The sequence below is a fragment of the Celeribacter ethanolicus genome (genome assembly GCF_001550095.1).
GTDB lineage: Bacteria > Pseudomonadota > Alphaproteobacteria > Rhodobacterales > Rhodobacteraceae > Celeribacter > Celeribacter ethanolicus.
The window spans coordinates 1-50,436 of the sequence record NZ_LRUC01000029.1 but is presented as its reverse complement, the minus strand read 5'-3'; the positions used below and the strand labels follow the sequence as shown (position 1 = coordinate 50,436).

69 protein-coding genes, 1 tRNA gene and 1 pseudogene are annotated in these 50,436 nt (G+C 58.8%); 16 read left to right on the top strand and 55 right to left on the bottom strand.

From position 1 onward, the window contains the following. Nucleotides 1–509, bottom strand: a pseudogene (locus NH195_RS20860) (transposase); the annotation flags it as partial. Nucleotides 510–641: 132 nt separating this feature from the next. On the opposite strand from NH195_RS20860, the gene NH195_RS11840 reads away from it, so the two are divergent. Next, nucleotides 642–1,061, top strand: a complete 420-nt coding sequence (locus NH195_RS11840; protein ID WP_155846165.1) for a hypothetical protein — start codon at nucleotides 642–644, stop codon at nucleotides 1,059–1,061. Here the strand turns inward: NH195_RS11840 and NH195_RS11835 are convergent. Next, nucleotides 1,046–1,771 (bottom strand): hypothetical protein, encoded by a 726-nt coding sequence (locus NH195_RS11835; RefSeq protein WP_066707198.1) that lies wholly within the window; start codon nucleotides 1,769–1,771, stop codon nucleotides 1,046–1,048. The two genes, NH195_RS11840 and NH195_RS11835, sit on opposite strands and share 16 nt — an antisense overlap. A 228-nt stretch (nucleotides 1,772–1,999) precedes the next feature. Here NH195_RS11835 and NH195_RS11830 point away from each other — a divergent pair, with 228 nt between their 5' ends. Further along, on the top strand, nucleotides 2,000–2,329 hold the full coding sequence (locus tag NH195_RS11830; RefSeq protein ID WP_066707194.1) for a hypothetical protein: 330 nt from the start codon (nucleotides 2,000–2,002) through the stop codon (nucleotides 2,327–2,329). Next, complete coding sequence (locus NH195_RS20855; protein ID WP_081423908.1) at nucleotides 2,322–3,872, top strand: recombinase family protein; 1,551 nt, start codon at nucleotides 2,322–2,324, stop codon at nucleotides 3,870–3,872. Before NH195_RS11830 ends, NH195_RS20855 begins: the two co-directional genes overlap by 8 nt. Here the strand turns inward: NH195_RS20855 and NH195_RS11820 are convergent. The 4 genes from NH195_RS11820 to NH195_RS11805 form a co-directional block, all read right to left on the bottom strand. After that, nucleotides 3,835–3,911: transfer RNA gene (locus tag NH195_RS11820), tRNA-Arg, on the bottom strand. The two genes, NH195_RS20855 and NH195_RS11820, sit on opposite strands and share 38 nt — an antisense overlap. 90 nt (nucleotides 3,912–4,001) lie before the next feature. Then, nucleotides 4,002–5,447, bottom strand: coding sequence for a sensor histidine kinase (locus NH195_RS11815; RefSeq protein ID WP_066707187.1), 1,446 nt, complete (start codon nucleotides 5,445–5,447; stop codon nucleotides 4,002–4,004). Nucleotides 5,448–5,455: 8 nt separating this feature from the next. Continuing rightward, the gene (locus tag NH195_RS11810) at nucleotides 5,456–6,829 is read right to left on the bottom strand and encodes a dihydrolipoyl dehydrogenase family protein (RefSeq protein ID WP_066707184.1); all 1,374 of its coding nucleotides are present in this window, start codon (nucleotides 6,827–6,829) and stop codon (nucleotides 5,456–5,458) included. Next, nucleotides 6,826–7,560 carry a TVP38/TMEM64 family protein gene (locus tag NH195_RS11805; RefSeq protein ID WP_066707181.1) on the bottom strand — a complete coding sequence of 245 codons (735 nt, stop codon included), beginning with the start codon at nucleotides 7,558–7,560 and terminating at the stop codon, nucleotides 6,826–6,828. The genes NH195_RS11810 and NH195_RS11805 overlap by 4 nt, the downstream gene beginning before the upstream one ends. 306 nt (nucleotides 7,561–7,866) lie before the next feature. On the opposite strand from NH195_RS11805, the gene rpmH reads away from it, so the two are divergent. The 3 genes from rpmH to yidD are packed head-to-tail and all read left to right on the top strand — an operon-like array spanning nucleotide 7,867 to nucleotide 8,729. After that, nucleotides 7,867–8,001 (top strand): 50S ribosomal protein L34, encoded by a 135-nt coding sequence (rpmH, locus tag NH195_RS11800; protein WP_043868490.1) that lies wholly within the window; start codon nucleotides 7,867–7,869, stop codon nucleotides 7,999–8,001. A 36-nt stretch (nucleotides 8,002–8,037) separates the two neighbouring features. Then, nucleotides 8,038–8,475, top strand: a complete 438-nt coding sequence (rnpA, locus tag NH195_RS11795; protein ID WP_066707178.1) for a ribonuclease P protein component — start codon at nucleotides 8,038–8,040, stop codon at nucleotides 8,473–8,475. Next, the gene (gene yidD, locus NH195_RS11790) at nucleotides 8,472–8,729 is read left to right on the top strand and encodes a membrane protein insertion efficiency factor YidD (RefSeq protein WP_066707176.1); all 258 of its coding nucleotides are present in this window, start codon (nucleotides 8,472–8,474) and stop codon (nucleotides 8,727–8,729) included. The genes rnpA and yidD overlap by 4 nt, the downstream gene beginning before the upstream one ends. Here the strand turns inward: yidD and NH195_RS11785 are convergent. After that, complete coding sequence (locus tag NH195_RS11785; RefSeq protein ID WP_066707173.1) at nucleotides 8,726–9,058, bottom strand: hypothetical protein; 333 nt, start codon at nucleotides 9,056–9,058, stop codon at nucleotides 8,726–8,728. The two genes, yidD and NH195_RS11785, sit on opposite strands and share 4 nt — an antisense overlap. A gap of 178 nt (nucleotides 9,059–9,236) precedes the next feature. Here NH195_RS11785 and ttcA point away from each other — a divergent pair, with 178 nt between their 5' ends. The 6 genes from ttcA to NH195_RS11755 all read left to right on the top strand — a co-directional run bounded on the left by ttcA (nucleotide 9,237) and on the right by NH195_RS11755 (nucleotide 15,784). Then, complete coding sequence (ttcA, locus tag NH195_RS11780; RefSeq protein ID WP_066707170.1) at nucleotides 9,237–10,118, top strand: tRNA 2-thiocytidine(32) synthetase TtcA; 882 nt, start codon at nucleotides 9,237–9,239, stop codon at nucleotides 10,116–10,118. Between the two features lie 92 nt (nucleotides 10,119–10,210). Next, nucleotides 10,211–11,746: a putative bifunctional diguanylate cyclase/phosphodiesterase gene (locus NH195_RS11775; RefSeq protein ID WP_066707167.1), complete on the top strand. Its 1,536-nt coding sequence runs from the start codon at nucleotides 10,211–10,213 to the stop codon at nucleotides 11,744–11,746. A gap of 104 nt (nucleotides 11,747–11,850) precedes the next feature. Further along, a complete protein-coding gene (gene yidC / locus NH195_RS11770) occupies nucleotides 11,851–13,665 on the top strand; it encodes a membrane protein insertase YidC (protein ID WP_066707164.1) in 1,815 nt (604 codons plus the stop codon). A 14-nt stretch (nucleotides 13,666–13,679) separates the two neighbouring features. After that, complete coding sequence (gene yihA, locus NH195_RS11765; RefSeq protein ID WP_066707206.1) at nucleotides 13,680–14,327, top strand: ribosome biogenesis GTP-binding protein YihA/YsxC; 648 nt, start codon at nucleotides 13,680–13,682, stop codon at nucleotides 14,325–14,327. Between the two features lie 63 nt (nucleotides 14,328–14,390). After that, entirely contained in the window at nucleotides 14,391–15,281 is an 891-nt protein-coding gene (gene argB, locus NH195_RS11760) for an acetylglutamate kinase (protein WP_066707161.1), read from the top strand. Beyond that, on the top strand, nucleotides 15,278–15,784 hold the full coding sequence (locus NH195_RS11755) for a SixA phosphatase family protein (RefSeq protein WP_066707158.1): 507 nt from the start codon (nucleotides 15,278–15,280) through the stop codon (nucleotides 15,782–15,784). The genes argB and NH195_RS11755 overlap by 4 nt, the downstream gene beginning before the upstream one ends. Before the next feature lie 46 nt (nucleotides 15,785–15,830). Here the strand turns inward: NH195_RS11755 and NH195_RS11750 are convergent, their stop codons facing one another. From NH195_RS11750 to rplO, 18 genes are all read right to left on the bottom strand, one after another. Continuing rightward, nucleotides 15,831–16,619, bottom strand: coding sequence for an amino acid ABC transporter ATP-binding protein (locus NH195_RS11750; protein WP_066707155.1), 789 nt, complete (start codon nucleotides 16,617–16,619; stop codon nucleotides 15,831–15,833). A 14-nt stretch (nucleotides 16,620–16,633) separates the two neighbouring features. Next, a complete protein-coding gene (locus NH195_RS11745) occupies nucleotides 16,634–17,944 on the bottom strand; it encodes an amino acid ABC transporter permease (protein ID WP_066707152.1) in 1,311 nt (436 codons plus the stop codon). 1 nt (nucleotide 17,945) lies between these two features. After that, nucleotides 17,946–19,166, bottom strand: coding sequence for an amino acid ABC transporter permease (locus tag NH195_RS11740; protein WP_066707149.1), 1,221 nt, complete (start codon nucleotides 19,164–19,166; stop codon nucleotides 17,946–17,948). Between the two features lie 138 nt (nucleotides 19,167–19,304). Next, a complete protein-coding gene (locus NH195_RS11735) occupies nucleotides 19,305–20,330 on the bottom strand; it encodes an amino acid ABC transporter substrate-binding protein (RefSeq protein ID WP_066707144.1) in 1,026 nt (341 codons plus the stop codon). Nucleotides 20,331–20,558: 228 nt separating this feature from the next. Then, entirely contained in the window at nucleotides 20,559–21,266 is a 708-nt protein-coding gene (locus NH195_RS11730) for an ATP12 family chaperone protein (RefSeq protein ID WP_066707141.1), read from the bottom strand. Between the two features lie 2 nt (nucleotides 21,267–21,268). Next, entirely contained in the window at nucleotides 21,269–21,937 is a 669-nt protein-coding gene (locus NH195_RS11725; RefSeq protein WP_066707138.1) for an HAD-IA family hydrolase, read from the bottom strand. Beyond that, entirely contained in the window at nucleotides 21,934–22,983 is a 1,050-nt protein-coding gene (locus NH195_RS11720; protein WP_066707136.1) for an RluA family pseudouridine synthase, read from the bottom strand. The genes NH195_RS11725 and NH195_RS11720 overlap by 4 nt, the downstream gene beginning before the upstream one ends. Next, entirely contained in the window at nucleotides 22,980–23,354 is a 375-nt protein-coding gene (gene crcB / locus NH195_RS11715; RefSeq protein ID WP_066707133.1) for a fluoride efflux transporter CrcB, read from the bottom strand. Before crcB ends, NH195_RS11720 begins: the two co-directional genes overlap by 4 nt. A 48-nt stretch (nucleotides 23,355–23,402) precedes the next feature. After that, entirely contained in the window at nucleotides 23,403–24,716 is a 1,314-nt protein-coding gene (locus NH195_RS11710) for a replication-associated recombination protein A (RefSeq protein ID WP_066707131.1), read from the bottom strand. Between the two features lie 88 nt (nucleotides 24,717–24,804). Beyond that, a complete protein-coding gene (locus NH195_RS11705; protein ID WP_066707128.1) occupies nucleotides 24,805–25,392 on the bottom strand; it encodes an acyl-homoserine-lactone synthase in 588 nt (195 codons plus the stop codon). A gap of 54 nt (nucleotides 25,393–25,446) precedes the next feature. Further along, the gene (locus NH195_RS11700; protein WP_066707125.1) at nucleotides 25,447–26,058 is read right to left on the bottom strand and encodes an autoinducer binding domain-containing protein; all 612 of its coding nucleotides are present in this window, start codon (nucleotides 26,056–26,058) and stop codon (nucleotides 25,447–25,449) included. A gap of 217 nt (nucleotides 26,059–26,275) precedes the next feature. Next, nucleotides 26,276–26,704: a 50S ribosomal protein L17 gene (rplQ, locus tag NH195_RS11695; protein WP_066707122.1), complete on the bottom strand. Its 429-nt coding sequence runs from the start codon at nucleotides 26,702–26,704 to the stop codon at nucleotides 26,276–26,278. A 177-nt stretch (nucleotides 26,705–26,881) separates the two neighbouring features. Continuing rightward, on the bottom strand, nucleotides 26,882–27,898 hold the full coding sequence (locus tag NH195_RS11690) for a DNA-directed RNA polymerase subunit alpha (protein WP_066707119.1): 1,017 nt from the start codon (nucleotides 27,896–27,898) through the stop codon (nucleotides 26,882–26,884). A 123-nt stretch (nucleotides 27,899–28,021) separates the two neighbouring features. Beyond that, nucleotides 28,022–28,411 (bottom strand): 30S ribosomal protein S11, encoded by a 390-nt coding sequence (rpsK, locus tag NH195_RS11685; protein WP_066707113.1) that lies wholly within the window; start codon nucleotides 28,409–28,411, stop codon nucleotides 28,022–28,024. 15 nt (nucleotides 28,412–28,426) lie between these two features. Continuing rightward, a complete protein-coding gene (rpsM, locus tag NH195_RS11680; RefSeq protein WP_066707110.1) occupies nucleotides 28,427–28,795 on the bottom strand; it encodes a 30S ribosomal protein S13 in 369 nt (122 codons plus the stop codon). A gap of 220 nt (nucleotides 28,796–29,015) precedes the next feature. Further along, nucleotides 29,016–29,591: an adenylate kinase gene (locus tag NH195_RS11675; protein ID WP_066707107.1), complete on the bottom strand. Its 576-nt coding sequence runs from the start codon at nucleotides 29,589–29,591 to the stop codon at nucleotides 29,016–29,018. Continuing rightward, complete coding sequence (secY, locus tag NH195_RS11670) at nucleotides 29,588–30,946, bottom strand: preprotein translocase subunit SecY (protein ID WP_096806467.1); 1,359 nt, start codon at nucleotides 30,944–30,946, stop codon at nucleotides 29,588–29,590. The genes NH195_RS11675 and secY overlap by 4 nt, the downstream gene beginning before the upstream one ends. A gap of 104 nt (nucleotides 30,947–31,050) precedes the next feature. After that, nucleotides 31,051–31,527, bottom strand: a complete 477-nt coding sequence (rplO, locus tag NH195_RS11665) for a 50S ribosomal protein L15 (RefSeq protein ID WP_066707101.1) — start codon at nucleotides 31,525–31,527, stop codon at nucleotides 31,051–31,053. Between the two features lie 207 nt (nucleotides 31,528–31,734). Between rplO and NH195_RS21220 the strand changes: the two genes are divergently transcribed. Next, nucleotides 31,735–32,202 (top strand): hypothetical protein, encoded by a 468-nt coding sequence (locus NH195_RS21220; protein WP_155846164.1) that lies wholly within the window; start codon nucleotides 31,735–31,737, stop codon nucleotides 32,200–32,202. A 217-nt stretch (nucleotides 32,203–32,419) separates the two neighbouring features. Here NH195_RS21220 and NH195_RS11660 read toward each other — a convergent pair whose 3' ends face one another. From NH195_RS11660 to NH195_RS21210, 17 genes are all read right to left on the bottom strand, one after another. After that, nucleotides 32,420–32,632, bottom strand: coding sequence for a DUF1127 domain-containing protein (locus tag NH195_RS11660; protein WP_066707096.1), 213 nt, complete (start codon nucleotides 32,630–32,632; stop codon nucleotides 32,420–32,422). Nucleotides 32,633–32,820: 188 nt separating this feature from the next. After that, entirely contained in the window at nucleotides 32,821–32,958 is a 138-nt protein-coding gene (locus NH195_RS21215) for a hypothetical protein (protein WP_155846163.1), read from the bottom strand. Between the two features lie 153 nt (nucleotides 32,959–33,111). Further along, nucleotides 33,112–33,852, bottom strand: a complete 741-nt coding sequence (locus NH195_RS11655; protein ID WP_066707093.1) for an anti-sigma factor family protein — start codon at nucleotides 33,850–33,852, stop codon at nucleotides 33,112–33,114. Continuing rightward, complete coding sequence (locus tag NH195_RS11650; RefSeq protein WP_066707090.1) at nucleotides 33,849–34,358, bottom strand: RNA polymerase sigma factor; 510 nt, start codon at nucleotides 34,356–34,358, stop codon at nucleotides 33,849–33,851. Before NH195_RS11650 ends, NH195_RS11655 begins: the two co-directional genes overlap by 4 nt. Before the next feature lie 58 nt (nucleotides 34,359–34,416). Further along, on the bottom strand, nucleotides 34,417–34,797 hold the full coding sequence (locus tag NH195_RS11645) for a COG4315 family predicted lipoprotein (protein WP_066707087.1): 381 nt from the start codon (nucleotides 34,795–34,797) through the stop codon (nucleotides 34,417–34,419). A gap of 164 nt (nucleotides 34,798–34,961) precedes the next feature. Beyond that, the gene (gene rpmD / locus NH195_RS11640; RefSeq protein WP_066707085.1) at nucleotides 34,962–35,150 is read right to left on the bottom strand and encodes a 50S ribosomal protein L30; all 189 of its coding nucleotides are present in this window, start codon (nucleotides 35,148–35,150) and stop codon (nucleotides 34,962–34,964) included. 12 nt (nucleotides 35,151–35,162) lie between these two features. Beyond that, nucleotides 35,163–35,723, bottom strand: coding sequence for a 30S ribosomal protein S5 (rpsE, locus tag NH195_RS11635; protein ID WP_066707083.1), 561 nt, complete (start codon nucleotides 35,721–35,723; stop codon nucleotides 35,163–35,165). Between the two features lie 125 nt (nucleotides 35,724–35,848). Beyond that, nucleotides 35,849–36,208 carry a 50S ribosomal protein L18 gene (gene rplR / locus NH195_RS11630; RefSeq protein WP_066707081.1) on the bottom strand — a complete coding sequence of 120 codons (360 nt, stop codon included), beginning with the start codon at nucleotides 36,206–36,208 and terminating at the stop codon, nucleotides 35,849–35,851. 11 nt (nucleotides 36,209–36,219) lie between these two features. Further along, nucleotides 36,220–36,753: a 50S ribosomal protein L6 gene (gene rplF, locus NH195_RS11625; protein ID WP_066707074.1), complete on the bottom strand. Its 534-nt coding sequence runs from the start codon at nucleotides 36,751–36,753 to the stop codon at nucleotides 36,220–36,222. A gap of 12 nt (nucleotides 36,754–36,765) precedes the next feature. Further along, complete coding sequence (gene rpsH / locus NH195_RS11620) at nucleotides 36,766–37,158, bottom strand: 30S ribosomal protein S8 (RefSeq protein WP_066707071.1); 393 nt, start codon at nucleotides 37,156–37,158, stop codon at nucleotides 36,766–36,768. A gap of 12 nt (nucleotides 37,159–37,170) precedes the next feature. Beyond that, nucleotides 37,171–37,476 (bottom strand): 30S ribosomal protein S14, encoded by a 306-nt coding sequence (rpsN, locus tag NH195_RS11615; protein ID WP_066707068.1) that lies wholly within the window; start codon nucleotides 37,474–37,476, stop codon nucleotides 37,171–37,173. A gap of 21 nt (nucleotides 37,477–37,497) precedes the next feature. Next, a complete protein-coding gene (gene rplE / locus NH195_RS11610) occupies nucleotides 37,498–38,061 on the bottom strand; it encodes a 50S ribosomal protein L5 (RefSeq protein ID WP_066707066.1) in 564 nt (187 codons plus the stop codon). Beyond that, on the bottom strand, nucleotides 38,061–38,366 hold the full coding sequence (rplX, locus tag NH195_RS11605) for a 50S ribosomal protein L24 (RefSeq protein WP_066707063.1): 306 nt from the start codon (nucleotides 38,364–38,366) through the stop codon (nucleotides 38,061–38,063). Before rplX ends, rplE begins: the two co-directional genes overlap by 1 nt. Next, nucleotides 38,366–38,734, bottom strand: a complete 369-nt coding sequence (gene rplN, locus NH195_RS11600; RefSeq protein WP_009574016.1) for a 50S ribosomal protein L14 — start codon at nucleotides 38,732–38,734, stop codon at nucleotides 38,366–38,368. The genes rplX and rplN overlap by 1 nt, the downstream gene beginning before the upstream one ends. A gap of 88 nt (nucleotides 38,735–38,822) precedes the next feature. Next, nucleotides 38,823–39,050, bottom strand: coding sequence for a 30S ribosomal protein S17 (gene rpsQ, locus NH195_RS11595; protein WP_066707060.1), 228 nt, complete (start codon nucleotides 39,048–39,050; stop codon nucleotides 38,823–38,825). A gap of 12 nt (nucleotides 39,051–39,062) precedes the next feature. Further along, the gene (gene rpmC, locus NH195_RS11590) at nucleotides 39,063–39,260 is read right to left on the bottom strand and encodes a 50S ribosomal protein L29 (RefSeq protein WP_066707057.1); all 198 of its coding nucleotides are present in this window, start codon (nucleotides 39,258–39,260) and stop codon (nucleotides 39,063–39,065) included. 159 nt (nucleotides 39,261–39,419) lie between these two features. Then, nucleotides 39,420–39,587, bottom strand: a complete 168-nt coding sequence (locus tag NH195_RS21210) for a hypothetical protein (RefSeq protein ID WP_155846162.1) — start codon at nucleotides 39,585–39,587, stop codon at nucleotides 39,420–39,422. 417 nt (nucleotides 39,588–40,004) lie between these two features. Between NH195_RS21210 and NH195_RS11585 the strand changes: the two genes are divergently transcribed. Next, nucleotides 40,005–40,631, top strand: a complete 627-nt coding sequence (locus NH195_RS11585; RefSeq protein ID WP_066707054.1) for a TIGR02466 family protein — start codon at nucleotides 40,005–40,007, stop codon at nucleotides 40,629–40,631. Between the two features lies 1 nt (nucleotide 40,632). Here NH195_RS11585 and NH195_RS11580 read toward each other — a convergent pair whose 3' ends face one another. Beyond that, a complete protein-coding gene (locus tag NH195_RS11580; protein WP_066707051.1) occupies nucleotides 40,633–41,397 on the bottom strand; it encodes an ion transporter in 765 nt (254 codons plus the stop codon). Nucleotides 41,398–41,523: 126 nt separating this feature from the next. On the opposite strand from NH195_RS11580, the gene NH195_RS11575 reads away from it, so the two are divergent. Further along, a complete protein-coding gene (locus tag NH195_RS11575; protein ID WP_066707203.1) occupies nucleotides 41,524–42,303 on the top strand; it encodes a transglutaminase family protein in 780 nt (259 codons plus the stop codon). 24 nt (nucleotides 42,304–42,327) lie between these two features. Here NH195_RS11575 and NH195_RS21205 read toward each other — a convergent pair whose 3' ends face one another. The 11 genes from NH195_RS21205 to rpsJ form a co-directional block, all read right to left on the bottom strand. After that, nucleotides 42,328–42,654: a hypothetical protein gene (locus NH195_RS21205; RefSeq protein ID WP_155846161.1), complete on the bottom strand. Its 327-nt coding sequence runs from the start codon at nucleotides 42,652–42,654 to the stop codon at nucleotides 42,328–42,330. Between the two features lie 170 nt (nucleotides 42,655–42,824). Then, on the bottom strand, nucleotides 42,825–43,238 hold the full coding sequence (rplP, locus tag NH195_RS11570) for a 50S ribosomal protein L16 (protein ID WP_066707048.1): 414 nt from the start codon (nucleotides 43,236–43,238) through the stop codon (nucleotides 42,825–42,827). 13 nt (nucleotides 43,239–43,251) lie between these two features. Further along, complete coding sequence (rpsC, locus tag NH195_RS11565; protein ID WP_066707046.1) at nucleotides 43,252–43,962, bottom strand: 30S ribosomal protein S3; 711 nt, start codon at nucleotides 43,960–43,962, stop codon at nucleotides 43,252–43,254. After that, complete coding sequence (rplV, locus tag NH195_RS11560) at nucleotides 43,962–44,342, bottom strand: 50S ribosomal protein L22 (RefSeq protein WP_066707044.1); 381 nt, start codon at nucleotides 44,340–44,342, stop codon at nucleotides 43,962–43,964. Before rplV ends, rpsC begins: the two co-directional genes overlap by 1 nt. A gap of 3 nt (nucleotides 44,343–44,345) precedes the next feature. Beyond that, nucleotides 44,346–44,624, bottom strand: coding sequence for a 30S ribosomal protein S19 (gene rpsS / locus NH195_RS11555; protein ID WP_066707042.1), 279 nt, complete (start codon nucleotides 44,622–44,624; stop codon nucleotides 44,346–44,348). A gap of 3 nt (nucleotides 44,625–44,627) precedes the next feature. After that, complete coding sequence (gene rplB, locus NH195_RS11550; RefSeq protein WP_066707040.1) at nucleotides 44,628–45,467, bottom strand: 50S ribosomal protein L2; 840 nt, start codon at nucleotides 45,465–45,467, stop codon at nucleotides 44,628–44,630. 388 nt (nucleotides 45,468–45,855) lie between these two features. Beyond that, nucleotides 45,856–46,467: a hypothetical protein gene (locus tag NH195_RS11545; protein ID WP_155846160.1), complete on the bottom strand. Its 612-nt coding sequence runs from the start codon at nucleotides 46,465–46,467 to the stop codon at nucleotides 45,856–45,858. A gap of 20 nt (nucleotides 46,468–46,487) precedes the next feature. After that, nucleotides 46,488–46,784 carry a 50S ribosomal protein L23 gene (locus NH195_RS11540; protein ID WP_066707028.1) on the bottom strand — a complete coding sequence of 99 codons (297 nt, stop codon included), beginning with the start codon at nucleotides 46,782–46,784 and terminating at the stop codon, nucleotides 46,488–46,490. Further along, nucleotides 46,781–47,401, bottom strand: a complete 621-nt coding sequence (rplD, locus tag NH195_RS11535) for a 50S ribosomal protein L4 (protein WP_066707025.1) — start codon at nucleotides 47,399–47,401, stop codon at nucleotides 46,781–46,783. The genes NH195_RS11540 and rplD overlap by 4 nt, the downstream gene beginning before the upstream one ends. After that, entirely contained in the window at nucleotides 47,398–48,132 is a 735-nt protein-coding gene (gene rplC, locus NH195_RS11530) for a 50S ribosomal protein L3 (RefSeq protein ID WP_198403562.1), read from the bottom strand. Before rplC ends, rplD begins: the two co-directional genes overlap by 4 nt. Before the next feature lie 17 nt (nucleotides 48,133–48,149). After that, a complete protein-coding gene (gene rpsJ / locus NH195_RS11525) occupies nucleotides 48,150–48,458 on the bottom strand; it encodes a 30S ribosomal protein S10 (RefSeq protein WP_066707020.1) in 309 nt (102 codons plus the stop codon). Between the two features lie 296 nt (nucleotides 48,459–48,754). On the opposite strand from rpsJ, the gene NH195_RS20850 reads away from it, so the two are divergent. Continuing rightward, complete coding sequence (locus NH195_RS20850) at nucleotides 48,755–49,096, top strand: DUF4236 domain-containing protein (RefSeq protein ID WP_338012194.1); 342 nt, start codon at nucleotides 48,755–48,757, stop codon at nucleotides 49,094–49,096. 163 nt (nucleotides 49,097–49,259) lie between these two features. Here the strand turns inward: NH195_RS20850 and tuf are convergent, their stop codons facing one another. After that, a complete protein-coding gene (gene tuf, locus NH195_RS11520; protein ID WP_066707018.1) occupies nucleotides 49,260–50,435 on the bottom strand; it encodes an elongation factor Tu in 1,176 nt (391 codons plus the stop codon). Between the last annotated feature and the right edge of the window lies 1 nt (nucleotide 50,436).

Below are 50,436 nucleotides of genomic sequence, written 5' to 3'. Positions count from 1 at the left end.
TTTGTGGTTCCAGCCAAAACCTTTGACGTTCCGCAGATGCAAAAAGCACAGACCAAACCCCCAACTCCTCTTGGCCGTTGTCAGCGCGACAAGCCAATCGGCGATCAGCTCGTTCTCAGCTCTGAGCGTCGGCTGATATCGATAGCACGTCTCACTGATGCTGAATGCTCGGCAGGCCAAAGCAATGCTGACGGACCGGTGCCGAACCGCCCACTCGGCCATCTCTCTGCGTTGAGACGGCCTTACCACTTTTTTCCAAGCGCTTCCTTCAACAGGTCGTTTTGCATGCTCTTCTCGGCATACATGCGCTTGAGGCGCTTGTTTTCCTCGTCGAGCTCTTTCATCCGCGCCATCAGGCTCGCATCCATGCCGCCATACTTCGAGCGCCATTTGTAAAAGCTCGCCGAACTCATCCCATGCTCACGGCACAGATCCGCAACCGGCACACCGCCTTCGGCCTGTTTCAAAATACTCATGATCTGAGCGTCGCTGTATTTCGATTTCTTCATCAGAATCTCCTCTTTTATCTTTCGAGAAAATTCTACTTTCAAACGCCCCTAAATTTCGGGGGGATTACCCTTGGGGCCTATTCCCCTGACAACTGGCAAGAGTTGCGTGAAAAGGTAATGGCTATTTCGGGTATGATGACGCTCATCGAATTGGAAGACACCAAGAACGGTGCCAAAGGTCGAACTCATCCCAAGGCCGCGACACGGATTTTTCAGCTCTTGGGGCATTTGGCCGAGATACCTCTATTACAAGCTCAAATCACTCAGGATGCATCGCTGATCCCGCCACAGGATGAGCTTCAAGCCTTTGCCCATGACGTGACAATCCCGTGCTTCTTTGACGCGATTGAGCTGGCACAAAACTCTGGGGCCACGTCAATTGCAGATGATCTCGGGACACTTGAGGATTTTTTCAAAGACTTGGAAATTGCCAAGCTGGGTGATCCCTCGCGGCACAAAGATTTCAAAACACTAGGCGCGCAGGAGTGGGCGAGGCTCTGGCCGTGCAATGAAGCTCTAAAACCAATTCTAGGCGGTCACTTCACAAACTGAACTTTGACTTGATGCAAATCGCATGGATGCTCGAACACCCAAGTGACGAGGGATTTGATATCGGCGGGGATGTCGGCTTCGGATGCAGTCACCAATACAAATTCATGCAGCCCTTCATCGTGATTTTCTGCCAAAGGATCGAGCTGCCCGTTTGGTATCTTAGGCAGATGGCTTTTCCCCACTTGCACAGGCGCACTTGTCTCCCCCTCTGAGCCAAGAGGGATGTTATGCCATTGCCCGCGTACAGATTGCAGAGCCACGGCATGGCCCTCTGCCTCACTGTCCAGCTCAAAGCAAAAGCGTTCGCCCAGTCGCAAGGTTAAGTCGGCGGGCTTCAATTGGCTTTCTCGCTCAACGATCCCCATGGTTTTGGGAACCAGCACAAGCCGAAAGCAATCTGATCGCGCCCGCTCTTCAAGAATAGCCTGCCAGCGTTGCTCTGGCGTTTCTGGGAATTTTTCAGGAGCGACTTGAAGGAGAAGATCAAAATGATGCTCCGTCAGCCATTCATAAATCAGCTTCGCATAGGCCCGTCGGATTTTACCTTTGCGAAAGTTCGCAACATAATCCTTTCCCATCACGATCTTCCGCCCGAGAGCGGCATCCATGATCTGATACACCGTCAGATTGAGAAGCTTCCCCACATTAAAAGTCAATTTATAGAGCTGCATGCGCTCCTCTTCAGACGCCTTCAGCCAATCAATATCCACAAGAATTTCCTGCTGCCGAATACCCGTTCTTACCCGCAGTCTGCCTCATGATTTGCCATTCTGACCAGCTTATTTTCAGGTCAGTCACTATCATTGAGTGCAAATAACGCTTTGGAAAATAGGACTATTATCCTATTATGTTCTTCTTTTGTTCTTGCATGCGTGCAATGCAGGAACTCAACAGAGGAGACCAAAGTAACGCACAAACAGGCAGAAAGGACACGGAACATGACCGACACACCCCCAGATTTTAACCCAGAGACCGCACCGCCGCGTCTCACCATCGACTGGGACGCCTATCTGCCATTCTTCGAGAATGAAGAGATTTCCGATCAGGACAAACAAGAGCTGATCGAAGCCCTCTGGGCGATTGTCGTGAGCTTTGTCGATCTCGGATTTGGCGTCCATCCCGTCCAGCATGTCTGTGGACAAGACATCTCTTTGCCTGCCCCACCGTACAGCGATGTGGTAGACTGTGAGGTAACACCAACAGATCAAAACGACACCATGCCTTTGGACACCACACCACAGGCAGGAGAAGGGAGTCCCGATGTTTGATACCACCCCAACACAAGCCCTTATTTACTGCCGCGTCTCTTCGACCAAACAGAAGCTCTCTGGCGGCGGATTGGAATCTCAGGAGCATCGGTGTCGGCAATATGCCGAAGCCAAAGGCTATGACGTTGCGGCGGTCTTTCCCGATGATGCGTCAGGCGGCGGGACATTCATGAAACGCCCCGGCATGGTCGCGCTTCTGAGCTTTCTTGATGCCCAGCCCGAGAAAAACTTTGCTGTGATCTTTGACGATCTCAAGCGTTTTGCCCGCGACACCCAGTTTCACATCATGCTCCGCAATGAGCTTTCCGCCCGTGGGGCCAAGGTGGAATGCCTGAACTTCACCTTCGAAGACACGCCCGAGGGGCGCTTTGCCGAAACCATCTTCGCAGCCCAAGGCGAATTGGAGCGGGAACAAAACCGCCGTCAGACATTGCAAAAGATGCGCGCTCGCATCGAAAAGGGCTATTGGGTGTTCAGTGCGCCCATCGGCTATCGCTATCAGCGCAGTCGTGAGCATGGCAAACTTCTGGTGCGTGATGAACCTGCTGCGTCTTCCGTTCAGGAAGCATTGGAAGGCTATGCCTCTGGGCGTTTCCAGACCCCGACAGAAGTGCGCCGCTTTTTGCAAAAACACCCGCAGCACCCGAAAAACACCATCCATCCTCAGCGCATTCACGACATGCTGACCCGTCCCGTTTATGCGGGCATGGTCGAAGCCCCCTCATGGGGTATCTCCTTGCGTCAGGGCTTCCATGAGCCCCTGATCAGCTATGAGACCTATTGCCAAATTCAGGACCGCCTAAACGGCAAACCAACGGCCCCCATGCGCGTGGATATTGACGAGGCCTTTCCGTTGCGTGGGTTTCTCCTCTGCGAAGACTGTGGCAAGCCCATGACGGCTTGTTTCTCGACCAGCCAGACCGGCGCGAAGCATCCGTATTACTGGTGCAAGACAAAAGGCTGCCCAAGTCACCGCAAAAGCATTCGCCGCGCCAAGGTCGAGGAAGACTTCGAAGCATTTCTTGGCACGCTGCAACCGACCAAAGGGTTCTTCGACTTGCTTCAACGCATGTTCTCGGATGCATGGGCGGCACGCTCGGCTTTGGAGAACATGTCGCGGGAAGACGCCAAGCGCCAGCTCGTCAAGCTCGACGGACAGATTGCCAATCTCGTGGAACGGATCATGGACAGCAGCCAGCCTGCGGTGATTGCCGCCTATGAAAAGAAAATCAGCACCTTGGAACAAGAAAAGCTGGTGATGAAAGAGCGGATCGCCAAACCGCAGGAAGAAAAAACACGCAAAGGGACGTATTACGAACTCGCTCTCGCATTTTTATCAAGCCCACAAAGGATTTGGCAGGAGGGGAATTTTGCATGGAAGCGGATTGTCCTGAGATTGGCCTTTATGGAGCCAATTATCTATTCCCGTGAGAAAGGTATTCGAACTCCAAAAACCACCTTACCATTCAAGGCCTTAGAGGTGTTTGATAGGGAAAAATGTGAAATGGCGCGCTGGGGAGGATTCGAACCCCCGACCCCTTGATTCGTAGTCAAGTACTCTATCCAACTGAGCTACCAGCGCGCGGGGTAGGGGCGATGTACAGAGAGTCGCGGGGGGGCGCAAGAGGCCTTTGTCATTTTTTTGAAAAACTTATCATCGCGCGTGCGATTGTCATTCGGCGGCCTCGGTTGAGACGGACATTCCCGCCTGTCCCGGCACCGAGATCGAAAAGCCTTTCGGCAGATGAATCTCGAAGGCTGTGCCCGTCTCGTCACTGCGCTTGAGCAGCAACCGCCCGCCATGCCCCCGGACGAGTTCGGCAGAGATTGCCAGCCCAAGACCGAAACCGCCCTTGCGCGTGCCGCCCTGAAAGGGTTGAAACAGGTATTCGCGTGCTTTTGGCGGCAGCCCCGGTCCGGTGTCCGTGACCGAGAGCACCCATTCCCCCTCGTCCTCGCGCCCGGCAACGGAAATCTCACCGCATTCGCCGGTCGCCATGATCGCCTGTCGGGCATTGCGCACGAGGTTCGAAAGCACCCGATGCATCTGCTCGCGATCCGCGCGCACCACCATGGTGGCAGGGATGTCCTCGGCAAAGGACAGGTCGAAATCGCCGATGGCGAGACGCTCACCTTCGATCACCTCGGCCACGAGCTCGGCCAGGCGCACGCCGGTGAGGGTCGGTGCGGGTTCCTCCGCCTTGCCGAAGGCCAGCGTGGTCTCACAGAGGTTCACCGCGCGCTGGATCGAATTCACCAGCTTTGGGGCGGAGCGGGTCACCGCCGGGTCTTCCGACATTTCGAGCCGGTCGGTGAAAAGCTGAGCCGTGGTGAGAATGTTGCGCAGGTCGTGCGACACCTTCGCCACCGCCCCGCCCAATTGCGCCAGCCGTTCCTTTTGCCGCAGAGAGGCGGTCAGTTCCGTCTCCATCGCCTTGAGCGCCGCTTCGGCTTCGCGTAGCTCGGCGACCTTGGCGGAGGGTTCGATGATCCGCCGGGTGTCCTCGGGCGCTTGGGCATAGGAGGTCATCGCATGGACCACCCGCTTGATCGGCCGCACCAGAAGCGCGCGCACCGCAAGGAACAACAGCCCCGCGGTGAGGAAAGAGATCACGGCGGACAGGAGCAGAATGCGCAACCCGTAGTCGATCATCGCGACACGCAGCGGCGCGGTCGGCAGCGTCACCTCGATCAACAGCCCCGCCTGCTTCACCGGATCGCCGATCACACGGATCACACGCTCTTCGGGATCGAACAGCGTCACCATGGCATCGCGGATCAACTCCAATGCACTCGCGTCGCGCAGGTCGTAAGTGGCGTGGATCTGCTCCGGGATCGGAGACGAGAGCACCAGTTGGCGAATCTCGTTGCGGCGCAGCACGACGTTATAGACACCGGCATTGGCCAGAAGCTCGTCTTCGAGGTCCATATCGAGGCTGTCGTTGGCAAGAAGCGCAAGAGAGGCGATCTGGGCGCGTTCCAGCCGCGACAACAGGAAATCCTCACGGAACCGCGCGACGGAAGGGACAAAGATCATGATCTCGGCGGCCATCACGAAGATGACCGTCAACATCAGGAACCGTCCCGTCAGCGTATTGAGAAACCGCGGCAGTTTCATCCTGTCCCTTATGGCAAAAGCCTCTGAATCACTTGCACGACCCGTTTGAGCTTTCGATTATCGAAAAGTCTCGGGATAAAATAGGCACTTGTCACACGTTTGTTAAGCTCAGCCAATGTCGGATAGGGCGCGATCATGCCTGCGATCTGCCTCATCTTGAGCTTTGCCGAGACCGCAAGCGACCAAAGCGCGATCAATTCACCCGCCTCAGGCCCGACGATGGTCACGCCGACGGGCCGCGATTTGACCACCATGAGCTTGATAAACCCCGGCCCGGCCCGGCCCGTCGCAACCGCCCGGTCATTGCCCGAAAACTCGGCCCGCACCACCTCAAGCCTGTCGCCATGAAGCGCTCGCGCCGCCTCTTCGGTCAGCCCGACCTGCGCAAGCTCGGGATCGGTATAGGTCGCATGCGGAATATGATCCGCGCGCAGCTTGGCAGGCAGGCCAAACAGCAGCCCCCGGATCGCCACCCCGGCCTGATAGCCCGCGACATGGGTAAAGCGCGGATGATCGGCCAGCACATCGCCCAGCGCATAGATGCGGCGGTTCGACGTCCGAAGAGTCGCGCCCACCTGGATACCGTCTTTGCTGCGATCCACATCGGCGTGCTCAAGCCCAAGCTCTTCTGAATTGGCGCGCCGTCCGGCGGCCAGCAGAAGATGCGAACCGGAAAGGCGCGACCCATTCGAGAGGGAGAGAGAGATCGCCCCGCCCTGCCCCGCAACTTCGCTGACCTCTATCTCTTCAAGAATGCGGACGCCCTCCGCGATCAGGGCTTGTTTCACCAGACCAGCCGCCTCGACATCCCCCCGCGCCAAAACCCGGCCCACCTCGATCACCGTCACCTTGGCCCCGAACCGGACGAAGGCCTGGGCCATTTCCATGCCGATCGGACCGCCGCCGAGAATCATGAGATGCTCGGGGCATTCGGACAGGGTCCAGAGCGTCTCATTCGTCAGATAAGGCACGTCCGACAACCCGGGGATGGGCGGAATGAAGGGCCGCGATCCCGTGGCAATGACGAAGCGGCGCGCCTTGATCCGCGTATCTCCAGCCTCCACGCGTTTCGGCGAGGTGAACCGCGCCTCTTCCCGGATCACGGTGCAGCCAAGGGATTCGAACCGGTCCTGACTGTCATGCGGCGCGATGGTGGCGATGGTCTGTTGCACATGGACCATGGCTTCGGAAAAGCTCATCCCGGATGCGGCGCCATGCAGCAGCGCCTTCGAGGGCACACAGCCCGTGTTGAGACAATCACCGCCCATCTCGCCCTTCTCGATGAGCACGACCCGCGCGCCCATCTGGGCTGCACCCGCCGCAACGGAGAGCCCGCCGGACCCGGCCCCGATGACGCAAATGTCGGTCCTGATCGTCTTCATGCGCGCTCCACCATGGCCCCCTTGCGCCAAGCCTTCCACAAAACCGGCAGAAGCGCGAGCAGGCAGAGGCCCAACAGGGGCAGAAGAATGAAGGGCTCGAAAATCACTCCGAGATCGGGCGCCTCACCTCGCTCGAACACCTCGCCCAGCCCGGCGCCGACAGAGGTATAGACCAGAGCCCCCGGCACGATGCCCAGCGCGGTGGAAATCACGAAGCGATGAAAGGGTACGCCGAACAGGGCGGGCAGAAGGTTGGCGACGAAAAACGGCACCACGGGCAGGAACCGCAACAGGAACAGCATGGACCATTGGTTTTCGTCGATGCCCCGCTTGATGCGATGAATGCGCCCCTCCGAGGCGTCGATTCGGGACGCAAGCCAATCGCCAAGCCCCCAGCGCGCCGCAAGGAACAGAAGAGACGCTCCGAGCACCGCCCCCGTCATGTTGAACAGCACCCCCGGGAACAGCCCGAACAGGAAACCGCCCGTAAGCGTGGACACCGTCGCCCCGGGCAGCGACAGCGCAACGATGCCGGTATAGATCGCAACGAAGACCAGCACCGAAAGCGCTCGATGGCTTTCGGTGAAGGCAACGAGCCCGGCGCGATTCGCCGACAGAGCCTCGAAGCTCAGATGCCCGCGCAACAGCACAGCCAGCATCACCGCACAAAGCGCAAAAAGCACCAGCGCCCAGAGATGCCGTTTGCCGCGTCGATCCGTGTCGCTTTGCACAAGCCCGCCTTTCTGTCGCAGGGTCCATCACAAGGGTTGTGCCAGCATGCGCAATCCGGCAGGACTGCGCCAGTCTTTCGCCGCAGGTCTCACGCGCCGGTGATCATCTGTCAGGGCTTTGCCCCTTATCAACCATCGTGTCGGCCATTTTGTTACAGATTTCCGGCGCATGAGAATTGACAACCGCCCGCGAGCCTCCTATTGGCAGGGCTTCGAACGATTACTCGCCTTCGAATCCCTTGTCATGCGCCAGATCGGCAGTGACGATCGGGTTTGGGCCCCAACGCAACCGATGGAGATGGCGCGATGAAACGCACCTATCAACCGAGCAACCTCGTCCGCAAGCGCCGTCACGGCTTCCGTGCCCGTATGGCCACCAAAGCCGGCCGCAAGGTTCTGAACGCGCGCCGCGCTCGTGGCCGCAAGTCCCTCTCCGCGTAATTCGCGCTTCCGGGACCGCCTGAACAGGCAAAGCTGATGACACCGCCGAACGCACCCGAGGACAAGGCACTTGCCGACGCCGAAGGGTTGCAGTCGGCGGTTTTGTCATGCCTGCATAATGCATCCCCCCTCGTGACATTGTCGAAACGCAACGATTTCCTGAAAGCGGCCCGCGCGCGGCGTCAGGGAACGTCGAGCTTTCTCTTGCAGGGCCGCAAACGCGACGCCACGGAGCCCGCCACGGGCATCCGGGTCGGCTATACCTGCTCCAAAAAGGTCGGTAACGCCGTCGCCCGCAACCATGCCAAGCGACGCCTGCGCGAAGCGGCCCGTCTGGTGATTCCCGAGCTTGGTCGCGACGGGTGGGATTACGTGCTGATCGGCAAGAAGAGCGACACAAGCGCGCGGCCCTTTGATCTCCTGCTGAAAGACCTCAGATATGCCCTGAGGAAAGTCCATGGAGACCACACATGACCCCGCTCGCCTTTGTCATTTCCCTGCCCGTGCGCGCCTATCGCAAGGTGTTTTCACCTTTCGTCGGGCACAATTGCCGCTATCAGCCAACCTGTTCGGCCTATGCGATGGAAGCGCTGGAAAAACATGGCGCGATCAAGGGCACATGGCTCGCCATCCGTCGCATCGGGCGCTGTCATCCGCTGGGCGGCATGGGGTACGATCCCGTGCCCGAGCCGAAATCCAAATCCGCCACCCCGGACCGCAAAGCCTAACGGTCTTTCGTTTCCTTACGCTCAAGCACCCAGTGACCGGCACCACAGGTGCGACTGCTCAGCCGGTCCCCCTCCCCGGCGCCCACCGACAGTAGCCCCTCTTCCGGAATGTCGAGCACGCCATAAGCCGTGACGCCGTCCTGAATGCGCCGATAGCCGAGCTTCTTGTCCCAGATCACATCTGCCATGGCGAACAGACCCAGCTTGCGCCCTCCCTGCCAAGCCACAGCGCCTCTGGCCGCCCCGAAGACATGCGGCACGGAACAGAACCAGGTTTCCTCAATCTTCTCCTCGGGCAAATCCGGGATGGCAATTCTGAGCTTCGCCATCTCCTTCCCCGCTACAACCTTCATGTGAACAATATTCATACGATTGGAAACATCTCGTTCAGGCATAATGCACCCCCTCTTTCAAACAGGCTCATTCTCTCACACTCAACGATCTTCGTCCTTGATCCGGCGCACTGACCCTCTTGCGAGACTGGGGGAAAGGCCCTATTCCCGCGCCATGCTTGATGATCTCGACGATATCCATCCGCTGTTCCACGGCGCGCCCTCCACCACGGAGTTCAAGAAACTGCGCAAGCGGATCATCCGCAATGTGCGCGAGGCGGTCGAGCAATACGGCATGGTCGAACGCGGCGCGAAATGGCTCGTGTGCCTCTCCGGCGGCAAGGACAGCTATACGATGCTCGCCGCCCTCTACGAGCTGAAATGGCGCGGCATGTTGCCGGTCGAGCTTGTGGCCTGCAATCTCGATCAGGGTCAGCCGGGCTTCCCCGCGACCGTGCTGCCGGAATTCCTTGAGAAAATGCAGGTGCCGCACCGCATTGAGTATCAGGATACCTATTCCATCGTTATGGACAAGGTGCCGCAAGGGCGGACCTATTGCGCACTCTGCTCGCGCCTGCGGCGCGGCAACCTTTACCGAATCGCGCGCGAGGAGGGCTGTACCGCAGTCGTCCTTGGACACCATCGTGACGATATTCTCGAAACCTTTTTCATGAATCTCTTCCACGGCGGGCGGCTTGCCACCATGCCGCCGAAGCTTGTGAACGAGGAAGGCGATCTGTTCGTTTACCGTCCGCTCGCCCATGTCGCCGAAGAAGATTGCGAGAAATTCGCCCGGGCGATGAATTATCCCATCATCCCCTGCGATCTGTGCGGCTCGCAGGACGGGCTGCAACGCCAGCAGGTCAAACAGATTCTCGACGGCTGGGAGAAAAACAGCCCCGGTCGCCGCCAGGTGATGTTCAAGGCCCTGACCAACATCCGGCCGTCGCATATGATGGACCCGAAACTCTTCGACTTCCTTGGCCTTACGCGCACGGAGCGCACGATCAAGGATTCGAATGATGAAAATTCTATGGAAATCCCAAGGTTGCGTTAACCGACCGGCCACTTTCTTGGGGCATGTTCCAGGGTGTCACAGGCCATTCCGGCCACAGAACAGACGCCACGGAACAGACCGGGACAAGAACCATGCCGAACGACATCGCAGCCAAGCTTTACCGCCTGCGCGATGCCCTGACGGGGCCACAGACACTCGCTTTCCTCCCTGCGCTGTGCCTCGGCGCCTATTGGTTCGGCGGCGAAAGCCTTCTCATTGCCTGCGCACTCCTGTTGCCAGCGCTCGCGGCCTTTCTGAGCGTGACGAATGGTGTATGTCGCCATGGCCCTGTTGCGCGCGATGGCCTCACCGGACTGCCCCTGCGACGGGCGATCACCGACACGTTGGACCAGATTCTTGATGCCCGGGACACGACGGGCCGCACCACCGCCTGCCTCGTCGTTGAGATCGACGATTTCCGTGCGCTCGGCTCGGGGTTCGGCGCCTCCGCAAGCGATGACATCCTGATCGCCGCGACCCGTCGCCTTCAGGATGCTCTGCGCGATCACGACACCATCGCCCGGCTCGAAGGCGCACGTTTCGCCATTGCACTTGCGCCGGTCCGGCGCGCCGATCTCGAATCCCTCATTCAACTGGCCTCCCGCCTACAGGCGGCTCTGTCCGAACCCTTCTCGATCAACGCGAGCAAAATCTTCGCCACGGCCTCCATCGGGTTCTGCATGCCCAATCGCGCCCCCGCCGCCTCGGGTCAGGCCTTTCTCGACGCCGCAGAAATCGCCCTGAGCGATGCGCATCACAATGGCCCCGGTTCGATCCGCGCCTATTCCCCGGCCATTTCGCCACGCACACTCGACCGCATCAGTCTGAACACCGATGTCGGCGAAGCGCTTGAGAACGGGCAAATCCTGCCCTGGTTCCAGCCACAGATTTCCACCGATACCGGTGAGGTCTCCGGCATGGAGGCGCTCGCGCGCTGGGCTCATCCCGAACAGGGCATTCTCACCCCCGGTCAGTTCATGTCGGATATCGAAGAACTCGGCCTCCTGGAACGTCTGAGCGAAGTGATGCTCTATCACGCTCTGAAAGCGCTCAAGACCTGGGATCGCGCCGGTTTTCATATCCCTTCCGTCGCCGTCAACTTTTCACCGACCGACCTCGCCAATCCGAAAATCGTGGACAAGATCCGATGGGAACTGGATCGCTTCGAGCTGCTGCCTTCGCGTTTGAGCGTGGAAATCCTCGAAAGCGTCATTTCCTCCTCGGACAACGACACGATCACCCGAAACATCTGGGCGCTCAAGGAAATGGGCTGCGGCATTGATCTCGACGATTACGGCACAGGTCATGCCTCCATCGCCAACATTCGCCGTTTCGCCGTGAAACGTATCAAGATCGACCGTTCCTACGTATCGCGCTGCGATCTCGATCGGGATCAGCAAAGCATGCTGGCGGCCATTCTCACCATGGCGGAGCGGCTCGACCTCGCGACCCTTGCCGAAGGTGTGGAAACCGTTGGAGAACATGCCATGCTCTCCCAGTTGGGGTGCAATCATGTACAAGGCTTTTCGATCTCCCGCCCGATGGCCTTCGAGCAGACGCTCGCGTGGATGGAAACCCACAATCGCAAACTGGCGCAGGCGCCGCAGATCGGACGGCGCGCGAGTTGATCACTTTCCGGCATTTTCCTGAGGAAATAGCCGAAACCGCTTGACCTCAGGGCTTCTGGGAGGTTGAACCACCCGAGACTGAATTCCAAAATCGGGCGGCCTAGATGGACGATCAAAACAAGAACCTGATTCTTGCCGTGGTGCTGAGCGGCATCGTAATGCTTGGGTGGACGATCCTGTTCCCCGCACCGGAGACCGTGACGGATCCGAATGCGACGGTGACGGAAGTTGCCAATACTGACGCCGGGCAAACGACCGCCGTCGCACCGCCAGCGGCAACCGGCACTGCGGAGGCCCCATCCGTTGCGGAAACGGCTTCTGCCTCTGCCGAGGCGCCGCGCATTGCCATCGAGACCCCGCGTGTCATCGGCTCGCTCTCCCTCGTCGGCGGTCGCATCGACGATCTGTCCCTCAAGGATTACAAGACGGAAATCGACGGCGACGAGATCGTGACTCTGCTCGAGCCCATCGGCGATGCCACCCCCTATTACGCCACCTATGGCTGGGCCCCCGGTGGCGCATTGACCGTTGAGGACGTCCCGGGCGCCAACACGCTCTGGAGCGTGGAAAGCGGTTCGGAACTCACCCCGGACAGCCCCATCTCCCTGAGATGGGACAATGGCAAGGGCCTTGTTTTCCATCGTGAAATCTCGGTCGACGACAATTATCTCTTCACCATCACCCAATCCGTGGAGAACGCGGGCGACGCCGCCGCCCGGCTCTTTGCCTATGGCGTCGTGGCCCGTCACGGCACGCCGGAGCGCACCGTGCGCTCGCCCGTCCTGCATGAAGGTCTGGTGCGCCTTTCCGACAAGGAACTGGACGAAGAGAAATACAAGAACATCGTCGATTTCGATTACGACCCACGCGAAGGCGGCAAGGTTTCGGTCGTCTCCGTTGAGGCCAACGGCTGGACCGGTTTCACCGACAAGTACTGGATGACCTCTCTTGTGCCGCAACCCGGGCAGAGCTTCACCTCCGTGGCGAAATACGTCGAGGCCGGCAATATCTATCAGGTCGAGACCCGCATGCCGACGGTCGACGTCGCTCCCGGCGCCAGCGTGACGACCACCTCCTTCCTCTTCGCCGGTGCGAAGGAATGGGAAACGATCAAACATTATCAGGATGACAACGGCTTCTACCGTTTCGTCGATTCGATTGACTGGGGCTGGTTCTGGTATTTCACCAAACCGATCTTCCGCATCCTGCACGCGCTGCATGGCCTGATCGGTAACATGGGCTGGTCCATCCTCATTCTGACCCTGATCATCAAGGGCATCATGTTCCCGCTGGCCTATAAATCCTACGTCTCCATGGCGCGGATGAAAGAGCTTCAGCCGGAGATGGAGAAGCTCAAGGAACAGGCCGGTGAGGACAAGGAAAAACTCCAGCGCGGCATGATGGAGCTCTACAAGAAGAACAAGGTGAACCCGGCCTCCGGCTGTTTGCCGATCCTCTTACAGATCCCCGTGTTCTTCTCGCTCTATAAGGTGATCTTTGTCACCATCGAACTCTACCACGCGCCGTGGATCGGCTGGATTCACGACCTCTCCGCACCGGATCCGACCTCAATCCTCAACCTCTTCGGCCTGCTGCCCTTCGCGGCACCGGAAGCCGGTTCGGCCCTGGCCTTCCTGTCGCTCGGCGTGTTGCCGATCCTCCTGGGGATCTCGATGTGGCTGCAACAGAAACTCAACCCGGCGCCGACCGATGCGTCGCAGGCGATGATCATGGCATGGATGCCCTGGGTGTTCATGTTCATGCTCGGCAATTTCGCCTCGGGTCTGGTGCTCTACTGGATTTGCAACAACACGATCACCTTCACTCAGCAGTATCTGATCATGTGGAGCCACGGTCACCGTCCCGACGTGTTCGGCAATGTGCTGCGCTCGCTGAGGCTCAAGAAAAAGGGCGCCTGAGGGCGTGAATGACGATGGATCTACAGTTTCCCATCGCTGAACCAGATGCGGCGGCCCTCGAAAAGGGCCGCTTGCTGTTTGCAGGCGAGACAGAATTTCTCAAAGGCGTCGTCGCGATGGACGGCATGCCCCCGGACGACCGGCTGGAGGTCTGTTTCGCGGGACGCTCGAACGTCGGAAAATCGTCTCTGATCAACGCGTTGACCGGGCGCAAGGCGCTTGCACGCGCCTCGAACACCCCGGGCCGGACGCAGGAGATCAACTTTTTCACCTGTGCCGACAGCCATTACCTCGTCGATCTTCCCGGCTATGGCTTTGCCAAGGCCCCGGTGAAAACCGTCGAGAAATGGCAGCGCCTGCTCAAGGCCTACCTGTCCGGTCGCGCCACTTTGCGCCGCGCTTTTGTTCTGATCGACAGCCGCCATGGGGTGAAAGAGGTGGACGAGGAGATCATGACGCTTCTCGACAAATCCGCCGTGACCTTTCAGGTCGTGCTGACCAAGGCTGACAAGGTCAAGGAGGTCGAACGCCAGCAAGTCATCGAACAGGTGCGCGAGAAGATTTCCAAACACCCGGCCGCCTACCCCGAACTCATCGTCACCTCCTCGGAAAAGGGCTGGGGTGTCGATGTGCTGCGCGCGGTGATCGCGACCCTCGTCTGATCCGCTTGGCCTCGGATCGGGAAGCCTGTATTGAGGGACAAACCCTCATCTGGATTCCCGAACATGAAGAAGCAAGACATGAACAGAGACTGGATCGCCACCGCCCGCACCCTTTCCCAAGCGCTGCCCTATCTGCAGCGATACGAGGGTGCGACCGTGGTGATCAAGCTGGGCGGTCATGCCATGGGCTCTGACGAGGCGATGGAGAGCTTTGCCCGCGACGTAGTGCTGATGCAGCAGGTCGGAGTGAAGCCGGTGGTCGTCCATGGTGGCGGTCCGATGATCAACAAGCTTCTGGCCGATCTCAACATCCAGTCCGAATTCGTGAACGGCAAACGGGTGACCGACAAGGCCACCGTCGAGGTGGTCGAGATGGTGCTCTCGGGTCTCGTGAACAAACGCATCGTTCAGGCGATCAACGGTCAGGGCGGGCGGGCCGTCGGGATTTCCGGCAAGGACGCCAATCTGATGATCTGCGAACAGACCCATCCCGATCTGGGCTTTGTCGGCACGCCGGTGGACATGGACCCGTCGATCATCAAGGAACTGGGCGACGAAAACCTGATCCCGGTGATCGCCCCGGTGGGCGCGGGCCGGAATGGCGAGACCTTCAACGTCAATGGCGACACGGCCGCAGGCGCTATCGCGGGTGCGCTGAAAGCGGACCGACTACTGCTTTTGACCGATGTGTCGGGTGTGAAAGGTGCGGATGGCGCGGTGCTGACCTCGCTCAATTCCGCCCAGATCAAGCAGCTCACGGAGGAGGGCATCATCGCCGGTGGCATGATCCCGAAAACCGAAACCGCGCTCGATGCCTTGAAAGACGGCGTGCGGGCCGTGGTCATCCTCGACGGGCGTGCGCCCAATGCCTGCCTGCTTGAGCTTTATACCGAACACGGGGCTGGCTCGCTCATTCGCGACACCGAACCCCGGATCAAGCCGCACGAGGCATGACACGCCGCCTGATCCTGATGCGTCACGCGAAATCGAGCTGGGACGATCCCCGGCTCGATGACATTGACCGCTCACTCAATGCCCGCGGTCAGAGCAATGCCAAGACGATGGGCGCGTGGCTCAAGGCGCAGGGGTATTTCCCGGATCAGGCACTGGTCTCGGTCGCCACTCGCACGCAACAGACTTTTGAACGGGTCGCACAAGGGCTTGGCATGCAGCCCGAGCTGCGCGTGATCGACAGGCTGTATCTCGCCTCCGAGCTGCGGATCTTGCAGGAATTGAAGAAAGCGACCGGCCAGACGGTCCTGCTCATCGCACACAATCCCGGAATCGGTGAATTCGCCGCACGCTTCGCCCAAAACCCGCCCGTGCACGGTGATTTCCTGCGGTATCCGACCTGTGCCACGACCGTGTTCGAGCTTGGTGCAGAGAACTGGTCCGAGGTGCGATATGGTGCCAACCCGGTTCTGGACTTCGCAATCCCACGAGAGATCGACATATGAAAAAGGCGCCCCGGGAGGCGCCTTTCTTTTGCGATGTCCAAAAACCTCAGTGACCGAGGATCTGCGACAGGAAGAGCTTCGTCCGTTCCGATTTCGGATTGTTGAAGAACTCTTCCGGTTCGTTCTGCTCCACGATCTGGCCCTGATCCATAAAGATCACGCGGTTTGCCACCTGACGCGCGAAACCCATCTCGTGGGTCACACAAAGCATGGTCATGCCTTCTTCCGCCAGTTCGATCATGGTGTCGAGCACCTCCTTGATCATCTCCGGGTCGAGCGCCGAGGTCGGTTCGTCGAAGAGCATGATGCGCGGCTTCATGCAAAGCGAGCGGGCAATCGCCACACGCTGTTGCTGACCTCCCGACAACATGCCGGGGTATTTGTGAGCCTGATCCGGGATTTTCACCTTTTCAAGGAAATGCATCGCGATCTCTTCGGCTTCGCGCTTGGGGGTCTTGCGGACCCACATCGGCGCCAGCGTGCAGTTTTCCAGAATGGTCAAATGCGGGAAGAGGTTGAAGTGCTGAAAGCACATGCCGACTTCCGAGCGGATCTTGTCGATGTTTTTCAAATCCGAGGTCAGCTCGGTCCCGTCAACGATGATCTTGCCCTGCTGGTGTTCTTCGAGACGGTTGATGCAGCGGATCATCGTGGATTTCCCTGAGCCGGACGGCCCCGCGATGACGATCCGTTCGCCCCGGTTCACCGTCAGGTTGATGTCACGGAGAACATGGAATTCACCGTACCATTTGTTCATGTTCGTGATCTGGATGGCCACCTCGTCGGAGACGGTCATGTTGGAACGGTCAATTTGACGTTCGACAGCTTGAGACATGGTCGTCTCCTTTCTTAACGATGATCGGTGCGGAGCTTGCGCTCCAGCCACTGAGAATAACGGGACATGGCGAAACAGCAGATCCAGAAGACCCCGCCGATGAAGATGAACAGCTCCCAATAGATGCCGTTCCACGCTGCGTTGGCGCGAATGGCGTTGGAAAGGCCCAGCATATCGTAGATGCCGATGAACATCACAAGGGTGGTGTCTTTGAACAGACCGATGAAGGTGTTCACGATGCCCGGGATGGAGATTTTCAACGCCTGCGGCATGATGATGAGGCGCTGAGCTTTCCAGTAATCGAGACCCAAAGCGTCGGCCGCCTCATACTGGCCTTTCGGCAGGGCCGCGAGGCCGCCCCGGATCACCTCCGCCATGTAAGCCGACGAGAACAGCGTTACCATGATGATAACCCGCAAGGTCAGATCAAACGTCGTGCCCGGCGGCAGGAAGTAGTTGAGCAAAAGCGAGGCGGTGAACAGGAGCGTGATGAGCGGCACGCCTCGGATGAACTCAATGAAACCCACACAGATGGTTTTCACAATGAACAGGTCCGACTGACGACCCAGCGCCAGGACGATGCCGATGGGCAGTGAGAGCGCGATGCCGGAGATGCCGATGATCACACAGATCATGAAGCCGCCCAAGTCGCGGCTTTGGACCTCTTCGAGATGCCCCAAGGGCGCGACGGAATTGAGGCCCTCGACCACCGACGGACCGATGAACAGCCACCAGACGGCAGCCACCGCAACTGCGGCAATCGCCGAGAGCGCCATGGAGCCGAAACGATCCACGAGTTTGAAAGCGATCCCGCCGAGGGCAAAACCGAAGGCGACAGAAGTCACCCCCCAAATCGTGCCGCCCCAGACCAGCCAGACGAGCAGGAAGGGGAAAGCCATCGTGAGGTAGAGCATCTTGCGCGGCACCTTGTCGAACAGCACCGGAGCAAGCGAGGCCAGCATCAGGACGAAGGCCAAATTGGCACGCCAGTATTGCGTCTCCGGGTAGAACCCGTAGAGCAACTGGTTCCAGCGCTCATGGATCACCGCCCAGCAGGCGTGATGGGTGTTGCCGTAGGCCTCGTTCATGATGACACGGCACTGCGCCAGAGAGTCCGCGTTCCAGACCCCGCCAAAAATCCACGGCAGGGTGGCCGCGAGCACCTTGTAGATCACGAACAGGGAGACCAGCGTCAGCACAGTGTTAAACCAGCCGGAGAACAGGTTGTCACGGGCCCAGCGGGTGAACCCGACCTGAGACCGCGGCGCGGGCTGTTGATCCAGCATCTCCTTGCGGACGTAAGCGAGGGATTTTGTCGTGCTCATCTCAACGCTCCTTCAGCTTCACGGATTTGTTGTAGATGTTCATACCCGAGGAAATGATCAGGCTGACGATCAGATAGATCAGCATCATCAACAGCATGCATTCCAGCTCGCGCCCCGTGGTGTTGAGCGTGGTGCCACCCAGCGTCGAGCGAAGGTCCATATAGCCCACGGCAAGCGCGAGCGAGGAGTTTTTCGTCAGGTTCAGATACTGCGAGATCAGCGGCGGAATGATCACCCGCAGAGCCTGCGGCAGGATCACGAGGTTCATCGTCCAGGACGGGCGCAGCCCCAGCGCGAAGGCGGCTTCGGTCTGGCCTTTCGAGATCGCGAGAATTCCCGAACGAACGATCTCTGCAATGAAGGAGCCGGTGTAGAAACTCAGCGCCAGCCACAGCGCCAGCATCGAGTTGCGCATGTGCAGACCGCCATCGAAGTTGAAGCCCTTGAGCTCCGGATAGGACAGCGAGACCGGGCGGCCCATGACGAAATAGACCAGCACGGAGGGCACGATCAGAATGCCCAGCTTGATCCAGAAATTCGGCAGGTGCTGGCCGGTTTCCTCGAAATGGCGGTTCGACCATTTGCCAAAGGCCCAAATGCCGAGAAGCGACAAAAGGAAAGCGATGACCACAACACTCGACCCGCTGCCCCAGACCGGCGCCGGAACATAAGTACCGCGATTGGTCACCGCCACACTGTCCCAGAACCACATGGAGGCCGCCGGGTCTTCGCCCCGAAAGGCGCGCGGCGCCGGCAGGCCTTCGGAGAGCACCGCCATGAAAGCGAGAATCCACAAAAGCACCGGGATGTTGCGGAAGCTTTCGACATAGACCGTCATGATCTTGGCCGTCAGCCAGTTCTTCGATAGGCGCAAAACGCCCGCCACAACCCCGATCACCGTGGCCAGCGTACAGCCCAGAATGGCAATCAGAAGCGTGTTCAAAAGCCCGACAAGCGCGGCCCGCCAGTGCGGGTCATCGGAGGTGTAGGGAATGATCTGCTGGTTGATGTCATAAGCCGCCCGGTTGAACAGGAACCCGAAGTCGATGTCCTTGCCCAGAGCCGAAAGGTTGATGATCGTGTTGCGAATGAGAAAGGCCGCGATCAACATGAACGCGAGCATCGCGATCACCTGAATGGTGATCGAGCGATAGCGCGTGTCATAGATCAGCTGGCTCAGCCGAAAGCCCTGATCTTCCGGCGTGTTTGTCGCTGTCGTCATGAGTGACGGTCCCCTGTTTAGATATAGCCCCACTGCCGCCCGGATTTTCCCGTTCGCATATTCGATGGTCTTGAAGTGAGCAGAGCCAGAAAGGCAAAGGGCGCGGAGTGTATCCCGCGCCCTTCCCTTTTGTCAGTCTTAGCGGAAGGGCGGCGAGTAGATCAGGCCGCCTTCGGTCCACTGTGCGTTGAGGCCACGAGCCAGACCCACCGGAGTGTTTTCACCGATGTTCTTCTCGAAGCTTTCGCCATAGTTGCCAACCTGGGTGATGATGTTCAGAGCCCAGGCGTTGTCGAGACCGAGCATCGCGCCCAGTTCGCCTTCGACACCCAGAAGACGGTTGATCTCCGGGTTTTCGGTGCCTTTCGCCAGTTCGGTGGCGTTGGCGGAGGTCACGCCGTATTCTTCGGCAGCGATCATCGCATTGAGCGACCAGCGCACGATGTCGCCCCAGTTGTCATCGCCATGACGCACGAGTGGGCCGAGCGGCTCTTTGGAGATGATTTCCGGCAGAACCACGTAGCCTTCCGGGTTCTCGAAGGAGGCGCGCGAGGCGGCCAGAGCGGAGGCGTCGGTGGTGTAGACGTCGCAAGCACCGGCGAGGAACTGGGTCTGGGCCTCGGTGAAGCTTTCGACCGGAACCGGTTCGTATTCCATGTTGTTCACACGGAAGTAGTCGGCGAGGTTCAACTCGGTCGTGGTGCCGGTTTCGATACACACGGTTGCACCACCCAGCTCTTTCGCAGAGGACACGCCAAGATCTTTCGGCACCATGAAGCCCTGGCCGTCGTAGTAGTTCACGCCGACGAAGGTGTTTTTCAGGTCGACGTCACGCGAGAAGGTCCAGGTGGTGTTGCGGGCCAGCATGTCGACTTCGCCGGAGGCCAGCGCGGTGAAACGCACGGCCGACGTCAGCGGGGTGTATTCGACGGCTTCGGAATCACCAAAGATCGCGGCGGCAACAGCACGGCACACATCCACGTCGAAACCCACGAACTTGCCGCTTGCATCCGGCGCAGCGAAGCCCGGGGTGCCCGGGTTCACGCCACATTTCAGCACACCGCGCTCTTTCACGGCGGCGAGCGTGGAGGAATCCTGGGCCATCGCCGTCCCGGCAGCCAGACCTGCCAGCGTCAGCGCGCCAAGAAATACGGATTTTTTCATATTTACCTCTTCCTGATGTTGCGCCTTTGCCAGGCGCTTCTACCGGTCCTCCCTGTGGACCGGGGGCGATATCGAAATGAGCAAATGCTCTTTCAATGAGCTTAGTTTGGGAGGATTCATTCCAGAACGTCAAGGCCACGATCACAATTATGCATGGCCTCTGCACATTTGATCAAATCCATGGCAGTTCTGCGCGACGATTGGGCTTTCCAGCCGCCCCAGCGCCGCTTAATTGACCACGCGGTAAAACAGCGCCGCCTGAAGAAAGCTCTGGCGCTTGATCTCGGATGCCTCGGACGCCTCTTCATCCTCGCCCCATTGCTCGATCTGGAACGCCTCATCGAGCCGCGACAGCGCCCAGGCTTCCTCGGGCGTAAGCCGCCCTTCGGTCACCGCAAAGCCCAGAATCAGTGACCCCGAAAGCGCCACGAGATCGTGGAAGGCCGCGAGTTCGAACGCGTTCAGCGCATGGGTTCTACGGCGCAATGCCTCAAGCGCACCGGCCTTCTGAGGCGCGTGCATCACCCCCGCGCGGGGTTCGAGGCGCGCCGCAAGCACCTCTTCCGCCCACTCCAGAAGCGGGTCCCAGCCCTGCGCCTGACGCTCCACCAGCTCGCGCGGGTGCTCGGCGCGGTAGCACAAAAGATCGCTGTCGCCATAATCCGAAAGCATGTCGGCAACCTCGGCATGTTGCACCGCGACCTTGTCGATCGCGGCATTGGCACCGCGGGTCGCGGGCATGGTGTTCGGGTCGATGACCCCGTCCTGCGCCTCCCATTCGGCGGCGATCAAATCGGCCAGCGCCTTGGTCGGCAGAATAAGCCGCGCCTTCGCGGGCGTCCGGACCGGGCGACCATCGAGATGCACGGTGAACCCGCCCTCCGTTTCCGCCACGGTGGTGTCTTTCCAAAACCGCTTCGCCGCCCATTCCGCCATGTTCAGTCCTTCCAGATCGTCTCGAGCGCACCGTCGAGCTGCGCAAAATCATCCAGCACCGTCGCGGCCCCTGCCTCGATCAGCGCAGTCCGCCCGTGATAGCCCCAGCCCACGCCAATGCCCTTGCACCGCGCGGCTCGGGCCATTTCCATATCGTAAGTCGTATCACCGATGACAACCGCGTCGTAAGCATCGACACCCGTGTCCGCAAGACAGGTCATCACCATGGACGGATGCGGTTTCGACGGGTGATCGTCGGCGCTTTGCGTCGTCACGAAGAGATCCGCGAAATCCCAACTTTCAAGCAAGGCCGTCAAACCGCGTCGGCTCTTGCCCGTCGCAATCGCCAGATACAGATCGTCACGCGCCCCTAACCGGCGCACCGCCTCTTCAGCGCCGGGATAAAGCGGCGAGGCCGCCGCGCCCTGTGCCAGACGATGGGTGTGGAACGCGTCTTTGTAGGCGTCAACCATATGGCCCAGCGTGGCGTCATCGGCATTGCGGGCCAGCTCACGCACCGCCAGCGGCAGGGACAATCCGACGATGGACAGAATCGCATCCCGATCCGGCACCGGCAGGCCCACCGCCTCGAACGCCGCCGCCATGGACAGGACGATATGCGCCTGACTGTCGACCAGCGTGCCGTCCACGTCGAAAATGACGAGCTTCATCCCCGCAGATCCTCGAACGGGTCTTCTGCGGCGAGGTCTTCGGTCCAGCCGAACGTGTCCCAGCTGTGTTTCATATGATCCGGCAGCGGCGCCGTCACGGAGATGATCTTTTTCGTCACCGGGTGTTCGAACCGCAACATTCGCGCATGGAGATGCAGTTTCTTCGAGATGATCCCGCCAAGCTGCGCGCCCCAGCCATCCCCAAGGTTTTCCTGACCGGAGCCGCCATACTTGCCATCCCCGATGATCGGATGCCCGATCTCCGCCATATGCGCGCGGAGCTGGTGGGTGCGACCGGTGATCGGCTCCATCGCCACCCAAGATGCCCGCGATCCGACGCGGTAGAGCGTGGCGTACAGCGTCTGCGCCCGTTTCGCGCCCGGCGTCGCATCGACATCGCGGGGATGTACAGCGATCATCTTTTCGCCCTCGCCCGACTTGCCGCGACCGGGGGCTTTGACCAACCCGTATTTGATCTCGCCAAGATAGGGCGTCGGCACGCCGGCCACGAGCGCCCAGTAAATCTTGCGCGTGTTTTTGTGGCGGAAGGCCTCGGTGAGCTTCGAGGCAATCGCTGGCGTGCGCGCCAAGGCCAGAACGCCGGACGTGTCTTTGTCGAGCCGGTGGACAAGCCGCGGCTTTTCGGGAAAATCGCCCTGAAGCGCCACCGACAACCCGTCGACATGGCGGGTCTGCTTCGAACCGCCCTGTGTCGGCAGCCCCGCCGGTTTGTTGATCACGATGAGATACTCGTCCTGATAGATCACCGCATCGCGCATCATCTGCGCATCGGATTTCGAGACCTTCACATCGCTGCGCTCGGGTTTCGGCGCGTTTTCATCCGGCAACGGCGGCACACGGATCGCCATACCCGGACCGACGCGCGTATTCGATTTCGCCCGCGCGCCATCGACGCGGATCTCGCCCTTGCGGCACATCTTCTCGATATTGCCCTGGGTCACCTGCGGGAACATCTTGCGGAACCAGCGGTCGAGCCGCTGCTCCGGCTGGTCGTCGCCAATCGTAATCGTCTGAACTGCGCTCATGCGTAGAAACTCCTTGCGGCGAAGAGGCCAAGGGCAATCCCGCCCAGAGCCAGCACCAGCGTGCCAAGAACATAGAATGCCCCGATCCCGTAATCGCCCCGCTCTATGATGGTCATCGCATCCAGAGAGAAGGCCGAATAGGTGGTGAACCCACCCAGCATGCCCGTCATAAGTAGCGGCGCAAAGCGGTTGCCGTTTTCATGCGCCAGCGTCACCACCACGACCCCCATGAGAAAAGAACCGAGGAAGTTCACGAACATCGTGTTCCACGGAAAACTCTTGCCCATGAGATGGGTCATCGCGAGACCGGACAGATAGCGCGCCGAAGCACCGACTGCGCCGCCCAATGCAACCTGGATCAATGGTGCCATGTCATCCTCTTCAGTTGCCCGTGTTCCTGTGGGGGACGGCTCCGAATGTCAACCGCCCCGTTGTTTGCGCAGCTTGTCGAAATAGGCCACCCGCTTGGCCAGATCACGCTCGAAGCCGCGTTCCACCGGTTTGTAGAACTGCGTGCGCGGCAGCGTGTCGGGGAAATAGTTCTGGCCCGAAAACCCGTCTTCTGCGTCGTGATCGTAAGCATAACCTTCGCCATAGCCCTGCTCCGACATCAGTTTCGTCGGCGCGTTCAGGATATGTTTCGGCGGCGGTTCAGAGCCGGTCTTGCGCGCCGCCGCGCGGGCCGCCTTGAACGCCGTGTAGACCGCATTCGATTTCGGCGCGAGCGCGAGGTACACCACACATTGCGCCAGCGCCAGCTCCCCCTCCGGCGAGCCGAGCCGTTCATAGGTTTCCCAGGCATGCAACGCAACCGCATGGGCCTGCGGATCGGCGAGCTGGATGTCCTCGATCGCCATGCGCAACATCCGACGCGCCAGATAGCGCGGGTCTTCACCCCCTTCCAGCATCCGCCCGAACCAATAAAGCGCCGCATCCGGGTCGGACCCGCGTACCGATTTGTGCAGGGCAGAGATCAGGTTGTAATGCTCGTCGCCGCTCTTGTCGTATTTCGAGGCCCGACGCATGAGGCGCTTGCCAAGCTGCTCCGGATCGAGCGGGGCGTCCACTTTCCACGCAGCGATCTGTTCGATCAGGTTCAAAAGCGTGCGCCCGTCGCCATCGGCCATCTCATAGAGCGCAAAGCGGGCCATCTCGGTCAGGGGCAGGGTCTTGTCCAGCTCTCGCTCCGCCCGTTCGGTCAGTTGCGCAAGGTCTTCATGCGTCAACCGCGTCAGCACCATGACCTGTGATCGCGACAGCACAGCGGCGTTCAGTTCGAAGGACGGGTTCTCCGTCGTCGCGCCCACAAGGAGGATCGTGCCATCCTCCATATGCGGCAGGAAACTGTCCTGTTGCGCCTTGTTGAAACGGTGGATTTCGTCGACGAACAAAAGCGTTCCCTGCCCGTTCGCGCGTCTGAGTTTGGCCGCCTCGAACACTTTGCGCAGCTCCGGCACCCCGGAAAAAATCGCGGAAATCTGTACGAAATGCAGATCCGTTTCATCCGCCAGAAGCCGCGCGATGGTGGTTTTGCCCACCCCCGGCGGGCCCCAGAAAATAATCGACGACAAAGCCCCCGAGGCAAGCATGACCCCCAGCGGAGCTTCGGGCCCCAGCACCTGTTGCTGACCGATCACCTCGGACAGATGTTGCGGGCGCAACCGGTCAGCCAGCGGCCGCGGCGCGGCACCGTGCTTCGGGGGCGTATCATCGGAAGAGAACAGATCGGCCATGGCCGGAGGTTACGCCGCCTGAGCGGCGCGCGAAAGAGGGATCGGGGCCAAAAGGCAGCGTTCTGGCCCCTTTCTCAAGCGCATCGGATCAGTGCAGTTTGTTGATCAGATTGATGCGCATGCAGGCGTTGCGCGCACCGCCGATGTCCATCACCGGACCGATCACGTCGATGTCGAGCCCGACACGGCGCCCCCAGCGGTTGCCGTTCTCCGGGATCAGGCAGACGACCGAGGTCGCGCCCAGCTCACGCGCGGAATTCGTCATCTCCCCGATCAGGCTCATCTGGACTTTGAGACGGGATTTCGCAGGCACCCGTGGCGATACGAAAATCCGGCTCGATTCCCAGACATGCTCCGCCACCGGGGCCTCGTCGAACAGAAGATCCGACGGGATACTGTCGAGCAGACCGCGTTGGGCATCGCGGATCATGTAGGAATAAATGCCACAGCGCGTGGTCGTGGGGGTCAAGCGGATACCGGCCAACACATCGCCAAACTCGTGAACCGCGATCCAACGGGACGCGGGCGTGTCGTATTGATCGTATTCCATGCCATCCGCCTGGGGCAGATCCCATTTCGCGTGCTGGATGAACGTTTCGTGTCGCGCGCGAAGCATATTGGCAAAAAGATCGCCATGGTTGTGCAGGTTGGCAAAAGAAAGCGTGGTCGTTTGCATGGTACGTCTCCGGTGTTGGTTGATTTCTTCAACGCAACGCGGGAGCGAGCACCGTCACAACAGCTTGATCTCCTTGGCTTTTTGGATGGCTTCCGAGGTCGTCCGGGCCATGAGACGTTCTCGGGCAGAGACGAGACGCGCCTTCAGCGCGCTCTCCGAGATCCCGAGTTTGGCCGCGGCTGCTGCGTGACGATCACCGCCCGCGATGCACCGGAGGGCCTGAATTTGGGCCTGTGTCAGATCCGTTTGCGGCTCAGAGATTTCATGCAGCGTGCGCACGATCGTCACGATTTTCGAGATCTCCTGATCCGTGAATTCGCGATCGGCCCGGGCGCAACCTACAATGCTTCGTGACTGAACCGGTCCACAGGACACGGCAACACCGTAGTTCAGGCCGAATTCGGCGGCCTGCCTCCAAATTTGGAATGGATCGGGGAGTTCTATTTCGCTCCACCTTGTAGACCCTTCGCAGCTCAAACCCCAGGCGATCATCGGATCCCTCAACGCGTAAGCATTTGCCGCATAATGCTCGAGCCATTTCGGGTCGTAGGTCGATTCCGCGACCAGAGGCGAGGCGAAACGGATGTGCAACCCGGCGGAATATCCGACGGGAGATGCGGAGCGAAGCTGGGCAAACAGTCGATTGAGTTCTGTCGTGTCACGCATGGGTAAAATTCATTTTGGGTTACGAAAGGCGTGACAACCATAAGGAGATCACCCTTAAGATGAGTAAACCAAAGAGTCAGATTTTGAAAGCCAAAATCACGTTACATGGTGAATAGTGAAAGAGGCGGCGCACAGGCTGCTCAATTTCGCGACCATTCCTGCAAAATGAAAAAGCTCCGCCGAAGCGGAGCTTTCGAAATCGCACAGAAAACCGGGATCAGTCTTCGTCAGCCATCGCAGCTTCTTCGGCTTCGAGGCGGGCTTTGTCGGCGGCGCCTTTGGCGGCCGGATCACGGTCCACGAGCTCGATGATCGCCATCGGAGCCATGTCGCCGTAACGGAAACCGGCTTTCAGAACGCGGGTGTACCCCCCGGCACGCTCAGCGTAGCGCGGGCCCAGAACTTCGAAGAGTTTGGCGACGTCTTTGTCTTGTTTGAGCTGAGCAGCAGCCTGACGACGGGCGTGAAGATCGCCGCGTTTGCCGAGGGTGATCAGCTTGTCCATGATGCGCTTGAGCTCTTTGGCTTTCGGCAGCGTGGTTTTGATCTGTTCGTGCTCAATGAGCGAGCCGGCCATGTTGGAGAACATCGCTTTGCGGTGTTCGTGGGTCCGGTTGAGGCGGCGGTAACCTTTAGCGTGACGCATTTTCTATCTCCTTTAGCGTGTTTTGCTTTGTCTGACCGGCGATGCGTGTCACCGGTTCTCCTTGGGGCGGAATGCCCGTGTCTTCGGTGGGCAAAATGCCCGGATTTGAGGGTCGGCAAAGCGTCGGACTTTTGTCGGACAAGCGTCGGACCTTTTTGCCGACCCTCAAAATTTCACTCAGAACTGGTCTTCGAATTTCTTCGCCAGCTCTTCGATGTTCTCAGGCGGCCACTCTTCGACATCCATGCCGAGGTGCAGGCCCATGCCGGACAGAACCTCTTTGATCTCGTTGAGCGACTTGCGGCCGAAGTTCGGGGTGCGGAGCATCTCGGCTTCGGTTTTCTGGATGAGATCGCCGATGTAGACGATGTTGTCGTTCTTGAGGCAGTTCGCCGAACGGACAGACAGTTCCAGCTCGTCCACTTTCTTGAGAAGAAGCGGATTGAACTCGAGACCGTCGTCTTCTTCCTGACGACCAGCCGATTCCGGCTCGTCGAAGTTCACGAAGATGCCCAGTTGGTCCTGAAGGATGCGCGCAGCGAAGGCCACGGCGTCTTCCGGGGTCACGGAACCGTCGGTTTCGATTTTCATCGTCAGCTTGTCATAGTCGAGCACCTGACCTTCACGGGTCGGCTGCACGTCATAGGACACTTTCTTGACCGGCGAATAGATCGCATCGACCGGGATCAGGCCGATCGGCGCATCTTCCGGTTTGTTCTTGTCGGCAGAGACATAGCCTTTGCCGGTGTTGACAGTCAGCTCCATGAACAGATCGGCGCCATCGTCAAGGTGGCAGATGACGTGATCCTTGTTCAGGACCTCGATGCCAGCCGATTCGGAGATGTCACCGGCGGTCACGACCATCGGACCTTTGGCGGAGATCGAGAGACGCTTCGGCCCTTCGACTTCCATGCGCAGCGACACGCCTTTGAGGTTCAGGATGACGTCGGTGACGTCTTCACGCACGCCCGCGACCGAGGAGAACTCGTGCAGGACGTTGTCGATCTGAACGGAGGTGATGGCCGCGCCTTGCAGCGACGACATCAGCACGCGACGCAGCGCGTTGCCCAGCGTCAGACCGAAGCCGCGCTCAAGCGGTTCGGCAACGATGGTAGCCTGACGTGCCGGTTCGTTGCCCGGTTTCACTTCAAGCTGTTGCGGTTTAATGAGCTCGGCCCAATTCTTGTGGATCATGCTGGTGCCTCCATTCTTGTCCTCCCGCCCATGTCCTTAAACGGGGGGACGCCCGAGGGGTCTCAAAACGCAAAAACGGACCGCGGGCAAACATGGCCCGCGATCCTGAAATCGTTATTTCGATTACACGCGACGACGTTTCGGCGGGCGGCAGCCGTTGTGCGCAATCGGGGTCACGTCGCGAATCGACGTGATGTTGAAGCCGATGGCAGCGAGTGCGCGCAGCGCGGACTCACGACCCGAACCCGGGCCCTGCACTTCGACTTCGAGGGTTTTCACACCGTGATCCTGAGCTTTGCGGCCCGCATCCTCGGCAGCCATCTGAGCGGCATACGGAGTGGATTTGCGGGAGCCTTTGAAGCCCATCGTGCCAGCGGACGACCAGGAGATCGCGTTGCCTTGCACGTCGGAGATCAGGATTTTGGTGTTGTTGAAGGTGGAGTTCACATGAGCAACGCCAGCGGCGATGTTCTTGGAAACCTTACGCTTCGTGCGACGGGTATCACGTGCCATGTCTGAATACTCCCCTTACTTCTTCTTGCCGGCGATCGGCTTCGCCGGGCCCTTGCGGGTGCGGGCGTTGGTGTGGGTGCGCTGACCGCGAACCGGGAGGTTCCGGCGGTGACGCAGGCCGCGGTAGCAGCCGAGGTCCATGAGACGCTTGATGTTCATCTGCGTTTCACGACGAAGATCACCTTCGACGGTGTAGTTGGCGTCGATGTGCTCGCGAATGGCGAGAACTTCGGCGTCGGACAGCTCGTTGACACGACGGGTAAGGTCGATGCCGACGGCTTCGCAGATGGCGACGGCAGAGGTGTTGCCAATGCCGGTGATATAGGTGAGCGCGATCGGAACGCGCTTGGCGGTCGGGATGTTGACGCCGGCGATACGTGCCACGTTGACTTTCCTTTCGTTGCGGTTCCGTAACCCCGGAACCTTTTTTCACAACGGAAGCTCGCGGGGGGTCCCTCGCGAGCGACAGCTGAATTCAGGTGATGATTGCGTCCGGGCGAACATGAGCTGAAACGACCCGTTTGCGAATCTTTTACCCCAGAGGGGATGGGTTGCCATAGAGGCGAATCGCCGGAGGGTCAAGACCTTCCGGCGATTGAATTCCTCAGGCCAGCGCCTTTGCGATATCCGCGGAGACCTGGTCCATGCTCTGAAGGCCGTCGACCGTCTTCAGATCGCCTTTGGCATAGTAGTAGCCGATCAGCGGAGAGGTCTTCTTGTAATATTCCATCAGGCGGATCTTGACGCTTTCCTCGTTGTCGTCGGCGCGCGCTTCCTTGCCCGCGGCGACCGCTTCGGCGGCGCGATTGACGATGCGCTTCACCAGCGTTTCGTCATCGACCTCGAGCAGGATCACGGCTTCGAGCTGGGCGCCGTTGCGGGACAGCAACTCGTTGAGCGCGTCCGCCTGACCCAGAGTGCGCGGGAAACCGTCGAAGATGAAGCCGCCGGCGGAGCCGTGCTGGATCTTCTCTTCGATCAGGCCGATCACGATTTCGTCGGTCACAAGTTGACCGGCATCCATGATCGCCGCGACTTTCTTGCCCATTTCGGTGCCGGAGGTGCGTGCTTCGCGCAGCATATCCCCGGTCGAAAGCTGCACCATGCCCCGCTCCTCCACGAGACGTTGTGCTTGCGTTCCCTTGCCCGCGCCCGGCGGTCCAAGCAGAATAATATTCATCGTCTTGCTGTCCCTCTTTTGCTGCGCTTCCTCCCGCGCAGCTGAGATTTCTCGATGAGCCCCTCATACTGGTGCGCCAGCAGGTGGGACTGAATTTGTTGAATCGTGTCCATCGTCACCGATACCACAATCAACACCGAAGTGCCGCCAAAATAAAAGGGAATGGCGAACTGGCTGCGCAGAATTTCCGGCAGCAGACAGACTGCGGCCAAATAGGCGGAGCCGATCACGAGGATACGGGCCACGATGTAATCGAGGTGTTCCTCGGTTTTCTTCCCCGGACGGATGCCGGGAATGAAGCCGTTCTGGTTCTTCAGGTTCTTGGCCACGTCTTCCGATTTGAAGGCGACGTTGGCGGTGTAGAAATAGGCGAAGAAGACGATCATCGCCGTGAAGAACAGAAGGTAAAGCGGCTGACCCGGCCCGAAATAGGCGAGGATCGTGGACATCACCGGCCCCACGTCTTGCTGACCCGAGAAGGTCGCGATGGTGGTCGGCAATAGCAGCAGGGACGAGGCGAAGATCGCCGGGATCACGCCCGCCGGGTTCACCTTGATCGGCAGGTGCGAGGACTGCGCGTCATAGATCTTCATACCCTGCTGGCGGCGCGGATACTGGATATGCACCTTGCGCAGCGCGCGTTCCATGAAGACCACAAAGGCGATCACGGCCACGACCATGGCAATCACGATCAGCGTCACGATCGGCGAGATCGCGCCGGAACGACCGGAGGCGAAGAACTGCGCCAGAGCGCCGGGGATCTCGGCGACGATGCCGACGAAGATGATCAGCGAGATGCCGTTGCCGATGCCGCGGTTGGTGATCTGTTCACCGAGCCACATCAGGAACATGGTGCCGCCGACCAGCGTGATCACGACGCCCGCGCGGAAATACCAACCCGGATCGTGGGCCAGGTTCCCGGCCTCAAGCGAGGCGGCGAGACCGTAGGCCTGGAACAGCGCCAGAGCGACCGTGCCGAAACGGGTGTACTGGTTGATCTTCTTGCGCCCCGCTTCGCCCTCTTTCTTGAGGTTCTCGAGCGAAGGCACCATCGAGGTCAGAAGCTGAACGATGATGGAGGCGGAGATGTAGGGCATGATGCCGAGGGCAAAAATCCCCATCCGCCCAAGCGCGCCGCCGGTGAACATCGACAGAATACCGCCGAGGCCCGAGGCCGCCTGATCCATGAAGTCTTTGAGCGCGTTGCCGTCGATGCCCGGCACCGGGATGAAGGTCCCGAGACGGTAGACGATCAACAGACCGATGGTGAAAAAGATACGCTGGCGAAGCTCCTTGGCCTTCCCGAGGGTGCCCCAGTCGAGGTTCGCCGCCATTTGTTCTGCTGCGGATGCCATATGGTCTCTCTATTCACGTCAGCGCCGCCCGTCCGGCTTTCCGGGGGGCGGCGCTTGGAAAACTCAGGTCTTGATGTAAGGGGCCAAGGCCCTTGCCACAAGCCTTATTCGGCTGCCGCGTCGGCCTTCACGGCAACGGTCAGCGAACCGCCGGCTTTTTCAACAGCCTCGACAGCGGATTTCGACGCGCCGGTCACGGTGATGGTGAGTTTGGATTTCACATCGCCTTTGGCCAGAACGCGGATGCCGTCGAGTTTGCGGCGCACCAGACCGGAGGTCACGAGGGTCTCTTCGGTCACGTTGGCGGCGTCGAGCTTGCCGGCTTCGATGAATTTCTCGATCAGGCCGAGGTTCACGACAGCGTATTTCTTCGCGTTCGGCTTGGTGAAGCCGCGTTTCGGAAGACGCTGGTAGAGCGGCATCTGGCCGCCTTCGTAGCCGTTGATGGCCACGCCGGAACGGGATTTCTGACCTTTGATACCACGGCCACCCATTTTACCTTTGCCGGAGCCGGGGCCACGGCCAACGCGGGTGCGGGCTTTGGTTGCGCCGGAATTGTCGCGCAGTTCGTGCAGTTTCATGTCGCTTCTCCTTGCCGGATGTGCCCTCCAGCGACGGAGTGGGCAAACACGGCTTACATGTGTTGATTCTGATGGACAGGGCTGTCCACCGGGGGCGTATAGACGTTTGGTGCGAGTGGATCAAGCTTCACAGCACTCCGCTTCTCCGATAAAATTTATCAAAAGACAAAGACATTCATTTTTCACTAGCTTTAGGATCTCGCCCGTATGACAAAAACTACAGAGTTTGCGCTTTCAGAATGGAAACAAACCCGAGAGCAGATACATCTTCTACTGAACACTATTTGGAGATTTGAGGGCTTAACTATTGCTGGGTATGCGGCCTTTTATGCATGGTTATTTAGCGAATATTATCAGAATCACAGCTACTCTGTTTTCATCGCTCTTATTATTGCCTGCACTGTAACTCTACTCGTCAAAACACGGCTCAATATTGAATATGCAATACTCATGGTTTTGGCCGATTATTCCAAAGTAATTGAACATCACATTTATCAAAACGGCCCGGCACCGATTGGATGGGAACACTTTTTAACGGAGAACCCGCCAGACAATATTCCTACAAAAGAGATCGAACAAAAGTATTCAAATACTGCTAGCTTTCTGAAAGCATTACTTTTTCTCAATTTCGCAGCACCATTAGTGTACTTAATTATGATAATATCAAAGTCATAGACCAAAACACCCCACAGTCTCCTGCGGGGTGTCTGTTTTGTCCAGCGATGTCTCGACAGCGGCCTGCCCGGTGCCTCACTCGGCGGTGGCGCGCAGGTAGTCTTTCCAGCACGGGATCGGACCGGCATGCCAGCGGTCGCGCAGGGCGGCCATCAGGCGGTTCGGTTTCAGGAAGGAGGCGGCGCGTTGCATGTCGGGTCCTCTCGGATAAAGCGTGTCAGATACGCGCGGCGGTTTGCCGAGCGATGTCCATGATGTCGGAGCGCCCCAGACCGATGTCGTGCAGTTCATGGTCGGAGAGTGCGTTGAGCTGGTTGTAGGTGTCGGCATAGGCGCGCTGGCGGGCGTGGGCCTCGCGCAGGCGGGCAACCATGTTGCGCAGAGAGAAGCCGAAACCCGAAGTGCGGGTGGTGTCGGTGAAGTGAGCCATTGTTCTTGTCCTTTATTGAACGGGGCCGGAATGCCCCGGAAATGGGGTCTCTTTCGATGTGCCGCCGATGTAGGGGGAGTCCGGACGAATGACATCCCCCAGTTTTCGAGAGGCCGCTATGCACATAATGCAAGCAGTTTTAAAACTGGTTAAATTTCGTTCATATAAGCCCAAAAATTATTCATCGGTCAGCCGTGTCGCCCGTAATGCGACTTGACCCAGCGCTCGCCCGGTTCCGACATGTCGAACACGGAGAGGTCAAAAGCCGGGATGCTGGTTATGAAATTGGCCATCCAGTCTTGCAGGGCTTTGGTAAATGCGGTCATCGGTCTGTTCCTTTCACTGTCACGAGATCGCCTGCCCCTGTGGGCGTGGCGGGTTGGTACAGGAAAAGTGTCGCGCGTAAGTGTTAACGCCCGCCGAAAGCAATGCGGCGGGAACGCGACTTTTCTCTCAACTTGTTTCTGAAATGTTGAGGATCAGAACAGCGCGCCTTGCACCGACTGGGCAATTCTGGCGAGACCGTCGCGCCCCATCGGACCGACGAGGGCATAATGCCAGAGACCGTCCTGCCAATAGGCGGCGGAAAGTGTATCTTTCTGGCCGTAACGCAGCGCCGAGGTGCCACGGGTCTGCGCAGGCGTCAGGTAAAGGGTCACGCGGGCGCCCTCCGCATCCTCATACATGAACTGCGCGGCGGCCCCCTGTTCGAAGGGCAGAAGCCGCCCGCCGACCAGCGATAGCCCCGCGCCGCTCAGATCGGGGATACGCACCTCGGCACCCAGACGATTGCTGAGCCAGCCCTTGAGTTGATCGCGCTCGGAGGCGGGCACCTCGACCGGATGCACCACCTCGACGGAATAAAGCGCGTGGGCGGCGGAAGCCTGGGCGAGCACATCGCCGGCCATATCCGGCGCAGCTCCCGGCCCGCGCATCATCACCCCGCCACCGAAGCCCACGGCCAAAAGCACGACCGCCGCGGCCAGTTGCCCCCAGATCGGCCGGACGACGGGTTCGGCGCGGGACAGGAGGTTGTCCAGATGCGCCTCGGACGGGGTCGGAACGGCGGCGCGCAACCTGTCCATATCTTGCATCATCTCCGCAACCTCTGTGGCGAGCGCCTCGTCATGCTCCATCCGGCGCTCGAACGCGAGGGATTCGTCACGGGTCATTTCCCCGTCGAGATAGCGATGAATGTCGAAATCCTGCGCATCCGTCATGTCACACTCCTCAGCCGCACGGGCGGTCCCGGTGTCGGCTCCTGTTTCAAACTCGCACGAGCGCGCGAGATCCGCGACATCACCGTACCGATCGGGATGTCGAGAACGCCCGCCGCCTCTGCATAGCTCAAGCCGTCGATGACCACGAGCAAAAGCACTTCGCGCTGTTCCGGCGGCAAAGCGTCAACCCGACGCAGCATCTCCATCGCCTCAAGCCCCTGCTCCGCCGAGGGCAAAGCGTGAGGCGAGAGATCGGCCTCGTCATAGGCAACATGGATGTGGCGCGCGGCAGACGTCCGCAACCCGTTGCGGTGAATGTTCAGCGCCATTTTCGCGAGCCAGGGCCGGATCGGACGATCCGCCTGCCAGAGATGCCGCTTGCGCAGGGCGCGCTCGGCACAGTCCTGAACGAGATCGTCGGCCCGGCTGCGATCTCGCGTCAAGACATAGGCGTAACGCCAGAGCGACGGCAGGGCCTCTTTCAATTCCTGTCTGAACCGCGGCATGACGCCTCCCGGAAGGATCAATGGGGAGGGTCGCCCCTCCCCGGCCTGATATGCGCTGTTACGGGCGGGCGACGTGCCAGACGCCGTTCACGCCCTCCCCGGTCATGTCGCCGGGTTTTTCGTCCTTGACCCAACCATAGAGCGGCATGCCCTTGTAGGCCACCTGCTCATAACCTTCCTTGCGGGTGATCAGGGAATAGCCGGAGGGCAGCTCCATGTCGGCATCGCCCACGACCGGCGGCCAATTGGCGGCGCACATGTCATAGCAGTTCGACACGCCCTTTTCGTCCTTGTCGAAGGTGTAGAGCGTCATGTGGGTGCTGGCATCCATCAGATAGGTGGCCTCGCCCAGCTTGCCGGTCACGACGGGGGCGTCGGCGGCGAAGGCGGTGGTGGCGAAAGCGGCGAGGGCCGCCGCAAGGGGAAGGGTCTTGAGCATGTCTGATCTCCAAAAAACATCGTCTGCTCGGGTGCAGACATGAGAGATACAGCGCGCAAGGCGGGTTTATTCCCGACCGATATGAATTTTTAAAAGAAAAACGCCCCACCGAGAAGGCAGGGCGTTTGAAATCTTGCGGTCGGGGCTTGCGCCCCGATCAGCGCTTACCCACGCTCTTCGACGATCTCGACGAGGTGCGGGATGGATGCGACCATGCCACGGATGGAGGGGGTGTCCTCCAGCTCGCGGGTTTTGTGCATCTTGTTCAGGCCGAGACCGACGAGGGTCTGACGCTGTTTCGCGGGGCGACGGATCGGGGAGCCGATCTGTTTCACAACGATGGTTTTAGCCATGAGTCAGTCTCCTTACGCTTCAGCAGCTTCAGCAGCCGGTTCATCCTTTTTCAGGATGTCGGCGACTTTCTTGCCGCGACGCTGAGCCACGGAGCGCGGGGAGGCTTCGAGTTTGAGGCCGTCCAGCGTGGCGCGGATCATGTTGTACGGGTTCTGGGAGCCGATGGATTTGGCAACCACGTCCTGAATGCCGAGCATTTCGAACACGGCGCGCATCGGACCACCGGCGATGATCCCGGTACCTTGCGGGGCAGTGCGCATCACGACGCGACCGGCACCGTGACGACCTTCGATGTCGTGGTGCAGGGTGCGGCCTTCTTTGAGCGGCACGCGGATCATTTGGCGCTTGGCTTGCTCGGTGGCTTTGCGGATGGCCTCGGGGACCTCTTTCGCTTTGCCTTTGCCGAAGCCAACGCGGCCTTTCTGGTCGCCTACAACCACGAGAGCGGCGAAGCCGAAGCGCTTACCACCTTTGACGGTTTTGGACACACGGTTGATCGCGACAAGACGATCTGCGAATTCCGGGGCTTCCTCGCGCTCGCGACGGTCCCGGCGGTTTTCACGTTCTGCCATAGAACTTTCCTTTTGGAGGTGGCGCTTCGAAAAACGCCGTTGAACTCGATCCTTAGTGAAGGGCGCCCGAAAGGCGCCCGACCCGGATCATCGGGAAGGGGAGCATTGCCCCCCTCCCTCAAGTCTTAGAACTTCAGACCACCTTCACGGGCAGCGTCGGCGAGAGCCTTCACCTTGCCGTGGAAGAGGAAGCCACCACGGTCGAAGTAGCACTCTTCGACGCCGGCTTTCTTCGCGCGCTCTGCAATCGCCGCGCCAACTTTGGCGGCGGCTTCGACGTTGTTCTTGCCAACCACGCCGAGATCTTTCTCGAGCGAGGAAGCGGCCGCCAGGGTTGTGCCCTGCACGTCGTCGATCAGCTGAGCGCTGATGTTCTTGTTCGAACGATGGATCGACAGGCGAAGCTTGCCGACATTGTTCTTGCGAAGTTTGTTCCGAACGCGCAGGCGGCGTTTCAGAAACAGGGTCCGTTTGCTGTTTGCCATGATGAGCGTCCTTACTTCTTCTTCCCTTCCTTACGGAAGATGAACTCGCCTTTGTACTTGATACCTTTGCCTTTGTAGGGCTCGGGCTTACGCCATTCGCGGATGTTGGCCGCGACCTGGCCGACGAGTTGCGGGTCGGAACCTTCCACAGTGATCTCGGTCGGTTTCGCAGCCGTCACGGTGACGCCGGCGGGGACCTCGAAGTTCACTTCGTGGGAGTAACCCAGGTTGAGTTTGAGCACGTTGCCCTGCATCGCAGCACGATAACCAACACCGTTGATTTCGAGCTCTTTCTTGAAGCCGTCGGTCACACCGGTCACCATATTGGCGACCATGGTGCGGGACATGCCCCACTGCTGGCGAGCGCGCTTCGATTTACCACGGGGGGTGACGGTGACGGTGTTGTCTTCGACAGCGAGGGTCACATCGTCCGTGGCGGTGAAGGAGTGAGTGCCTTTCGGGCCTTTCACTTCGATGGTCTGGCCGGACACAGAGGCGGAAACGCCGCTGGGCAGCTCGACCGGTTTCTTACCAATACGAGACATCGAGAGACCTCCTTAGAAGACGGTGCAAAGCACTTCGCCACCAACATTGTTGGCACGAGCGTTTGCGTCCGACATCACACCCTTCGGGGTGGAGACAATCGACACACCAAGGCCCTGACGGACCGACGGGATGTCCTTGACACCGAGGTACACGCGACGACCGGGTTTGGAGACCCGTTTCAGTTCGCGGATAACCGGGGTGCCTTCGAAGTATTTCAGGCTGATTTCAAGGGTCGGGTGACCGTTGACGTCGGTGCCTTTCTCATAGCCGCGGATGTAACCCTCGTCCAGCAGCACATCCAGGACCCAGCCGCGCAGCTTGGAAGCCGGGGTGGAGACGGTGGATTTGCCACGCATTTGAGCGTTACGGATACGGGTGAGCATATCGCCGATAGGATCGTTCATATTCTCTCTCCCTTACCAGCTCGATTTCACCAGACCGGGGATCTGGCCGAAGGAGCCGAGTTCCCGCAGCATGATCCGGGACACCTTCAGCTTACGGTAGTAAGCGTGGGGACGGCCGGTCAGCTGACAACGGTTGTGCAGACGGGTAGCCGAGCTGTTGCGCGGCAGTTCAGCAAGCTTCAGGGACGCGCGGAAACGCTCTTCCATCGGCTTGTCCTGGTCGTAGACGACCTCTTTGAGAGCAGCGCGCTTGGCGGCGTATTTCGCCACCAGCTTCTCGCGCTTGCGCTCGCGTGCGATCATGGATTTCTTTGCCATGTTCTCAAACTCCTCGCGCGATTAGCTGTTGAAGGGCATGTTGAAAGCTTTCAACAGGCTCTTGGCTTCTGCGTCCGTCTTCGCGGTGGTCGCGATGACGATGTCCATCCCCCAGACTTCGTCCACCTGGTCGAAGTTGATCTCGGGGAACACGATGTGCTCTTTCAGGCCCATGGCGTAGTTGCCACGGCCGTCGAAGGAGGTGCCGGACACGCCGCGGAAGTCGCGGATGCGGGGCATTGCAATCGTGATCAGACGATCGAGGAATTCATACATGCGGTCGCCGCGCAGGGTGACTTTCGCACCGAGCGGCATGTCTTCACGAACGCGGAAACCAGCGATGGATTTCTTGGCTTTCGTGATGAGCGCTTTCTGACCGGCGATCGCGGAAAGATCTTCCTGAGCGGATTTCGCTTTTTTGGAGTCTTTCACAGCTTCCGCACCGCAGCCGATGTTCAGGACGATTTTGTCCAGACGCGGGATCTGCATGTCGTTCTTGTAGCCGAACTCTTCTTTCAGAGCAGCACGGATGCTGTCTTTGTAAGCGGCTTTAAGACGCGGGGTGTAATCGGTGGTGTCGAGCATCAGATCACGTCTCCCGTGGTTTTGGCGAAGCGCACTTTCTGATCGCCTTCCATGCGGAAACCGACGCGGGTGGCTTTGCCGTTGGCATCGAGCAGCGCGAGGTTCGACAGGTCGATCGGCATGGCGATCGGCTTGCGGCCGCCTTGCTCGCCCTGCGTGGCGCGTGCGTGACGGATGGCAATGTTGATGCCTTCCACGATGGCCTTGCCTTTGGACGGCATCACAGAGGTGATTTCACCCTGTTTGCCTTTGTCCTTGCCGGCGAGGACGACGACCTTGTCGCCTTTTTTCAGCTTAGCAGCCATTAGAGCACCTCCGGAGCGAGCGAGATGATCTTCATGAAGTTTTTCGCACGAAGTTCGCGAACAACCGGGCCGAAGATACGGGTACCAACGGGCTCGTTGTTGTTGTTGAGGATGACGGCGGCGTTGCGATCGAAACGGATCGCGGTGCCGTCTTCACGACGGACTTCTTTAGCGGTGCGCACGACGACGGCCTTACGGACGTCCCCTTTTTTCACACGGCCACGCGGAATCGCTTCCTTGACCGACACCACGATGATGTCGCCCACGGAGGCGTAACGACGGTGGGAACCGCCGAGGACCTTGATGCACTGAACTCGGCGAGCGCCGGAGTTATCAGCGACATCCAGATTGGTCTGCATCTGGATCATTTGGTTTCTCCCGACCTTTGGGGCGATCTGCAGTGATCGGTGCCCCCAGGGTTTCGATTAAGCTGGGAGGAGGCTTGTCTGATCGAGATCAGGCGAGCACTTCCCAACGCTTGGTTTTCGACTTCGGTGCACATTCCTGGATACGGACGGTGTCGCCGACGTTGAATTGGTTGTTCTCATCGTGAGCCCGGTATTTTTTGGACTTACGGATGGTCTTTTTCAGAACCGGGTGTTTGAAACGGCGCTCGACGAGCACGGTCACGGTCTGTTCGTTCTGGTTCGAGGTCACGACCCCGGAAAGAATACGCTTGGGCATAGGTCGCTCTCCTTACTCAGCCGACTTGGCTTTTTCGTTCAGAATGGTTTTCACAAGAGCGGCCGTGCGGCGCGCTTTGCGGATCTGAGCGGTGTTTTCGAGCTGACCCGTGGCCTGCTGGAAACGCAGGTTGAAGGATTCTTTTTTCAGATTGGCAAGCTCGGTCTTGAGCTCGTCCGGCGTTTTCGCACGCAATTCCTGGGCGTTCATTTGGCGCCTCTCCTTGGTTCCTGGTAGCACCGGAATGCGCCCTTATTCGGGGTGACATTCGGTCCGGTGGGTTATGTCAATACACACGACTCCCCTGAAGGGAATCTGTGAGATGCCGCTCTATAAGGGGTTGGGGGTGTGGTGGCAAGGGAAAGTTAGTCACTTCTGACCTTTTCGAACCGCCCCGATCACTCTCACCAACATCCCCCTTGGAACGCGCCACGCAATGGCAATAAGAACAAGAGCCAGTAGCACAGCCCCAAGCCCTGAGCCATTTGCAAAACCAAAGCTCAACTTTGCTTCTGAAATAAGTTCGATAATCTGCATCGAAACTTCCCCACAATTGATATGGGTCGCTCAATGTCACGAGAACATAAGGAACGACCCCGACTACAGTCGGTTACGATCCTCAGTTCTCTTTTCCTGCATGGGCGCGCTTCCTTGCGCTTCAACCATTTCCTATGGCTTCCCAAAAGAAAGCTGGGATATCTCAGCATCTCCCCAATGTTCGGCGCATCACTACGAAGCGCCGCCCACGGAATTCATGCAGGAAAAACTCCGCAGGCTAATGATGGAACATATCGTAAACGCAACGCCCCCACGGCGTCAACGTGGTTAATAACAAATGAACCTTAAGAAAGGTTAAATCTGGAGAGCAATCGCGCAACGCTCGAAACGTCACTAAGCCTCGCCAAGCCCTCCACCGCGCGCTATGACAGGCCAAACCTGTCTAAGGAGGCTCCCATGGCCGACATCGAATCCCTTTTCGTCACCCGTCTCTACAAAGCCAAACTGAACGAGTTCTCCCCCGAGGTCGATCAGGACGAACTCTTTGATAGTTGCTATGCCATCGCCGAAGATGACGAAGCCGGGCAGCAATGGTGCGATGACAAGGGCTATCCCGGCTACACCTCTTACGCCTCCCTCACCGACCTGCCCTGGCGCTTCCCGATCTTCAAGGACATCGTCAAAAGCCTTGATCAACACGTCGCGAAATTTGCCGAAGACCTCGAATTCGATCTGGGCGAGCGCAAACTTGTGCTCGAAGACCTCTGGATCAACATCCTGCCGGAGGGCGGCTATCATTCCGCCCATATCCACCCGCATTCGGTGATCTCCGGCACGACCTATGTCGCCATGCCGGAAGGCGCCTCATCGCTGCGGCTCGAAGATCCGCGCCATGTCATGATGATGGGCGCCCCCGCCCGCAAGAAAGGCGCGCGCCGGGAGATGCAGAATTTCATCTACCTCTCGCCAGAAGCGGGCGACATCATGCTCTGGGAAAGCTGGCTGCGCCATGAGGTGATGATGAACCAGTCGGAATTCGACCGCGTTTCGGTGAGCTTTAACTATAAATGGTCGGACGAGTAACTCAGCGCCGCTCCAGAGCCCTCTCGATCCGTTCCAAACGCTTGACCACGTCGTCCCGGTAACTGTCCGTGGCGGCGTGTTCTTCTTCGACATGGGCGTCCTGCATCGTCGACACGATCAGACCGACGACGAGATTCATCACCGCGAAAGCCGTGATCAGGATGAAGGGCACAAAGAACAGCCAGCTTTCCGGATGCACCTCCATCACCGGGCGGACGATGCCCATCGACCAGCTTTCCAGCGTCATCACCTGAAACAGGGTGTAGAGCGAAGCGCCCAGCGTGCCGAACCATTCGGGGAATGTTGGCCCGTAGAGCTTGGTCGCAATCACCGAGCCGATGTAGAAGATGATGCCCGTCAGCAGGAACACAGAAGCCATCCCCGGCAGCGCGAGGATAAAGGCCTCGACCACCCGGCGCAGGCTTGGCACGACAGAGACGACGCGCAAAAGTCGCAGGATGCGCAGAGCCCGGAGCACCGAAAGCCCCTCCCCCACCGGCGAGAGCGAGATGCCGACAATCACAAAGTCGAAGAGGTTCCAGCCATCGCGAAAGAACCGCAGCCCCTGCGCATAGATTTTCGCCAAGAGTTCGACCACGAAGATGCTCAGACAGATCATGTCGAGCGCGACGATCAGCCCGCCCATCCGCGCCATGACTGCGCCCGAGGTCTCAAGCCCCAGGATCACGGCGTTGAACAGGATTACCCCCATGATGAAATGGCGGGTGACGGGGCGGTCGAGGAGGAGGGAAATCTGGGTGCGCATGGGGTCTCGTGCAGAGAAGCATTCGGGGTTTTGGCCTTCTGATATGGAGACCTCGATCGGCGAGACAAGAGGCTTGGCCCTTGATTTCGCAGCCGCAGCATGGCCTTCTTTCACAAGGAGGCCACCATGCGCTTCACCGTCCGACACGAAACGCTCTACCGCTATTCCGCGCCCGTGCGTTTGGGCGACCAGATTTTGCGCCTCAAACCCTATGGCGTGACCGCCCTCAATCATCGCTATGACATTACACCCACGCCCTCTTGGCGAGAGGATCGCCTGTCGCCTTTCGGCACGCCGGAGACACGCGTGGGCTTTGCCGCAGAGACCGATGTGTTGCGCATTGTCAGTCAGTTCACTTGCGAAACAGGTGTGCAGCCCTCTGCGTCAGAGCTGCCAAACCCGCCTCCCTATCTGAACGGTAACATCGACGAGACCGTCGCGCAGTTTGCCCGCGATCTGCGAGCAGAGGCGGGAACTGTGCCGGAGTTTCTCCTGAGCCTGACCGAGACCCTCTACCACCGCACGCATCGGCACATCCGCCCGACGGGCTATGCCCAGACCGCGGAAGAGACGCTTCGCACAGGTGCGGGGGCTTGTCGTGATCTCGCCGTGCTGTTCATCGCCACCTGCCGCAGCCTTGGCATCCCCGCGCGCTTCGTGTCGGGCTATCAGGCCAAGGCAGAAACGCCGGACGGCAAGCGCCACCTGCATGCCTGGCCCGAAGTCTGGCTGTCGGGAGTGGGCTGGCAGGGGTATGATCCGACCCACGGGGTGGTAGTCACGGACGGCCACGTCGCCCTCTCAGCCGCCCCGGATCAGATGGGGACGATGCCAATCGAAGGCGGATTCTGGGGCGATGGGGTGTCGTCGGAGTTGAGCTTTGGGTTGGAGATTGAGGTGGGATAGGAAAATAGCTCTCTAGATAAAGCATCAACTTTCGGAGATTTTCCTATTAGCAAAATGCTTTTCATTTCTCTCAGTCGGCGCCTGAAAAAACACCGGCACTTCAAAGCTGATCCGATTAACCTGCTCTGAACTCACGGCACCTTTCGCTTCTCCAAAAGAAAAAACTTGAATACCCGCACCTGCATCTTTCGACACGGTCACCGCCACATCAAATTGCACGAATTGAGGTGCTGTAACTTTTTCGTTCTCCACGAAGCCCGGAGCAATATATAGCAATGTCTCTTTTTGAGCCTCTGCAACTCCGTTCGTAATATCTAAAAGCGTACGCTTTACATACTCGTCTAATTTCAAAGCATCTCTCCAACGGTGACATACTAAACTGTAGCACTGCTCCAATATGCAACAAACCCCCGCCGATTTCTCAGCGGGGGTTTCTTAATTTTCAACCGGGCATGTTCTCATCGTTTCTTTGAAACGACTGCCACATGCGCGTGACACTCCGCTGACGCGGAGCGCACGTCTTACCAGTCTTCTTTCACGACCGTGCGGGTTTTGATCGGGAGTTTCATCGCAGCGAGGCGCAGAGCCTCACGAGCGACGTCTTCCGACACGCCGTCCAGTTCGAACATCACGCGGCCCGGTTTGACTTTGCAGACCCAACGGTCAACGGAGCCTTTACCTTTACCCATACGAACTTCGACGGGCTTTGCGGTCACCGGGGTGTCCGGGAAGATGCGGATCCAAACACGACCCTGACGCTTCATGTGACGCGTCATGGCACGACGAGCTGCTTCGATCTGACGCGCAGTGATACGCTCGGGCTCAACGGCTTTGAGGCCGAAGGTGCCGAAGGTCAGATCCGAACCGCCTTTTGCTTCGCCGTGGATACGGCCTTTGTGCATTTTGCGGAATTTTGTACGCTTTGGCTGAAGCATGTCTCAGACCTCCTTAGCGACGGCCGCCGCGGTCACCGCGAGGTGCCGGACCGGCTTGGGCTTCTTCGGCGCGACGGTCACGAGCCTGCGGGTCGTGTTCCATGATCTCGCCTTTGAAGATCCAGGTTTTGATGCCGATGATGCCATAGGCAGTCGACGCTTCGGCGTGGGCGTAGTCGATGTCCGCACGCAGGGTGTGAAGCGGCACGCGGCCTTCGCGGTACCATTCGGTACGTGCGATTTCAGCACCACCGAGACGACCGGCGACGTTCACGCGGATGCCGAGAGCACCCATGCGCATGGCGTTCTGCACGGCACGTTTCATGGCACGGCGGAAGGACACACGACGCTCGAGCTGCTGGGCGATGGACTCGGCTACCAGAGCAGCGTCGAGTTCCGGCTTGCGCACTTCAACGATGTTGAGGTGCAGCTCGGAGTCGGTCATCGCGGCGACTTTCTTGCGCAGACCTTCGATGTCCGCACCTTTCTTGCCGATGATGACGCCCGGACGGGCGGTGTGAATGGTCACGCGGCATTTTTTGTGCGGGCGCTCGATGATGACGCGCGACACACCGGCCTGCTTGCATTCTTCCTTGATGAAATCACGGATTTTCAGGTCTTCGAGAAGAAGATCGCCGTAATCTTTCGTGTCAGCGTACCAGCGGCTGTCCCAGGTGCGGTTGACCTGGAGACGCATGCCAATCGGGTTAACCTTATGACCCATTAGTTTTGCTCCTCAACTTGACGCACCTTGATGGTGATTTCCGCGAACGGCTTCATGATCTTGCCAAAACGACCACGGGCACGCGGGCGACCGCGTTTCATGGTGAGGTTTTTGCCAACCCATGCTTCGGCGACGATGAGCTCATCGACGTCGAGGTTGTGGTTGTTCTCGGCGTTTGCGATCGCGGACTGAAGACATTTCTTCACGTCCTGAGCGATACGCTTGTTGGAGAAAGTCAGGTCCGTGAGGGCCTTGTCGACTTTCTTGCCGCGGATCATCTGAGCCACGAGGTTCAGTTTTTGCGGGGAAACGCGAAGCATACGGGTTTTCGCCATTGCTTCGTTGTCAGCCACGCGACGGGGATTTGCAACCTTACCCATGACTTATTTCCGTTTCGCTTTTTTGTCGGCGGCGTGACCGTAATAGGTGCGGGTCGGCGCGTATTCACCGAACTTCTGACCGATCATGTCTTCCGTGACGTTGACGGGGATGTGCTTCTGACCGTTGTACACACCAAAGGTGAGACCAACGAACTGAGGCAGGATGGTGGAACGACGCGACCAGATCTTGATGACCTCGTTGCGGCCGCTCTCGCGGGTTTTTTCGGCTTTCTTGAGGACGTAAGCGTCCACAAACGGGCCTTTCCAGACAGAACGTGCCATATCTTAGCGACCCTTCTTCCGAGCGTGACGCGAGCGAACGATGAATTTGTCCGTCGCTTTGTTCTTGCGCGTTTTCGCGCCTTTCGTCGGCTTGCCCCACGGAGTCACCGGGTGACGGCCACCAGAGGTGCGGCCTTCACCACCGCCGTGCGGGTGGTCGATCGGGTTCATGACAACACCGCGGACGGACGGACGAATGCCTTTGTGGCGGTTACGACCGGCTTTACCGATGTTCTGGTTGGAGTTGTCGGGGTTGGACACGGCGCCGACCGTTGCCATGCATTCCTGACGCACGAGACGCAGCTCGCCGGAGGAAAGACGAATCTGGGCGTAACCACCGTCACGACCAACGAACTGAGCGTAGGTGCCGGCAGCACGGGCGATCTGGCCGCCTTTGCCCGGTTTCATCTCGACGTTGTGGACGATCGTACCGATCGGCAGACCGGAGAACGGCATGGCGTTGCCGGGCTTCACGTCAGCTTTGGCGGAGGCGATGACTTTGTCGCCGACGGCCAGACGCTGCGGAGCCAGGATGTAAGCCTGTTCGCCGTCTTCGTATTTGATGAGCGCGATGAACGCGGTGCGGTTCGGGTCGTATTCGATCCGTTCCACGGTTGCAGCGACGTCAAACTTGGTGCGTTTGAAGTCGACGATGCGATAGAGACGCTTTGCCCCGCCGCCTTTGCGGCGCATCGTGATCCGTCCGGTGTTGTTCCGGCCGCCGTTCTTGGTCAAACCCTCGGTGAGAGATTTGACCGGACGCCCTTTCCAAAGCTCCGAACGGTCGATCAGAACCAACCCACGTTGGCCAGGCGTCGTCGGTTTATACGACTTGAGTGCCATAGTTTCTGTCTTCCGTTTGCTTTGGGTCATGTATTGTAGCTCGTTTGCTACGACCCGTTTTCGTCTAAGGCCGGGGGCTCTGTGACTGTCGTCTGGCCCTCGTCCCACACAAATCACGGGCCCCAAGAACGAATCCGGGGCCGTGAGATGGGCGGGGTATAGTGGGTGTTGGAGGGGGAGTCTATAGATTAGTGGAAATAATCCACGATGCATGGGATTTGAGCGCGAGCGCCTGCCCGTGGGATGGCGCATCCCCCCCGCCTGAACGGCACACTTCATCCCAGCCAAGTTACTCCATGATCTAAGCATTGCACGAAGATGGCCAAAGCGCCAGCCCGCCCGAACGGGCAGGCGCTCGCGCGGCGGCTACGCCTTGATCCCGCGCGGACTAATCTGTCTGCACAACCCACTCCTCTTTATCCGCATCATAACTCATGCGCATAGAACTGGGATAATCGAGAACAGCCAACTCCAAAACCTTAATAATTTCAGTGATTGGCACCCAATAAACCCATCTTTTCTTTTCAAAATCTGAACTTGTATAAAGGCCCTCCCAATTTCGGTCGCCTCCCCTATGCGCATACGTAAAATCTGCATGTATGAATTGATTGCATAGAAAGCCGACATCTTTGACGACAGCCTCCTCTGTAGAAAGGTCATACAGCTCACAGATATCTTTATAGATTAATCGGTGCGGCCTGCCATTAAACCTAAATCTAGAAAGGTTCACACGGTGATCACGCATTTTCGAAGAGAACCTTCCCGCCTCAGCTAAGCGGCGCACCATAAACAATGCGATAGTGACGTCCTTTTCAAAATTGACCACTAATCGTTCAGACCATCGAGGCGGCCTCTTTTTAGGAGCAAATGATTTGGCATAGCGCTTTAGATCTTCTCGCCAATAGTGAGATTCAATAACCATAAGGATGAAGCACCAGTCTGACAGTGTATAAGTCAAACAATAGAAAAAGCCCCCCGCTTCTGCGAGGGGCTTCTTCATGTCTACCTAATCTCTAAAAATCAGAGACCGGTGGTCACGTCGATGGCGTTGCCGTCTTCGAGGGTGACATAGGCTTTTTTCACGTCCTTACGCTTGCCCGGCATGCCGCGGAAGCGTTTGGTTTTGCCTTTGGTGACAACGGTGTTCACCGCTTTCACCTTCACACCGAAGAGCGTTTCCACAGCTTCTTTGATCTGCGGTTTGTTGGAGTCGATGGCGACTTCAAAAACCACGGCACCGTTTTCAGAAGCCATGGTGGCTTTCTCGGTGATGATCGGCTTGCGGATCACGTCGTAGAGTTCAGCTTTGTTGGTCATTTCAGGCGAGCCTCCAGAGCTTCGACACCTGCTTTGGTGATCACGAGCGTGTCACGTTTCAGGATGTCGTAGACGTTGGCGCCAATGGTCGGCAGCACGTCCACACCGGCGATGTTCGCAGCCGCAGCTTTGAAGTTCGCGTCGATGTCGGCGCCGTCGATGATCAGCACGCGTTTCCAGCCCTGTTCCTTGACAGCTTTGGCCAGCAGAGCGGTTTTGGCTTCGGCGAGTTTCGCTTCGTCCAGAACCACGAGATTGCCGGTTGCGGCTTTCGCGGAGAGCGCGTGTTTCAGGCCGAGCTTACGGAATTTCTTCGTAAGATCGTGGCCGTGAGACCGCGGGGTCGGGCCTTTGTAGATACCACCTTTGCGGAAGATCGGGGCCTTGCGGGAGCCGTGGCGAGCGCCACCGGTGCCTTTTTGGCGGTAGATCTTCTTGGTGGAGTAGGACACTTCAGACTTCGTCTTCACCTTGTGGGTGCCCTGCTGCGCGTTGTTACGCTGCCAGCGGACCACACGGTGCAGAATGTCAGCGCGCGGTTCGAGGCCGAAGAGAGCTTCGTCCAGATCCAGCGTGCCAGCCTTGGCGCCGTCGAGTTTGATCACGTCAAGTTTCATGCTTCACCCCCTTCTGCCGGAGCTTCGACAGCCGGAGCGGCGGTCGCTTCAGAGGCAGCGGATTTCAGAGCAGCCGGAAGCGGAAGATCAGCCGGAGCTGCTTTCTTCACGGCGTCTTTGATGGTGACCCAGCCGCCTTTGGAGCCCGGAACAGCGCCTTTGACCATGATCAGGCCACGGTCGGCGTCGGTGCGGACAACTTGGAGGTTTTGGGTGGTGACACGGGCAGCACCCATGTGACCGGCCATCTTTTTCCCTTTGAACACACGGCCCGGTTCTTGACACTGACCGGTGGAACCGTGGGAACGGTGGGAGATGGACACACCGTGGGAGGCGCGCAGACCGCCGAAGTTGTGGCGTTTCATGGCACCGGCAAAACCTTTACCGATGGACGTGCCGGAAACGTCAACGAACTGACCTTCGAGGTAGTGGTCGGCGGAGATTTCCGCGCCCACTTCGATCAGCTTGTCTTCGTCCACGCGGAACTCAGCCACTTTGCGCTTCGGAGCCACGTTCGCCGCAGCGAAGTGACCACGCATGGCTTGGGAGGTCCGTTTTGCTTTTGCGGAGCCAGCGCCGAGCTGAACGGCGGTGTAGCCGTCTTTCTCGGTGGTGCGCTGAGCAACCACTTGCAGATTGTCGAGCAGAAGAACGGTCACAGGGATCTGTTTGCCGTCTTCCATGAAAAGGCGGGTCATGCCGACCTTTTTCGCGATAACACCAGAGCGCAACATCTCTATTGCCCTCCTTAAACTTTGATCTCGACGTCCACGCCAGCGGCGAGGTCGAGCTTCATCAGCGCGTCCACGGTCTGGGGGGTCGGATCAACGATGTCGAGAAGACGCTTGTGCGTGCGGATCTCGAACTGGTCGCGGGATTTCTTGTCGATGTGAGGACCACGGAGAACCGTGAACTTCTCAATCTTGTTCGGCAGAGGGATCGGGCCACGGACCTGAGCGCCGGTGCGCTTCGCCGTGTTGACGATTTCCTGGGTCGACGCGTCGAGCACGCGGAAATCAAATGCCTTCAGCCGAATACGGATGTTCTGGCCTTGCATAGCATTGCCTTTCGTAGGCTTATTGAGGTTGAGAGGAAGATGCCCGCTCATCGGACACCCTCGTCGAACCTTATGAAGCGAGTGCTCAGAGTGTGAGCGAATCCCTCTTCATGCGTTCTCCCGTGAGAGAACTCGCGCGATATAGAGGGGTATGGGCTTTGTGGCAAGGGGTTTGTCCCTTTTCACGAAGACTTTGGGCCAAATAGCTTTCAAGCTCAGTTCTTCATCTATCTACAAGACGTCGAACAAGAAAACTCTTGTCTAGCAATCATCGCGGTCTCATTTTGCATGTAATTATGGAAAAGGAATTTCTAATGGGCTTTCGAGTCAAAAAATCGTTCAAAATAGCTCCCGGCGTTAGGCTTAATGTTGGAAAGACCCGTTCCTCACTAAGTATCGGCGGGAAGGGTTTAACAACGAATATCAGCAAACGTGGAGTGAAAACGACCGCCAGCATACCCGGTACAGGCTTGAGTTATTCCACAAACCCGAGTGGGGGCAAACGAGCCTCTGCGAAAAAGAACGCTCCGAAAGCGGCTCTGGCACCAGCCGCAAAAGAGAGTCCTATTTGGCGCGGCATCGTTGGTTTTGCTGTCATAGGCATCGTTGGATACGCGATACTCAAATTAATATTTTAATTGGCCCACCGGCCTTGGGTTCTCATTGCCTTTGCCTTGCAAAGCCAACTGCCACCCGACGCTTGCACTGTCGCTCTGCGGGTAACACCGTCGCTGTCATCGCCCCGAAACAAAAAGGGCCTCCCGATGGAGGCCCTTTCTATTTCTTAATCAGCAAAGCTGATCAGGCGATGATTTTGGACACCACGCCCGAACCCACGGTGCGGCCGCCTTCGCGGATGGCGAAGCGAAGACCTTCTTCCATCGCGATCGGGGCGATCAGCTCAACCGTGAATTTCAGGTTGTCGCCCGGCATCACCATCTCCGTGCCTTCCGGCAGAACAACGGTCCCGGTCACGTCCGTCGTACGGAAGTAGAACTGCGGACGGTAGTTCGCGAAGAACGGGGTGTGACGGCCACCTTCTTCCTTGGTCAGAATGTAGACCTCGGATTCGAATTTGGTGTGCGGGTTCACGGAGCCCGGTTTACACAGAACCTGACCACGCTCGACGCCTTCACGGTCCACACCGCGCAGCAGCGCGCCGATGTTGTCGCCGGCTTCACCGCGGTCGAGCAGTTTGCGGAACATTTCAACACCGGTACAGGTGGTTTTCTTGGTGTCGCGGATGCCGACGATTTCGATCTCGTCGCCCACGTTGATCACACCGCGTTCCACACGGCCGGTCACAACAGTCCCACGACCGGAGATCGAGAACACGTCTTCGATCGGCATCAGGAACGGCTGGTCGATCGCACGCTCGGGTTCCGGGATATAGGCGTCGACGGCTTCCATCAGTTCGCGGATCTTGTTCTCGCCGATTTCCGGGTCACGACCTTCGAGAGCGGCCAGAGCGGAGCCCGCGATGATCGGAATATCGTCGCCCGGGAAGTCGTATTCGGACAGAAGTTCGCGAACTTCCATTTCGACCAGCTCCAGGAGTTCTTCGTCGTCGACCTGGTCCACTTTGTTCAGGAACACCACCAGAGCCGGCACGCCGACCTGACGGGCCAGCAGGATGTGCTCACGGGTCTGCGGCATCGGACCGTCAGCCGCGTTCACAACCAGGATACCGCCGTCCATCTGGGCCGCACCGGTGATCATGTTCTTCACGTAGTCGGCGTGGCCGGGGCAGTCGACGTGCGCGTAGTGGCGGTTCGGGGTCTCGTATTCCACGTGGGCCGTGGAGATCGTGATCCCGCGGGCTTTCTCTTCCGGCGCACCGTCGATTTCGTCATAGGCTTTGAAGTCACCGAAGTACTTGGTGATCGCTGCCGTCAGAGTGGTCTTGCCGTGGTCAACGTGGCCGATCGTGCCGATGTTGACGTGCGGTTTGTTACGCTCAAACTTACCTTTAGCCATA

Bases quoted from the DNA above. Each gene is read 5' to 3' on its own strand.
- NH195_RS11840 (WP_155846165.1), top strand. From the start codon at position 642: ATGATGACGCTCATCGAATTGGAAGACACCAAGAACGGTGCCAAAGGT.
- NH195_RS11830 (WP_066707194.1), top strand. From the start codon at position 2,000: ATGACCGACACACCCCCAGATTTTAACCCAGAGACCGCACCGCCGCGT.
- NH195_RS20855 (WP_081423908.1), top strand. From the start codon at position 2,322: ATGTTTGATACCACCCCAACACAAGCCCTTATTTACTGCCGCGTCTCT.
- NH195_RS11815 (WP_066707187.1), bottom strand. From the start codon at position 5,447: ATGAAACTGCCGCGGTTTCTCAATACGCTGACGGGACGGTTCCTGATG.
- NH195_RS11810 (WP_066707184.1), bottom strand. From the start codon at position 6,829: ATGAAGACGATCAGGACCGACATTTGCGTCATCGGGGCCGGGTCCGGC.
- rpmH (WP_043868490.1), top strand. From the start codon at position 7,867: ATGAAACGCACCTATCAACCGAGCAACCTCGTCCGCAAGCGCCGTCAC.
- rnpA (WP_066707178.1), top strand. From the start codon at position 8,038: ATGACACCGCCGAACGCACCCGAGGACAAGGCACTTGCCGACGCCGAA.
- yidD (WP_066707176.1), top strand. From the start codon at position 8,472: ATGACCCCGCTCGCCTTTGTCATTTCCCTGCCCGTGCGCGCCTATCGC.
- NH195_RS11785 (WP_066707173.1), bottom strand. From the start codon at position 9,058: ATGGCGAAGCTCAGAATTGCCATCCCGGATTTGCCCGAGGAGAAGATT.
- ttcA (WP_066707170.1), top strand. From the start codon at position 9,237: ATGCTTGATGATCTCGACGATATCCATCCGCTGTTCCACGGCGCGCCC.
- NH195_RS11775 (WP_066707167.1), top strand. From the start codon at position 10,211: ATGCCGAACGACATCGCAGCCAAGCTTTACCGCCTGCGCGATGCCCTG.
- yidC (WP_066707164.1), top strand. From the start codon at position 11,851: ATGGACGATCAAAACAAGAACCTGATTCTTGCCGTGGTGCTGAGCGGC.
- yihA (WP_066707206.1), top strand. From the start codon at position 13,680: ATGGATCTACAGTTTCCCATCGCTGAACCAGATGCGGCGGCCCTCGAA.
- argB (WP_066707161.1), top strand. From the start codon at position 14,391: ATGAAGAAGCAAGACATGAACAGAGACTGGATCGCCACCGCCCGCACC.
- NH195_RS11755 (WP_066707158.1), top strand. From the start codon at position 15,278: ATGACACGCCGCCTGATCCTGATGCGTCACGCGAAATCGAGCTGGGAC.
- NH195_RS11750 (WP_066707155.1), bottom strand. From the start codon at position 16,619: ATGTCTCAAGCTGTCGAACGTCAAATTGACCGTTCCAACATGACCGTC.
- NH195_RS11745 (WP_066707152.1), bottom strand. From the start codon at position 17,944: ATGAGCACGACAAAATCCCTCGCTTACGTCCGCAAGGAGATGCTGGAT.
- NH195_RS11740 (WP_066707149.1), bottom strand. From the start codon at position 19,166: ATGACGACAGCGACAAACACGCCGGAAGATCAGGGCTTTCGGCTGAGC.
- NH195_RS11735 (WP_066707144.1), bottom strand. From the start codon at position 20,330: ATGAAAAAATCCGTATTTCTTGGCGCGCTGACGCTGGCAGGTCTGGCT.
- NH195_RS11730 (WP_066707141.1), bottom strand. From the start codon at position 21,266: ATGGCGGAATGGGCGGCGAAGCGGTTTTGGAAAGACACCACCGTGGCG.
- NH195_RS11725 (WP_066707138.1), bottom strand. From the start codon at position 21,937: ATGAAGCTCGTCATTTTCGACGTGGACGGCACGCTGGTCGACAGTCAG.
- NH195_RS11720 (WP_066707136.1), bottom strand. From the start codon at position 22,983: ATGAGCGCAGTTCAGACGATTACGATTGGCGACGACCAGCCGGAGCAG.
- crcB (WP_066707133.1), bottom strand. From the start codon at position 23,354: ATGGCACCATTGATCCAGGTTGCATTGGGCGGCGCAGTCGGTGCTTCG.
- NH195_RS11710 (WP_066707131.1), bottom strand. From the start codon at position 24,716: ATGGCCGATCTGTTCTCTTCCGATGATACGCCCCCGAAGCACGGTGCC.
- NH195_RS11705 (WP_066707128.1), bottom strand. From the start codon at position 25,392: ATGCAAACGACCACGCTTTCTTTTGCCAACCTGCACAACCATGGCGAT.
- NH195_RS11700 (WP_066707125.1), bottom strand. From the start codon at position 26,058: ATGCGTGACACGACAGAACTCAATCGACTGTTTGCCCAGCTTCGCTCC.
- rplQ (WP_066707122.1), bottom strand. From the start codon at position 26,704: ATGCGTCACGCTAAAGGTTACCGCCGCCTCAACCGGACCCACGAACAC.
- NH195_RS11690 (WP_066707119.1), bottom strand. From the start codon at position 27,898: ATGATCCACAAGAATTGGGCCGAGCTCATTAAACCGCAACAGCTTGAA.
- rpsK (WP_066707113.1), bottom strand. From the start codon at position 28,411: ATGGCACGTGATACCCGTCGCACGAAGCGTAAGGTTTCCAAGAACATC.
- NH195_RS11675 (WP_066707107.1), bottom strand. From the start codon at position 29,591: ATGAATATTATTCTGCTTGGACCGCCGGGCGCGGGCAAGGGAACGCAA.
- secY (WP_096806467.1), bottom strand. From the start codon at position 30,946: ATGGCATCCGCAGCAGAACAAATGGCGGCGAACCTCGACTGGGGCACC.
- rplO (WP_066707101.1), bottom strand. From the start codon at position 31,527: ATGAAACTGCACGAACTGCGCGACAATTCCGGCGCAACCAAAGCCCGC.
- NH195_RS21220 (WP_155846164.1), top strand. From the start codon at position 31,735: ATGACAAAAACTACAGAGTTTGCGCTTTCAGAATGGAAACAAACCCGA.
- NH195_RS11660 (WP_066707096.1), bottom strand. From the start codon at position 32,632: ATGGCTCACTTCACCGACACCACCCGCACTTCGGGTTTCGGCTTCTCT.
- NH195_RS21215 (WP_155846163.1), bottom strand. From the start codon at position 32,958: ATGACCGCATTTACCAAAGCCCTGCAAGACTGGATGGCCAATTTCATA.
- NH195_RS11655 (WP_066707093.1), bottom strand. From the start codon at position 33,852: ATGACGGATGCGCAGGATTTCGACATTCATCGCTATCTCGACGGGGAA.
- NH195_RS11650 (WP_066707090.1), bottom strand. From the start codon at position 34,358: ATGCCGCGGTTCAGACAGGAATTGAAAGAGGCCCTGCCGTCGCTCTGG.
- NH195_RS11645 (WP_066707087.1), bottom strand. From the start codon at position 34,797: ATGCTCAAGACCCTTCCCCTTGCGGCGGCCCTCGCCGCTTTCGCCACC.
- rpmD (WP_066707085.1), bottom strand. From the start codon at position 35,150: ATGGCTAAAACCATCGTTGTGAAACAGATCGGCTCCCCGATCCGTCGC.
- rpsE (WP_066707083.1), bottom strand. From the start codon at position 35,723: ATGGCAGAACGTGAAAACCGCCGGGACCGTCGCGAGCGCGAGGAAGCC.
- rplR (WP_066707081.1), bottom strand. From the start codon at position 36,208: ATGGCAAACAGCAAACGGACCCTGTTTCTGAAACGCCGCCTGCGCGTT.
- rplF (WP_066707074.1), bottom strand. From the start codon at position 36,753: ATGTCTCGTATTGGTAAGAAACCGGTCGAGCTGCCCAGCGGCGTTTCC.
- rpsH (WP_066707071.1), bottom strand. From the start codon at position 37,158: ATGAACGATCCTATCGGCGATATGCTCACCCGTATCCGTAACGCTCAA.
- rpsN (WP_066707068.1), bottom strand. From the start codon at position 37,476: ATGGCAAAGAAATCCATGATCGCACGCGAGCGCAAGCGCGAGAAGCTG.
- rplE (WP_066707066.1), bottom strand. From the start codon at position 38,061: ATGCTCGACACCACCGATTACACCCCGCGTCTTAAAGCCGCTTACAAA.
- rplX (WP_066707063.1), bottom strand. From the start codon at position 38,366: ATGGCTGCTAAGCTGAAAAAAGGCGACAAGGTCGTCGTCCTCGCCGGC.
- rplN (WP_009574016.1), bottom strand. From the start codon at position 38,734: ATGATCCAGATGCAGACCAATCTGGATGTCGCTGATAACTCCGGCGCT.
- rpsQ (WP_066707060.1), bottom strand. From the start codon at position 39,050: ATGCCCAAGCGTATTCTTTCCGGGGTCGTGACCTCGAACCAGAACGAA.
- rpmC (WP_066707057.1), bottom strand. From the start codon at position 39,260: ATGAACGCCCAGGAATTGCGTGCGAAAACGCCGGACGAGCTCAAGACC.
- NH195_RS21210 (WP_155846162.1), bottom strand. From the start codon at position 39,587: ATGCAGATTATCGAACTTATTTCAGAAGCAAAGTTGAGCTTTGGTTTT.
- NH195_RS11585 (WP_066707054.1), top strand. From the start codon at position 40,005: ATGGCCGACATCGAATCCCTTTTCGTCACCCGTCTCTACAAAGCCAAA.
- NH195_RS11580 (WP_066707051.1), bottom strand. From the start codon at position 41,397: ATGCGCACCCAGATTTCCCTCCTCCTCGACCGCCCCGTCACCCGCCAT.
- NH195_RS11575 (WP_066707203.1), top strand. From the start codon at position 41,524: ATGCGCTTCACCGTCCGACACGAAACGCTCTACCGCTATTCCGCGCCC.
- rplP (WP_066707048.1), bottom strand. From the start codon at position 43,238: ATGCTTCAGCCAAAGCGTACAAAATTCCGCAAAATGCACAAAGGCCGT.
- rpsC (WP_066707046.1), bottom strand. From the start codon at position 43,962: ATGGGTCATAAGGTTAACCCGATTGGCATGCGTCTCCAGGTCAACCGC.
- rplV (WP_066707044.1), bottom strand. From the start codon at position 44,342: ATGGGTAAGGTTGCAAATCCCCGTCGCGTGGCTGACAACGAAGCAATG.
- rpsS (WP_066707042.1), bottom strand. From the start codon at position 44,624: ATGGCACGTTCTGTCTGGAAAGGCCCGTTTGTGGACGCTTACGTCCTC.
- rplB (WP_066707040.1), bottom strand. From the start codon at position 45,467: ATGGCACTCAAGTCGTATAAACCGACGACGCCTGGCCAACGTGGGTTG.
- NH195_RS11545 (WP_155846160.1), bottom strand. From the start codon at position 46,467: ATGAAGAAGCCCCTCGCAGAAGCGGGGGGCTTTTTCTATTGTTTGACT.
- NH195_RS11540 (WP_066707028.1), bottom strand. From the start codon at position 46,784: ATGACCAACAAAGCTGAACTCTACGACGTGATCCGCAAGCCGATCATC.
- rplD (WP_066707025.1), bottom strand. From the start codon at position 47,401: ATGAAACTTGACGTGATCAAACTCGACGGCGCCAAGGCTGGCACGCTG.
- rpsJ (WP_066707020.1), bottom strand. From the start codon at position 48,458: ATGCAAGGCCAGAACATCCGTATTCGGCTGAAGGCATTTGATTTCCGC.
- NH195_RS20850 (WP_338012194.1), top strand. From the start codon at position 48,755: ATGGAAAAGGAATTTCTAATGGGCTTTCGAGTCAAAAAATCGTTCAAA.
- tuf (WP_066707018.1), bottom strand. From the start codon at position 50,435: ATGGCTAAAGGTAAGTTTGAGCGTAACAAACCGCACGTCAACATCGGC.